We start from the raw sequence: 51,152 nt of genomic DNA on the forward strand, positions 1-51,152 counted from the left end.
TCGCGATCGTCGCGCTGCTGCCGAGACTGACTGTCGCGCAGGTGGTTCCGCTGCGCGCCGTGCTGCGCTTGACGCGCGAGCCGCAGTTGCGCACCGCGCTGCTGGCGATCGCGTTCCTGGTGACCGGCCACTTCGCCGCCTACACCTATGTCCGCCCGCTGCTGGAGAAGGTGACCGGCATCGGCGCGAGCACCATCGGCACCGTGCTGCTGGTGTACGGAATCGCCGGAGTCGTCGGCAATTTCGGCTCGGGCGGTCCGGCTGTGCGCCGCCCGCGCAGAACACTGATGACGATCGGCGTCCCGCTGGGCGTCACCGTGCTGCTGATTCCCGCGCTCGGCGGCTCCCTCTGGCTCGCCGTCGCGCTCATGGTGGCTTGGGGTCTGTCCTACGGCGGCGTGTCGGTCACCGCGCAGAACTGGGTCTTCGCCGCGGCGCCGGACGCGCGCGAGGCCGCGTCCTCCCTGAACGCGGGCGTCTTCAACGCCGCCATCGCCCTCGGCGCGCTGGTGGGCGGGCGCACCGCGGACGCGTTCGGCGTCACCTCGGCGATGTGGCTCGGCGGCGCGCTGGCGTTCGTCGCGCTCGCGATCGCCGCCCTCGGGCGCTCCCCCGAAGCTCCCGGAAAATGACCTGCGTTCCCCAGTAACCGGCACATAGCATCGACCGCATGTCACTACGCGCTATCCCCGCTTCGATGGACCCGACCGTAGTCGGGTCCATCGACGTCGAGCTGGCGCGGGTCGAGCGCAAGCACCGCGTCTCGGTGCGGCTGGCCATCGAAAGCGGCAGCCGGGCTTGGGGTTTCCCGTCGCCGGACTCGGACTACGACTGTCGCTTCGTCTACGTCGGGAACCTCGATACCTACCTGTCGCCGTGGCGCACCCGCGATGTGATCGAGACGCCGCCGACCGGCCTGCTCGACGTGAACGGCTGGGACCTGGCCAAGGCGTTGCGCCTGCTCGTCGCGGGGAACGCCGTGCTCATCGAGTGGCTGATGTCGCCGATCGTGTACCGCGGCGACGCGCGCTTCCGCGACGAGCTGCGCGCCCTGGCCGAGGAGGTCGCCGACCGCAACCGGGTCGCCAGGCACTACCTGCACCTCGGCCGCAAGCAGTGGGAGTTGTTCGACCGCAACCGATCACTGAAGAAGGTGTTCTACTCGCTGCGCCCCGCAATGGCTTTGCGCTGGCTGCGGGCGCACCCCGGCGCGACGGTGGCGCCGATGCACCTGCCGACGCTGATGGCCGGGTGCGACCTCGACACCGATCTCGTTGCGGCGGTGGCGGAGTTGACCGCGCTCAAGTCGCGGACCCGCGAAATGGGCAGTGGCGCAGTACCGGTGCCCATCGCCGCGTTCATCGAGTCCGAATTCGCCCTGGCCGCAGCGGCTTTCCCGAAGACGGCCGCGCCCGACCTCGATCGAGCCAGGAGCCGCACCGCGGAGTTCTTCCGCGCCGAAGCCACGGCGGCGGCGTAACCACGCGGGCCGCCGAGGCAAGACGCGCCCTACGCCTCGGCGACGGCCGCCGCGTACGCCTGCGCCAGCCGGTGCGTCGCGGTCGGCCGGTCCCGGTCCGGGCGCGGAATCCCGAGATGCGACTCGCGCAGCTCGTCCATGAACTCCGCCCACAGCTCCGGGCCGCCCTCCTCGAGCAGTTCGGCCCGCACCCGCAGTTGCCGGGTGGTCGGCCGGTGCCGCAGGCCCCACGCCCCGAGCTGGGCCATGACCGGCACCAACTGGATGGCGGGCTCGGTCAGCCGGTACTCGGCCTTCTGCCCCGGCCTGCTGTCCTCGCGGCTCAGCAGACCCGCCGCGACCAGGCGCTTCAGTCGGTCGGCGAGGATGTTCGACGCGATGCCCTCCTCCGACGCGTTGAGCAACTCCCGGAAGTATCGCCGGTTGCCGAACATGACGTCGCGCAGCACCAGCAGGGTCCACCGGTCGCCGATCACCTCGATCGTCGCGTTGATCGGGCAGCCCGACCGTCCTTGGTCACGCATCCACCCCTCCTAGAAATCGGTCCGAAGTTCTGCTTGCAATATACAACCAGTTGCCCTTAGGCTGTGCACAACCGATTGCAAACTGCAAGCACTACAGAGAAAGACAGCACCATGGCGAAGCTCTTCGTACGCAACCTCGCGATCTCACTGGACGGCTACGTCGCCGGCCCGAACCAGAACGAGGACAACCCGATCGGCGAGGGCGGCATGGGCCTGCACCAGTGGGTGTTCGCGACGCGGACCGGCCACGAGTGGTCCGGCACCGAGGGCGGCGAGACGGGCATCGACGACGACTTCATCAAGGCGGGCGACGTCGGCATCGGCGCAACCATCATGGGCCGCAACATGTTCGGGCCGATTCGCGGCGAGTGGCAGGACGAGGAGTGGAAGGGCTGGTGGGGCGACAACCCGCCGTACCACCACGACACGTTCGTGCTGACGCACCACCCGCGGCCGTCGCTGCCGATGGAGGGCGGCACCACGTTCCACTTCGTGGACGACTCGCCGGAAGAGGTGCTGCGCAAGGCATTCAAGGCCGCCGACGGCAAGGACGTGCGCCTGGGCGGCGGCTCGTCGGTGGTGCGGCAGTTCCTGCGCGCGGGCCTGGTCGACGAGATGCACCTGGCCGTGGTGCCGATCCTGCTCGGCGGCGGCGAGCGCCTCTACGACGAGCTCGGCACCCTGCCGGGTTACGAGGTCAGCTCGGTGGTCCGCTCCCCCGCGGTCACGCACGTGGTGTTCAGCAAGGCGTAGGTCTTCGGAAAAGGGGAAAGGCCCCGCACCTTGCCGGTGCGGGGCCTTTCGAAAAGCTTAGGAGCGGTCAGAGAACGCGAACGTCCTGCGCCTGCGGGCCCTTCTGGCCCTGGCCGATCTCGAACTCCACGCGCTGACCCTCATCGAGGGACCGGAAACCCGAGCCGCTGACGGCCGAGTAATGCACGAAGACGTCGGGGCCTCCGCCGTCTTGCGCGATGAAGCCGAAGCCCTTCTCGCTGTTGAACCACTTCACAATGCCCTGAGCCATTTCATACTTTCTGTAGACGAGCCAGATTCTGGCAAATGGAATGCCCTGGTCTCGTAGATCAACGATGCCATGATCCGACGAATTTCTCCACATCTTCCCCGGTCAACTGTGAGCAATACAACGCTGACGAGGACTTGTTGCCTTCACCTCCCATGCTCTGACAGGCCCCGATCCGCCGACGACGGCCCGAAACAGTGCTCGGGTACCTGCGCTTGTTGCCAGGCGCGTGCGTCGTCCCCCTCCGACGTATCCGCCGCTGCCGCGTAGTCCGCGGCGTGACCCGGCGACATGAGCGGTCGCCGCCGAGCGCCCTGCCGACCGCGCGGCGAACGGGGCCGCACCGTCGGTACGCACAGGCTTCTCCTTCTCGACGCGGATGGTCGTCGATGCCCGGCCACGTCCCAGTTACCTTGTGCCGCAAGGCCATCGATACCAACGCGGCACTGCGCCGCTAAGTCATCCTACGACTTTCCGCCGCGTCGTGCAGCCCCCACGCCGTCACCCGGCGTTCACCGGCGCAGGTAACGCACCTGACGCGGCTTCGCCTCGGCGTGTGCGGCGCGCCCGGACAGATGCTCGGGCACGCCCACCTCCCACCAGGCTCCGGCCTCGGTCCAGGACGACGGCTGGGTGCGGATCACCAGCACGGCCGGGCGGGACTCGCGGACCGCGGCTTCCCGCGCGCCGGCGTAGGCCACGCGGAATTCGTGCAGGTCATCGGCGGTGAAGACCGCGCAGCCCAGGGAGCGGGCGTGCGCGGCGAAATCCACCCGCGGCGGCTCGTCGTGCGCGGTGCGGCAGTCGGCGTAGAAGTTGTTGAACGGCGCGCCGCCCTGTCCCTCCTGCAGGCGGGCGATGACCGCGTAGCCGTCGTTGTCGCAGACGACCGCGACGAACGGGTGGCCCGCGAAGGCCGCGGAGAACAGTTCGGAGTTCAGCATCAGGTAGGAGCCGTCGCCGAGCACGGTGGTGACCAGGCCGTCCGTGTGCGCCATGGCCGCGCCCCAGGCGCCGGCGAGTTCGTAGCCCATGCAGGAGAAGCCGTACTCGACGTCCATGGTCGGTGCGCCGCCCGTCGCGCGCCAGCCGCCGACGAGTTCGCCGGGCATGCCGCCCGAGGCGGTCATGACGTAGTCGCTCGGGCCGCTGAGCTCGTTGACGACGCCGACCACCTGGGCATAGCTGGGAGTGCCCGGCGCGGGAGCGCGCAGCTTGTCGATGTGGGCGTCCCAGGCGCCGCGCTGAGCGGCGGCACGGGCCGTCCATTCCGTGTCGGCGCGCCACTCGCCGACGCGTTCGGCCAGGTCACGCACCGTTGCGTCGGCGTCGCCGACCACCGCGAGTGCGCCGTGCTTGACCGCGTCGAAGCGCGCGGTGTTGACGGTGACGAGACGGACGGTCGGCGCGAACACGGTCCACGAGGCGGTGGTGAAGTCCTGCAGCCGGGTACCCACGGCCAGGACCAGATCCGCCTCCGCGGCAAGCACATTGGCCGAGGTCGAGCCGGTGACCCCGAGCGGGCCCGCGTAGAGCGGGTGCTCGTGCGGCACCAGGGTGCGGCCCGCGGTCGTCTCCACGATCGGAACGCCATGGCGCTCAGCGAATTCCAGCGCTGTGCGGCCCGCCCCCGAGTAGCGGGCGCCGCCGCCGAGCACCAGCAGCGGCCTGGCCGAGTCGCGCAGGGCCGCGGCGGCGTCGGCCAGCGAGCGCTCGTCCGCGCGCGGGCGCGGGACGCGGTGCAGGACCGGTTCGAACAGGGCGTCGGGGAAGTCGTAGGTCTCGGCCTGCACGTCCTGCGGGAGGGCGAGCGTCACCGGGCCCGCGTCGGCCGGGTCGGTGAGCACCCGGACCGCCTGCGGCAGTGTGGAAATCAGCTGCTCCGGCCGGGTGATGCGGTCGAAGTAGCGGCTGACTGCGCGGAAGGCGTCGTTCACTGTCGCGGTGGCGTCGCCGAAATGCTCGACCTGCTGGAGTACCGGATCCGGCGCGCGGGTGGTGAACGTGTCACCCGGAAGTAGCAGCAGCGGAAGGCGATTCGCGTGGGCGACGCCCGCGGCCGTCACCATGTTCAGCGCGCCGGGCCCGATCGAGGAGGTGGCCACGCCGACCTGGCGTCGCTGGGTCGCCTTGGCGTAGCCGACCGCCGCCAAAGCCATGCCCTGCTCGGTATGCCCGCGCCAGACCGGGATCTCGTCGCGGCGCTCGTGCAGGGCGGTGCCGAGGCCGAGCACGTTGCCGTGCCCGAAGATGCCGAAAACGGCGGGGAACAAGGGCACTTCGCGGCCGTCGAGGGTCTCCGAGCGCTGCGCGACGAGCCAGGCCACCAGGGCTTGTGCCGCAGTGAGTTTCATCCGAACCGTCCTTCGTGGTTGGTGACCGGGCAGCGGGAGTCGCGCGGCTGGTCGTCCCAGCTGCCGCGCACCCAGCTGTGCGCGGGGTCGTCGCAGAAGGCCATCGAGCGCTGCGGGGCGGGGCCGGCGAGCACGTTGAGGTAGTACATGGGGTAGCCCGGCGCAGCGATACACGGACCGTGGTAGCCGCGCGGGACCAGGAAGACGTCGCCGTCCCGCACCGCCACATTCTCGTCGATGGCGCCGTCCGCGGTGTATGTTCGGTGCATTCCGAATCCGTCACGTGACGGGGTGACCCCGTCCCGGCCCGCGATGCGGAAGTAGTAGATCTCCTCGTTGACGACCTCGCACTCGCTCGCCTCGTCGTGCTTGTGCGGCGGGTAGGAGGACCAGTTGCCGTCCGGGGTGATCAGTTCGCAGGCGTTGAGCTTGTCCGCGTGGTCCCAGACGCCGGGGACGCCGAAGTTGGTGACCTGGCGGGTGGATCGGCCCGCGCCGCGGATGTCGACCGGGACGTCCTCGGCCGGACCGTATTTCGGTTCGAGGCGGTTCGCGCAGCGGGCCATGGGGAGAGCGAGTTCGGCGTCGTGCTCGGCCGTCAGCTCGACTCGTGCGTCGCGCGGGATGTAGGCGAAGTCCGTCACGCGGGTGAAAACCGAGTCGCGGCCGGTCAATTCGAAGATCAGGCCGTCGACGCGGACCGTGCAGGACCCCGCCAGTGGGAGGACGAACGCCTCGAACTCACCTGTTTCGAGCTGTCGGGTCTCGCCGGCGCGCAGGTTCAGGACGCGTAGGCCTGTGTAGGTCCAGCCTGCTTCTTCGGGGGTCAGGTGGATTGAATCTCCGCCCTCGGCCAGCGTTCCGGCGGCTCGATGCAGTTTCCGGGTCATCCTGCCTTCCTGAGCATCTCGGCGGCCGCGTCGACCGCCGCGCCGACGTCACCGTCGGGCGGGTAGAGCAGCGTCCGGCCCACCACCAGTCCGCGGACCACGTCGTGGCCGAGGGCGCCATCCCACAACGCCAGGTCGGCGCTGGGATCGCCGGAGGGCGCGCCGCCCAGCACGACGACCGGCAGGGTCGTCGCGTCGAGCACCGAAATGTCCTGTGGGGCGGGAATCTTCAACCAGGTGTACGCGGAGGTGACGCCGAGGCCGGAGGCCACCGTGATCGCCCTGGACAGCGCGGGCGCGTCCTTGCTCATGACCAGCGCGCCGGAGTCGTCGCGGTGATACGGCAGCGGCTCGACCATCGCCATCAGCCCGTTCGCCGCCAGCTCGGACACCGCCTGCGCGCACGCCTGCAGCGTCGGCACCGTGCCCGCGTCGGAATCGACCAGGCGCAGCAGCATTTTGCCGCCGTCGAGCCGGAATCGCGCGAGCGAGTCCGCGTCGTAGCCGGTGAAGCGGTCGTCGATCTCCCACTCCGCGCCCGCCAGGCCGCCGCGGTTCATCGAGCCGATGACGACCTTGTCGTCCAGGGCGTCCAGCAGCAGCAGCTCCTCGACCACGTCCGGGGAGCCGAGCACGCCGTCGACGTCCGGGTGCGCCAGCGCGATCAGCAGCCGCTCCAGCAGCGTGCGCCGGTCGGCCATGGCCGTCAGGTCCGACCCGACGCCGAGCGCGCCGCGGGCCGGGTGGTCCGCGGCGACCAGGAACAGGGTCTCCTTGTCGCCCAACAGGTTCGGACGGCGGACCCGCTTCGCATATGCCCGTTCGACCGCCGCCGGGTCCGTCGCGCGGACGCGCAGCAGCTCACGCCAGCGTTCGTCGGTCAAATGCACAGTCGTTCCTCCAGTTTCGTTCCCGCCGCCTCAGCGGCACAGCAGTTCCTCGATCTCCGAGCCGGTCGGCATGGCGTCCGCGCACGCCAGCCGGGATGCCACCAGGGCGCCCGCGGCGTTGGCGTAGGTGGCGATGCGGTGCGGATCCCAGTCCGAGAGCAGCCCGTGGATCAGCGCGCCGCCGAATCCGTCGCCCGCCCCGAGCCCGCACACCACCTCCACGCGGCACGGCGGCACCGTCCAGCGTTCGTGCTCGGTGGCGACGAGCACGCCCTCGGCGCCCCGCTTGATCACCGCGAGCCGGACCCCGCGCGCCAGCAGCCGATCGGCCGCCTCGTCGGGATCCCCAGTGCCGGTGGCCACTTCGACCTCGGTGCGGTTACCGACGACGACGTTCACCTGGTCGACCATCCAGCCGATCTCGGTCCGCGCGGTCTCGACATCCGGCCAGAACATCGGCCGGTAGTCCAGGTCGAGCACGGTGTGCCCGCGGCGGGCGCGGCGCTCGAGGATGCGGCGCTGCGTGGTGCGCCCCGGCTCCGCGCTCACCCCGGTGCCGGTAACCCACAGCAGCGGAACCGAATCCACCACCTCCCAGGGCACCTCGTCCTCGGTGAGGGCGAGGTCCGGCGCGATGGGTGCGCGGTAGAACAGCAGCGGCGGGTCGGCGGGCGGGTTCAACTCGCAGAACACCACCGGGGTCAGCAGATCCGGGGCGGTGCCCACATAGTCGGGCGATACGCCGAAGTCCCGCAGGGCCTTTCGCACGTAGTCGCCGAAACCGTCCGGGCCGACCTTGGTCAGCACGGCGCTGCGGCGACCGAGCCGGGCCGCGGCGACCGCGACGTTGGTCGCGGTGCCGCCCAAGGACTTCGCGAACGACTCGACCTCGGCGAGGCCGACACCGCTCTGCTGCGGGTAGAGATCGACGCCGACGCGACCGATCGTCAGTGCCTCCAGACCGGTCACGGCGATACCCTCCCGGTGCTCACGACACGACCCGCTGTAGTTCGTGTTGCAGTGCGTCGAGTTCGGCGCCGCCCGCCATCTGCCGGGTCAGCTCCGACAGGTCGATCTCGTCCTTCTCGTAGGATCCGAGCACGGTGCCGCGCTTGAGCAGCAGGAAACGATCGCCGACCGGAAACGCGTGGTGCGGGTTGTGGGTGATCAGGATGACGCCGAGGCCCCGATCACGGGCCTGGACAACGTATTTCAGGACCACGCCGGCTTGCTTCACGCCGAGTGCGGCGGTCGGCTCGTCCAGGATCAGCACCTTCGCGCCGTAGTGCACGGCGCGCGCGATCGCGACGCATTGGCGCTGACCGCCGGACAGCGTGCCGACCGGCTGCTCCATATCACGGATCTCGATACCCATGTCCGCCAGGCCTTTTCGGGCGATCGCGCGGCCTTTCTTGCGGTCGAGCAGCTGGAACGGCCCGTAGCCGGTGGTCGGCTCCGAGCCGAGGACGAAGTTGCGCCACACGCTCATCAGCGGGACCACCGCGAGATCCTGATAGACGGTCGCGATGCCGTGGTCCAAAGCCGCACGCGGAGAAGCCAAATGAGTCGGCTCACCCTCGATCTTCAACTCGCCGCGGTCGTGCTGGTGCACACCCGCCAGGATCTTGATGAGCGTGGACTTGCCCGCGCCGTTGTCGCCGAGGATGCAGGTGACCTCTCCGGCGTTCACGACGGTGGACACGTCCTCGAGCGCGACGACGCCGCCGTAGCTCTTGCCGATTCCGATGGCTTCGATGAGTGGGGTGGTCATCGGCGTACCCTTTCGGCTCGCTTCTGGAATCTATTGTTGACCAGCACCGCGGCGAGCAGCAGCACGCCGAGGAACAGCATGAACCAGTCACTGTCCCAGCGCGCGAACACGATTCCCTGCCTGGCCATGCCGAAGATCAGCGCACCGATCGCGGCGCCGATCGCCGAGCCGAAGCCGCCGGTCAGCAGGCAGCCGCCGACGACCGCGGCGATGATGTAATGCAGCTCCAGTCCGACACCCTGATTCGCCTGCACGCTGGTGAACCGCAGGATGCTGCACGAACCGACCACCCAGCCGGCGAACGCGGTGGTCATGAAGAGCACGATCTTCGTCCGATCCGCGGGCACGCCGACGGCCCGCGCGTTCGACAGCGCGCCGCCGACCGCGAAGATCCAGTTGCCGAACTTGGTGCGCACCAGCACGATCGCGGCGATGGCGGTCAGCACGATCCACCAGACGACCGAGGCCTGAATGTGCGCGTCGCCGATGTCGAGCGTCGAGGCGAACACCCAGCCCGCCGAGTTGTAGCCGTCCGCGCTCCGAATGCCCGATACCTGAACGGTTCCGGTGACCAACCGGGTCACGCCGAGGTTCAACCCCTGCAACGCAAGGAAAGTGCCGAGCGTGACGATGAAACTCGGCAGCCCCGTGCGCATCACGAGCCATCCGTTGAACGCGCCGACGAGCAGCGCGAGCACCAGCGAGGCGAGCAGCGCGAACCACACATTCCAGCCCGCGTGCACCGCCAGCAGCGCGGTGACCAGCGCCGTCGACGCGGTCATCACCCCTGCCGACAGGTCGAACTCGCCGCCGATCATCAACAGCGCCACCGCGACCGCCATGATGCCGAGCGTGGAGGCGTCGTCGAGCCACGTCGCTACGCCCAGCGGACTCAGGAACCGGTCGGTGATGATCGAGAAGAAGACGAAGACGAGCAGCGCGCCCAGCGCCGCGCCGATCTCCGGCCGGACGACCATCCGCTGCCAGATCGTCGGCCCGGCCGGCTCATGGACGGCCGGCTTCTCGGAAGCTTCTGTGCTGGTAGTCATTTCACTCCTCACCGGGTGCCCTGGGCCACGAGCGTGGCGACGGCATCGACGTTGTTCTTGTCGACGAAGGCCGGCCCCGTCTGCACCGGTGTGCCGCCACCGACGGTGTTCAGGTTCGTCCGGTAGGCCTGCAACAGCACGACCGGCAGGTAGCCCTGCTGGTACTGCTGCTGGTCGACGGCGAACAGCAGCTTGCCCGCCCGGATGGCCTCGACCACATCGGTATTGAGGTCGAACGTCGCGACCGTCGCGCCGGAGCGGGACTCCTGCACCGCGTCCACGGCGCGCGCGGCGACCTGCGAGTTGAGGGTGAGCACCGCGTCGATCGACCGGTCCGACTCCAGCGCGCCCTTGATGCGCGACTGGGCGTCCGTCGGGTTGTTGATGTCCACCTGCAGGGTGGTCGCGTTGCCGAAAGCCTTACTGGCGCCGTCGCATCGCTGGTTCGCGCCGATGTTTCCGGCCTCGTGAATGACGCAGAGCATCTTGGTCTTCTTCGCGTCGACCAGCCGCTTGCCCGCCGCCTGACCGGCGAGTCCCTCGCTCTGTCCGACGTGACCGATCGCGCCGTACTTCGCGCTCTCCGCCTCGCCGGAGTTGATGGTCACCACCGGAATTCCCGCCCGGACGGCCTTTTCGACGGAGGCGCGCAGCGCGTCGGGGTTCGCCATCGAGACGACGAGCCCGTCGACACCCTGCGCGACCGCGTTGTCGATCAGCTTCGCCTGCTGGCCGGGGTCGCCCGCCGAGTTGTAATCCACCCGGACGCCGAGGTCTTTGCCCGCCGCCTCCGCGCCGTTCTTGACCACGTTCCAGAAGGCGTCGCCCGGACTGCCGTGCGTGACCACCGCGACCGAGCGCAAGGAGCCCGCGGCGACGGGAGAGTTGCTCGGCGCGGCCACATCCGCGCCCGGCCCGCTACAGGCGGCGAGCACCGCCGCGGCGGCCAGCCACGGCGCCAGGCGGCGCGATCGCCGCCACCCTCGGCCCGGTCGTAGAGACATCGTTGTCATCACTTCTCCACTAGATTCGTGCGGCGCCGGTCGCGAGGCCGACGAGGTGCCGCAGGCTGCGTTCGGTGTCGCGGCTCGGCAACTCCGCCGAGTCGCTCGGCCGCAGAGCGGTGTCCTGCTCCATCACGTACCAGCCGTCGTAACCGGCGGCCCGCACGCTGTGTACCAGGGCGGCGATGTCGACATCGCCCTCCCCCAGCGGAACATACAGCCCTCGGCGCACCGCCTCGCTGTATTCCAGCCCGCCGGCCCGCACGTCGTCGGCCAGCGCGCTGCGGACGTCCTTGAGGTGAATGTGCCCGATCCGGTCGGCGTGTCGCCGCGCGAGCAGCACCGGGTCGGTGCCGCCGATCATCAGGTGGCCGGTGTCCAGGCAGATGTCGAGATCCGAATCTTGAAGGAAGCGTTCGACTTCAGCCTCGGTCTCCACGTGCGTGCCGACGTGCGGATGCAGCACCGTGCGCAGGCCGTGCCCCGCGGCGATGTCGCGGATGGCGGCGGAAGTCTCGATGAGCGTGCGCCATTCGTCGTCGTCGAGTCGCGGGCGGGCGTCGTAGCCGCCGAGTCCCGTTGCGGCGGCGAGCACGAGCACGTCGGCGCCGGTCGCGGCGAACAGCGCGGCGCTGTCACGCGCCTGCGCCAGCGCCAGCTCCGGCGCCTCGTGCAACACCAGCGCCAGGAAGCCGCCGACCGAGGCGATGCCGAATGTGTCCAGCAGCGAACGCAATTCGTGCGGATCCTGCGGAAGGTAGCCCGGCGGGCCGAGTTCGGTCGCGGTCAGGCCGAGGGCGGCCATCTCCGAGAGCACCGTGTGCGCGTCGAGCACGTGACCCCAGCCGGGAACTTCGCAGACTCCCCAGGAGATCGGTGCGGCCGCGATGCGCAGTGGGTGAAGCGGTTCGGTCATCAGGACTTCTCCGACCTTCGATGTCGAGTTGAAGCGCTCCGAGCGATTGGAGCGCTCCAACTATGTAACGTGGGTCATAGCGTGTCAAGAGGTTGCGCGTTGCTGACAATACCGCTGCTACCAGGCGTTATCTGGACGTACTGCGGAAACGTCGCAGAATTCGTCGCGAAGAAAGTCCGATTAGAGCGCTCTATTGATTCGTGCGCGCCGACCTTGTAACCTCCGACACGGCACGCATCACCGAACACCGAACGGAGGCGACATGGCGCGACCGACCATGGAAGACGTCGCCGAGCGCGCCGGCGTCTCCCGTGCCCTCGTCTCGCTCGTCATGCGCGACTCCCCGAAGGTGAGCGAGCATCGCAGGCGCGCCGTGCTCGAGGCCGCCAAGGACCTCGGCTACCAGCCGCACATCATGGCCCGCTCGCTGGCCAGCCGAACCTCCAACATCGTCGGCGTCATGGTCTCCGACCTGCGCAACGCGTTCTTCGCCGACGTCGTCGAGGGAATGGACACCGCCGCACAGGAATCCGGCCTCGAGCTGATCCTCAACACCGGCCGCCGCAGCGCCGCCCGCGAGCGCGCCGCGCTGGAGAGCCTGCTCGCGTTCCGCCCCGGCGGCATCATCCTGCTCTCCCCCATCCTGCCCGCCGCCGCCATTCGCGAAGCGGCACAGCAGGCCCCGCTGGTGTTGGTGTCGCGCGGGTCGTCCATCGCCGAGGTCGACACCGTCAACGACGACGGCGAGGTAGGCGCCGGCTTGGCCGTGGACCACCTTGCCGCCCTTGGTCATCGGCGCATCGTGCACCTCGACGGCGGCAATGCGTTCACCGCGGCCCCCCGCCGCAAGGGCTACCAGGCCGCCATGGCGCGCCACGGCCTCGAGCCGATGGTCATCCCCAGCGAACACACCGACTCTGCCGGTATGGCCGCGGCGCAGAAGTTGCTCAACCTCTTCTCCCGCGACAACTTCCCCACAGCGTTGTTCTGCGGCAACGACTTCAACGCCGTCGGCGCCATGTCCGCGCTGGAGGAGGCGGGCCTGCGCGTACCCGACGACGTCTCCATCGTCGGCTACGACAACACCTCCCTCGCCGCGCTCCGCCACGTCTCGCTCACCACCATCGATCAGCCGCGCGTCCAAATGGGCCGTCTCGCAATCGAAGCCCTCGTCGAACGTCTCCGCGCCGAGCGCACCGACCCCGTGCGCAAGCGCCTGCAGCCCTCCCTCGTCGTCCGTTCGACCACGAGTCCCCCGAGCAACTGAACACCGGCTCGCCCCTGCCTCCGTAGGCAGTTCCTTTCCGCACGTTGCCATTTCACCAGGAGGAAAGTCGATGACATCCCACAAAGCCGTCACCCTCGGCCTCGCAGGCACCGGCCGCATCGGCACCTCCCACGCCGAGACCCTCAAGAACTTCCCCAACGTAGCCAACGTCGTCGTCGCCGACGCCGACCCCGGCCGGGCCCGCGCCGCCGCCGACAAACTCGGCCTCGAATTCGCCCCCGACCTCGACGCCCTCTTCGCCGCCGACATCGACGGCCTAGTCATCACCACCGCCACCGACTCCCACCCCGAATTGATCACCAGGGCCGTCGACGCCGGCCTCCCCGTCTTCTGCGAAAAGCCCGTCGCCGCCGACATCGAAGGCACCCTGGCCGTCCTCGACCACGTCCAAAACTCCACCGTCCCAGTACAAATCGGCTTCCAACGCCGCTTCGACGCCGGCTACCGAGCCGCCCGAGCCGCCATCGCCTCCGGCTCCCTAGGCTGGCTCCACACCCTCCGCGCCACCACGCTCGACCCCACACCCCCACCCGCCGACTACATCCCCCGCTCCGGCGGCATCTTCCGCGACTGCGGCGTCCACGACTTCGACATCATCCGCTGGCTAACCGGCCGCGAAATAGTCTCCGTCTACGCCACCGGCACCAACCAGGGCGACCCCGTCTTCACCGAATCCGGCGACGTCGACACCGCCGCCGCCCTACTCCGCTTGGACAACGACACTCTCGCCACAGTGTCCTTGACCCGCTACAACGGTGCCGGCTACGACGTCCGCCTAGAAGCCCTAGGCTCCCTCTCCAACGCCATAGTCGGCCTAGACGACCGCTCCCCCCTCACCTCCGTAGAACCCGACTACATCCCCTCCACCTTCCCTCCGTACCCGGGTTTCATGGAGCGCTTCCGCCGCGCCTACACGGAAGAGTTGGCCGCCTTCGTCTCGGTAGTCACCGGCACCCTCAAAAATCCCTGCAGCCCAACCGATGCCCTCGAAGCCTTCTACGTCGCCGAAGCCTGCGAACTTTCCCGGCGCGAAGATCGCCCCGTCGATGTCGCAGAGGTCCGCCGCTAGTCGACTATCGTCGGCGAACGCTACGAGTCACAGTGCCCCTGCGCCGCCGTGCGCGGCCAGCAACTCTCGCAACTCATCTGGGTGAAGCCACTGAGAGCCTGAATGAATCATCCTGTGACAGTTAGCGCACAAGAGGATCAGGTCGGCCAACTTGGTCTTGGTCTCGCCAGAGACGTGTAGCGGGATCATATGGTGAACCTCGATGTACCCGTTGCCGCGCTCACCGTAGGTCGCCTCGAAATCGAACGCGCACACCTCGCAATGGACCTGGTCTTCCGACTCCAAAAAGGACTCGATCTTCTTCTTACGTAGGCGCGGATCCCGTTCCCTGCGGAAGTATCGAGCTGCCAAGAGCCGTCCCTCCCGGACCTCGATATCTTCCGGGAAAGCAACGTCCCATCCAGTCTTGCTCGACTTCTCCCCTAACTCACCAGCCGCCGCGGCCTGGCGGATAGCCTTCGCGGTCGCGCGCATCTCGTCCGGCGATTCGAGGAAGTTGTTCAAGACCTCACGATCAAGTCTTGATCCTCTGGTCTTTGCGCCCACATACCCCGGATGGACTGCTGCAATGTCAGCCGTCTTACGCGAGACACTCCCCGGCCCTCTGAACTTGTCACTCCGATTCCCGACCGGATGGATCGGCAACGAGCGAAGCAGCTCAGACAACCCCGCTGCGCGAGGGTCTGTCTCTCTGATCTGCCGCCAGTCGTTACCGGCCATGAGGTCACAAGCGAGGATCAGCTCATCGCGCGTCCAGTCCGGGTCGGCCACCATGTGCATGAGGATAGCTTGCAGCAATGCCGCCCACTCCTACAACCGAGAAAGCAGCCTATCCCTCGCGCTCACAGACAGCGATTTGTCCGCGCGGATATGGTTGGCCACAATTGACCCTAGCTTCGAGGGATTTATCTCCAGCGACTGCAAGGTATAAGTATTCACAGCGCCAGACTTGGAAGCAACGATGTCAAGTCCGAGCTCCCTCAGCTCCCGAGTTCTCCGCTCGGTGTGCACAGAATCAGCGGTGATGATTCGCAGCAGGTCTGCCTCCACCGGCTCCCCCCGACGCCGATAGAGTACTGCGTAGAGCTCAGCATGAATGGCGGACCTATATGGCACCTTCAGATACTTCTCCGGCATCTTACCAACATATGCATCGGCCAGCAGGGTTTCAACCGTAGCGAGGATATTATTATACCGACTGATATCGCTCGCCGATATTTGGGAACGAATGAGAGCTTGCATGAAGTCGGCGAGAATGCGCTTCGTAAAGATATACCCCCCGAAGAGCTCTTGCGAGTCTTCGAATCCCCTGTCCAGCTGATCATACAGGTCCCGTACTGCAAATTTTGCATCGGATCCCATCTGATTCAAAATTTTGTGTTCATCAGACGAACTACTCAACTCCGGCATGATTCCTCACAGGTTCTGTTTTCACGGATACTGTTATGCTCCGTCGCGAAACTTCATCTGCTGCACGGCAAGCATCCTGAGCGTGCGAGCGTCGGATACTGTGGATGCCTCCATGAGACTGACGAACCACGGCGCGACCCACAGCGATGACGGGTTGGGCCACGCACCGAGCTCGAAAGATGTACCAGGCACCCATTCCCCAGTAGGTGGATCGACCGACCTGACCGCTGCCGACAGAACGATGAGCGGTTCGCCATCCACTGGTTCACGCCTACCCAGTTCGACCGTCACTCCTATGATCCACCACTGGAACAGTCTTTCAGTGTGAAGTTCGGTCCTGGCGGCAAAACGCAAGGACCTGGCCGCCAGTCCGACCGAACGGAATGAGTCAATTACCAGGCCTGACGGCGGGTATCGGTCTACAGCATTCTCTTCAGTCACTACGCCACGAATCCGACCATCAGTTGTCAACACATCGGATGCGCGATCGATTTCTTCAAACGTCTGTTCAGCTAGCTCTACGTCCAAGAACTTCTTGACACCCTGAAAGAACGCTGTCGGCTTCTCTAGACAGAGCGAGCTATCTGCCCGCTGTCGCATTTCGTCATGCAGGGAAGGCCATGGTCGTTCCCCTCGACCTTTTTCCGGAGGTTCATACCAATCTTCTTTTACGTCACCGGAGATCAGCAACACACGCCGAGGGCCGGGCAAACTTTTCGCTTTTTCAATTACCTCTTCCCACAGCAAGAAGTCGCCAGCGGAATTAATTTCGCCATCTTTTCCAAAGTCTGCAAATCCTGGCGGAATCCTATTGGGGAATCGATAATCGATTGCCTCAGAAACCCGGCGGCGAGTCACCTCTGGCAATGGCGGCGAGCCGATGCGATCACCGTAGAGTTCGGCTACACGACGGAGGACCGGATCGTCATCGGCGTCTAACCGATTCAGGACGATATCCTGCTCTTTTTTCATCTTATCAACATGTACCAACAACATCTTGCGCCATAAAGGAATTTGCTCCGCCAAAGAATCGGCGGTTTCCCTCTTCAAATCCGTCGCAGCCTGCTCGTCATAGGCATATTTTTCTAGTAGATGCTCTATGTCTCGACTAGCCGCCTCCAGCGTCTTTTTGATCTCCGAAAGCCTTCGATCTGCTTCGACCGTTGCATTCTTTAACCGGCTAGTACGTTTTTCGATAACTCGGTGCCGACCGCGAACAAATTCGAGACCAACCTGATAGGGCAACCACATCCGCTCGCTGATCTGTTCTAGTGCAGCAAGGATCTGGTTACGGGCCGGCGTGGTGTATTCGTATAGACTCAACAACACGTTTGTGTCAAGGACGACCATGCCGTCGGTGTAGAAGGAGCGCCGGTCGGCGTCGGTCAGACCGCCTGAAGCGGTCAACCAAGCAGCATACTGCTGAAACATCGCCAGACCGTCGTCGCTCATGCCACCCCTGTCGTAGATTGTTCCTCCGACAGCTGATCTTGCGCTCATTTGCATTGTAGGTCAAGGACATCCGGCGTGAGCCGCCGAGCAAGCGGAAGGCGGCCCACCGTGCTGCAACCAGTCTATCGACGGAAAACGTTCGCTAAACGATAACTCGCAGAGTGATCCGACGCAGACTCGCATGCCAGCCCTCATGTGCGCTCCACGTTGATCACAATCAGTCAACTCACTTTTGATACGTTTGCGCGAAAATATTCATGCCTGACGTGGTCTTCCTGACCCGTAAACGCCCGGAACTGACCGAGCTTGTAGGCCAGGCCGTTGCTTCGTTCGGATTTAATGATCTGGAAGTCGTGACTGAGTAGGCTGATCCGGCGGTCGATCTCCGGATCATCTAGCTTCAGCCCAGCCTTCCTTGCAATCTGATCCGATGTCAGAAAGTCTTCCTCCGCCTTGAGAACAAGGTAGATGGGATCAGTTGCCGAGGCGACATCGAGCTCACGTCGGGAAGTTTGCTGATGAAGCGCTGCCGCAATGGCAACACCGAGCGCTTTCGCCACCGGCGGAGGGAAGGCATTTCCGATTTGACGATACCGAGTGGTCTTGGCCCCTGTGAACTCCCACTTGAACTCGTCGTCGTCCCAGCCCTGGATCCTGGCAACCATCTCGGTCGTAAGTTTGGGACCAAATTCCGTCATCGGCCGAGTATCCGGATAGGGCGGGGCAACATCATGCACTCCGTAAGCGTCTACCCCCAGCGCCGCCCACATCCGTTTCGCACGAGTCGGACCGAGGTCTGCACCACCATGTTTCTTGGACCCGCCAACGATCGTCGGCGCAATACCTTTCGCCTGGTCAGCCCACTCATCCGCCCCTTCCCATCCACGAGCTTTCATCAGATCCCGTAGCGTCTCCCCCACGGACAAGGTGGATTCGACCTTCTCTGGCCAATGGAAGTAGGCGAAGTCATCGACACTCATTGCCACCAGGACGAAACGCGGTCGGAGCTGCGGCACTCCGTAGTCCGATGCCTGCAGTAGACGCCACTCCGCGGAGTATCCGAACTCGCGCAACCGATCCAGCACATGTTGCCGGTAGCCCGCGAACCTGGGCATGCTGAGACCGCGGACATTCTCCAGCAGGAGCGCACGAGGGCGGATGACACCCACCTGCTCAACCGCCCAGGCAAAGAGGTCACGTTCGTCGTCCGCGCCCAACTGCTTGCCCGCGATCGAAAACGGCGGACATGGCACCCCACCAGCGAAAAGGTCGATCTGAGGCCGGTCCGGGCCGGGGGCGTAGTCAGCCGGGTTCCAAACGCTGGGGTCGGCGACGTCGCCCTGAACAACCTTCCACTGAGGCCGATTGTGTTTCAGCGTGTTCACAGCGTTTGCGTCGAGCTCCACCGCTAGCTCGTGCTCGAACCCTGCACACTCGAGACCGAGCGCCTGTCCGCCCGCGCCAGCGCAGATCTCTATGGCACGAAGTTCTGTCACAGAAGTCCCTTTCGATGTGGTTGCCGGTACGCGGGCTCGTCTCGGCCAGTATCTTGCCCTACTGCCCGATCAGGTGTGCTACCGATGTTGACGTGACTGACAGCAAAGCAGCAAAGGCCCGCGAGCTGGCTCACGAGCGCGGACTGTACCCCGCCCCGCTCAATGAAGGGCGGTCCCGGAACATGAGAGCGAACCGCAGGTCGGAAACGAAGCCGGAAGTCACGCTGCGGAAAGCGCTGCACCGCATGGGATATCGCTACCGCAAGGACTTCCGCCTCGACGTCGGAGCGATCAAGGTACGTCCGGATATCGTCTTCACCGCACGCAAGGTCGCGGTGTTCGTCGACGGATGCTTCTGGCACGCATGCCCCGACCACGGGCGCCAGCCGACGACCAACGAATGGTACTGGGACCCGAAGCTCCGCAAGAATGTCGAGCGCGACCACAGGGTCAACGAGGCTCTCCACACAGCCGGCTGGCAGGTCGTTCGCCTGTGGGAACACGTAGAACTGGCGACCGCCGTTGCCATTGTGGTCGAGGCCCTCGACACCGGATCCGAACATATGAGCGATGCTAGGTGAAGGGGGCGACAAGATCGCTCGACACTCCGTTCACCCAGCTCGCGGATTCAGGTTATGGGCGCTCCACCGCCTCCATCAGTTCCAACACGGACGCAGGGTTCCGGTCCAACGCGAAGCTGTCGACTACAACGATCGGCATGCCACCAGTGCGCTGACCGAGCTCTGACAGGGCATGTGCGATCCTCGGGGACATCACGCCGGTGCTGCCTTCTTCCGCACCCTCCAGCGGATGGCGAACGAGCGCACCGAGTCGACGGCCCGCGACATCACGGTAGATCGCCGCGGCCACGGGTGCGCGCAAGTCATGGACCACGTCGCCACCTTGCCCTTCAGCCCATTTCTGCAGAACACGTCGCTCGTAGTCGATATTCGAGTTGAGCTGCTGGCCGTCTAAGAGAGCAAAGAGATCACGGGCGAGCCTCCAGTCCAACAACGCGTGATAGGACATATTTCCGTAATCCCGGAGGCAGCGGTAGCACGACGACGTGCATTGCATGCCGTGCTCACCGTTCGCGAGCTCATCCAAATAGCCTCGCACGTGCGCCAAGAACCTTGGATTCTCATTTACCGATCCAAGATGGCTACTGAACCCCGCACCATTCTCCAGTGAATCTGCGATGAATGCGAAGACTGACGGTTCACCTTGCTCAACGCCGGAATAAATACCAGCGGTCAATTCGGACGGTTGTATGTCTAGGTAAGAAGCTGCTGCCGTCCGGAGCAGAAACGCGAGCGAATACCAGGCAGCTCGCCTGCCTTCTGCCCGGTCCGGCGCACCAGATGGTTGCCGCGCCGTTTCGTTGATATTGAGCCGAACGCCCTTCGTCGTGTCAACGACATATGCACCTCCTACGAACAGCAGGTCCGTAGGCTGCACAGACCCCAGGGCAATGTGCACTTCTTCGCCAATTCCTGAATCCGGTGCTTGACCGCGCTCGATGGCTTCGACAGAAACGTAACCACCGTCCCAATATCTCCCTTGCCGCACCTTCCGGAAATGGAACAGCCGCCCTCCGCCGTCATTGATGATATAGCGATAGCCGGAACCCGAGTATGAAACTGTCTTATTTTGCGGGACCCGCACCAATTCATCGAGGTTAGTCATCACACGAGCCGAGGTTGTCTTGGAACTCCATGCGAAATTCCCGTCGAAATCGTGGGGCTGCCCTGCGGTGTACCCGAGTGGCTCACGCAGCGGGATAGTCTCGAACTTGCCGGGCTCAGCATTACAGCGAGGGCATCGGCCCGACTGCGGCTCACTGCCAACCGGCCGCTCTTGGAGATAAGAACAGCTACGGCATACGTCGATACTGCGGCAAGTCCCCAGCGGATCCGGCTCCGCCACAACCACCTGCCCCGCTTTACGATAGGCGGCAATTCCCGTTACCGGATATACAGCATCGTCGCGCACCAACTCGCTGGTCGGTGAAAACTGAGAAACAGCCATCGCAGAGTCACGATCAATAATATTCAGCGGCGGCCACGGATAAGGACCGGGCTTCGCAAGGTAGAGGTTCCGCACCTTTGTCGGAAACCCGAACATTGGCAACAACCCATGTTCCGCCAGACGCTGACTGAGATCTCGTCCTCCCGGCTTCTTCGCTGCCTCTTCGATTCCAAGAAGAAGCTCGCCCTGACAGTAGTGAACATATCTATCTATGTCACTGATGCCAGTCCGATCCGAAAGGGCCGTGATTACAGCCCGGAGTTCCCCTGTCTTGCCCCCCAGCCATGTCCGGACATAATCACTCACGATCGGCCATTCATCTGCCAAACCGAACTGCCCGTGGACGCTCGTGCCGACTCCAGTATAGGAATCTAGCGCGTTGAACCCATCCGCTAGCGCATCGAATGCCATGCGCAATACTTCCGCCGCCAGCGCGCGGCGGAAAATCGTATCCTGATCGAGTGAAAGATATGGTGGCGGAGTCGGATCGTTGGTAATTCGCGCCGGCCGTTCGAAATAGTACTCGTCGTGACTGCGCCCACGACATACGGTCATCGCCACAGCAACTGGAGATTCCCGCCGCCCGGCACGCCCCACCCGCTGCTGATAGTTGAATCGACTAGGCGGCATATTCCCCAAGACGACGGCCTCCAGCGATCCGATATCAACGCCGGCCTCCATTGTCGTCGTAACGGACAGAAGGTCGACACAGTCCGGCAACGGATGCTCATCGCTGTCGAGAAACACCCCTTGAAAGCGCGCTTGCCGCGACTGAGCATCGAGCCGATCAGTCTGGCCCGTCAGCTCGACAGCGTTCATACGGAACCGGCCGATCGACTGCGCCGCGCGCCATCCGTAATAGTCGGCAGCAACCTGCACGGGTTCCGGATCAGCAGGCAGATCTCGAAGGCACCGGGTGCAGATCCCGGCACCTCGATGCAAGTGTGGGCGTCTGCACATCCCGCACACCCACCAAGTTGCACCAGCTGGATGCAGAACTGTCCTTTTGTCATCGATCACATAATCAATCACACCGCTTTCACGCCAATATCCACGGACTCGGTCTGCTACATCATCGAGCTCCAGCGAATGCGTTCTAGCCACCTGCGCCCAGAACTTTTTCAATCGGCCGGGAGGGTTCACCGCCCCGTCCCGCATCTCTCTGAAACGGCGCATGTCCCCGAGGACACGCAAGCTCGACCGAGCCATCGCCAGATCGGATGAGGGTGCCACCTCAAGGGAACCGGTATCGGTATCCAGCGCCATCCAACCCAACCCGAGAGACTCGAAGTCGCGACCTGCCCCGGAAAACAACCCCTCAAGTACCTCGTTACGAAGCTGGAGATCGATTCCGTTCAGCAAACTCTCCTCAGAGGACTCGAGCGCACCTCTGATATGCGGCACACCTTGCGATGACCAGTCATACAACTTCGACCATCGCGTGGGCCTGCGATGGCGATCACGCTTGTCCGGGCTGGGCGCAAGCTTCGTCTCGGCCAACGATCGTTTCGGACTACCCGGGTTCATACCGAGCGTCAAGAGTTTGTCCCGGACCTCTTGCCGCAATGAGTTCAGCGACGCCGGTCCGGTGAAACGCCCGATAAGCGTGCCGATCTCGCCATCCGTCGCCTCATCGAGTCCCGACCAGATAGCACCCAATCGCGACAGCGTGCCTTCATCCAGTTCTCGCAGTTTCCGAACGGCGTCCTTGGCCTCCTCATCACGATCGCCGTCGGCAAACCAGCGCTTCGCCGCGTCAACTTGGTCAGCCGCTCCTCCCGCCGCGTTCAGCGACTCGTGGATAAGAGTGCGAACGAGATCTTGATAGTGCCGCAACGCGATACCCGATGAAAGTTTCGCAGCGTCCTGCCGGGAATCCGTAAAGACAATCAGCTTTCTTTCATCTTCCGGCAACCTTTCAGCCAGTTCGGTGATCAAAACCTGGTTTATCTTCTCGAAGCCGGTTCGCATTGTCCGAATGGGCGACCGAAGACGAAGGGGATCAGTCAGGGAAAGCGTTCGCCCTCGCATCTGCTTGATTTGCCAATCATCACCACAGTTCGGACATTTTGTAGGCATCCCAGGAATTTGGGAAGCATCCCGCACCACATTTGCAGACGCTCTCCGCGGCTTCTTAACCAGAGCCCGGAAGAACCATCCCGTGTGCCCTTGCCTTACCGCTCTTATCTCGCCGTTTTCTGGCGATAGAATGCTCCTGAAGAAGCTGAACTGGACGTTCTCGGCAGTCCATTCCAGCCCAGTGTCATCCAGTTCTGGAGTCTTGGTGCGGGGCCAAAATACAAGATAGTTGTCTGCAGAGCGATCATTGGAAACCCGGTCAGGCATCTTTTCGAGGTCGGGAATGTCCGCGAGAAGTGACGTGCAGACCACTCTTTCCTGCGTCGCGGACTTAGTGGTGAAACCTCCGAGAAACACATCACCGCAGTTCTGACAGTACAGGAGCTCAAGGACTCGAGACCCGCAGTCGCAACGAATTCGCGGCTCAGCGAATAATTTGCCTACAGTCCGTTCTGAGCTAGCGGCACACTTTATGGGGATCGCCCCACAGTTGCTGTCTGTACACGCCCATATGCCTGGAACGTTGCGAAAGAACATATGGCTCCGCAGACGTGGCCAGCGCGAACCTGCCTCCGCATTAGCCTGCGCGAGCAATTTATGCACTGCTGCAATCTGGTCGATCTCAGAAAGATGGGAAAATAATATCTTGCCGAGGGAGAGCTCATCCTTGGCTGAGGCGCGCTCGCCGAGCGTGCCATCCTCCCCTACCCAAAAGGAATTTTCCAGCGCCGCTCCAGGGTTTGCATTCACATCCAAAGTTGCGGTATCGGGACGACGTAAATCTCCATCGAGGAACTCGAAGCTGCCGGCATCAACTCCGAAGAATTGCTCCAGGTAGGCGCGGTCACGTTCACTGTCCAGCGATGCCGACGCCGCCAGGACGCGCAGCTTCTCCGGGCGCCCGGCGATCCCCAGTCGATGTTTGAGATTCCTGATCAGCAGCGCCACCTCGGTGCCTGCGGTACCACGGTACATGTGCAGTTCATCGACGACAAGAGTGAACCGATGGGAGGGGTCAGAGAACAACCATTCCCGCGTTGATTCGAAGAACCGTGCGTCTCGTTCACGGAGTAGCATAATGTTGAGCATCGAATAGTTCGTGATGAGGATGTCAGGTGGCGCTTCTGCCATGTCCCACCTCGACACCATCTCGGCGCCGTCGAGCCGCGGCACAAAGTACCGTTGCGCTTTGTCATCGGACTTCGCTGCTTGCTCTGCGAGTTTCTCGGTTTCTCGCAGATAGCGCACCAACTCCTGCACTGCCAGGTTGCTGGCGGGGGAACCGGTAACGGGGGTGGCACTCGTGTACCGGCCGAAGTAGAAGCGATGCCCGTGCCGGTTCCGAGCCATCCAGTCACGAACCGCATCACTGTCGAGCGCTTCCCTCAAGCGGATCAGTTGATCGTCAACGAGCGCATTCATCGGATACAGGATCATCGTCCGCACCGCGGCTCGACGGCCAGATTCACCCTTTCGAAGAGGAACGAACGAAGGTGCGGCCGAATCCCACCACCGCACCGGCATAGCTGTTCCGCTCCCCTGCCACCTTCGAGACTCCTCGACCAGTGCGGCCAGTACCGGCAGCAAGAACGATTCCGTCTTGCCAGATCCGGTACCGGCCGTAATTACCACGTTGCGCTGTGCTGTTGTGCCCGCAATCAGGGATTTTTCTTGGTGGGTGTACAGCTGTCGCCCGGGCGGTATCAAGCCAGCGGCGAACAGCTCAGCGCATTCGCGTGGCAAACCTGCCAACTGCACGGACTCTGCGAGACTTCGGTCGGCTGTGCGGTATTGCGGTCGGACTTCGATGAGCGGGCGCTGGTAGACACCACCTGGGCGGTCAAGCAACGCTCTGCGTTCATTTTGTAGTTGCTCGTCAGCGAGACCGAAGGGCGAATCGTAGTAGCGGAAGAATGCGTCGCGCAACGATTCAAAAGTACCGATAGCATCCATTTTCACCGTCTTAGCGTCACTCAATTCACTACCCCTATTTCACTCTGCATTACTGTATCCTTCTGACAATGCCCCAACGAGGACGCGATAGTCTGTGCTATCTCGAGCGGAATATTGTGATATCTGATGCTGCCGCCCCGTATCCTCGATACATACGGCGGTAATCCTGAGCACAATCCCGCAACTCGCCGCTGTGCATCCGGGAGATCGACTGCCTTGTCGACCAGAAGGCTACCCATTTGCCCCGAAGGAAGACTCAGCTCTGGCACCCAGCGAATGAGTTGGTAGGCCGGTGCTGTCACAAGATAGATTCCGGCTGAACGTTCGGTACGAAACCATTGATCGTTGCGGAATATCATGTAACGGGGAAACTTATTGACTTCCTGCTTATACAGACCGGCAATCCATGGGTCATTGTCCGGATAGCTGCAGAACTTCCCGTCTCCAGGTTTCCACCTTTCGATCAGTCCGCCACTTCGCGATGGAGGAACGGTCTCCTCGCCAGGAGAAACACGCACGAGTTGCTGTGCAAGCTGACGGTACACACCCGAAGCGAGGCGTACACCCAGCCGGTCTGAGGCCGAAGAAAGTTCACGAAAAGTCCGATAGGCCACGAATATCGAGGAAGGGCTTGGCAAGTCCTTCTCTGACCCAGTCCCCGGCACCTCTACGAGAACGGGGTCGTCCAGGTCACGGGCACGTGCTAGCTCAGATGTCAGCCGCTGATGCCGCGCGCCTACCAGGAGTGCGTACCCGTATCCTCCCGGAATAGTAGTGAGTGACGGATCAGCGATCACCCATTCATCGCGCCCCCAATCGACGTCAACGAACCCCATAGTGACCAGGTTTTGAATCCAGCGATCGACGGCCTTTCGCCCCTGCGTCGACTCGTCCTCGGCGAACCAGCGGATATCCTTTCGGAGTCTGCTCAGACGTCCTCCGCGAACCTCACTCATCCACCGAATCGCGATGTCAGCGTCCATGAGTTGTCCAGGCAGCGAGGTAGTCGGCTATCGGTGAAGTGCACCGGACCGAAGGTCCGGTCAGGCCAATCAGTTTCCACAACGCCGCTGAATCCTCATCCAGATGTTGGAATTCAGGAGCATGAGTGGAAACCGGCACGATACTAAGAACTTGTTGCCGTAGTACTTTGACTAGGAACACAACGTCGCTGCTGAGAACAGGCTGATAGCTCAGCGGCGGACCAAGTCCGCATTCCTCCAACCACCGGGGAGCAACGGGCTCTTCCACTCTCTCGGCATGACCGCGGAAGTCGACTGCCCAGACCTCCGTGTGACGACCACGGGCGATCAGGCCGGGCTCTACCGTCGAGTCACTGCCTACCTTCGCCGACCATGAGGTCATAGCAGGCTCCCGGGAAGCGGGCGCCATTCCGAAATTGGGTACGCTTTCACAGATGTGGAAGACCAGAACATGACCATCGACGGTTAGCCGGTGTTCACCTGGCTCAAGTAGTTGGTTGGCACGCAGTTTGATTGGAAAATCGCTGGTCAGCAACCGAGTGCATTCACCATCAAGGCAGGCTACGACAGACCGGGCCTCGGCGCCGACTGGTAGTAGTAAATCCGGCTCGCCACCAGTGATATATGTATTGCTGCGACCAAACGGAACCGGTAGCTTGAGTCCGTTCACCAGTCGCGGGACAGGCGGATGATCCGGCCTGAGTTCGCTGATCAACGATCGGCCCATCGCAGCGATCGCCTTCTCCAAGGCGATCTTCGAGAAGACACAGTCACGATAGATCAACCATCCGGGAACCAGATTGTTGTCGACCCCGAGCCAGCTCATAGGTAACCGCTCGTGTGGATTGATAGCTGCCGCAGCCCGCAGGAAGGACTCGACTTCGGCCTTGCGGGATGGAGTAACTACCAGCAGGTGTTCCTCGGCAGGTTCGAGGCCCTGCGCTTCGATCCACATTGCCGCCCGTGGATCCTCCACCAGCACGTAGACTTCCTTCGGCTTATGCATTGCGACGGACGTTTCGCCTGTCGCCTTAAAGCGGGTTCCGACGGAATCCATAACCGGCGGCAACGACCCTGTCAGGTCGAACAGGTCGCTGTAGTCCGGCTCGGAGATCAGGACCACCCTGCCATCGGTGAACTCGAGCAAGTCTTCAGGTAGCCCCTGGCGCCACCGGATCTGCCATGAAGCCCTCCACTCAACCAAGTCGAGCCCTAACAGAATCGGCAACCATCGCCGTCCGCTAGCGCTGACCACATTTCCATCCCACGTCCGTGCCGTCTGCATGAGAACCGGAAGGAGCTGACCATCTGGTTCCGGGTCGTGTAAGGCCTTGACGAAGGGGCGGCTGAATCCTCGATCCCGTGCGCACCAGAAGCGCAATGCACTCAACATTTGCTCTTCGCTAGGTACTGCATCCGCCCTCAGGTCTATGGCGGCAAAGAACGAAGTCAATCGCGCACGGTCGGACCGCCTGATGAGCGCCTGCGACGTCGAGTGGCCGATCTTTGTGAAGTGCTTATGATTCCGAGCGGTCAGGACGCCCAGCGCCGGCTGCGACGACACCCAAATCGCTAGTTCTTCCCACATCCTCTGTATCACGTCGAAACTGGCTTGTACATATTTCGTGTCGACTGTGGTGTTCGCAGCCACAAGAAGGTCATCGAGCCTGGCGTAGTAGGCGTTCGGGGAGATCTCGTTGTCACGTCCCATCTCCGATGCGGCAAGCACTGTGAGCGCCAGCAGCGGCAGATACGGCGGCGGCTCAAGCTGAAATGCTGGCCCCCCGCTCGCCTCCGCCAGCAGCTGCCCGAAAAGTTGGGACGGGCGTCCGAAATCGAGCTTCGAAACAACTGCGCGTGTCAGCGAGAGCGCCGGGTCTTCCTGATCGGCACCGAAGCTTCGGTCCAATTCTTCACGGTCGATGAACAGTGTTATCGGCGCGGGCGCAGGGCCTGGCGTCAAGTATCTTTTCACGAGTCGCGCCTGCCACTCGAGGTATGTCCACCATGTACTCATCGATGCCCCCTGCACCATCAGACGTTGTTGGTCTGACTATCGCCGCACCACACCAACTGTTTCAACCAAATTCAGCGACGTTGCCCAGCTACACGATTCTCAGATTCTGCCTCATGTTCATCAGGCCCCTGGCGCCCCACAGGACATGGTTCCACAATTCAGCTGCCTAGACTCAGCACTCAATCGAAACAGTGATGCCTCACTCTTCCCGTGTGCCTCGCTCGGGAAGAACCGGAGCGGCAGAACTCGGCTCGCCATCCTGCGCCCGCCGCCACCGACCGCCGCCGATCAGTACATCCTTCTCGCCACCGGGTACAACACGCACCGAAATATAGTGTTTGCTGTCCGGAACCGGGACACCGAGCAACTCAGCCAGGTGCGCGTGGTAGCTACTGAGAATGACGTAACCCTCGGGCTTGAGCGCAGTCCGTGCTCCCCCGCTGGCCCGCACTCGCTTCTGGTCATCGAGCTGCTGGGCGACTGTACGAACAGCGTTGCGGTGCACCAACTTTCCCTCGGTTGACCGGAATAGCCGGTTAACTCGCTGTGTTCCGAAAGGACTGTCGAAGATATCGGCAACGACATGGTCGGGCAGCTGCAGCAGAATGCTGGCCGGCATAGGCTGGGCGCGCCACAACCACCGCACCGCGTCACGCCCGCGGGAGTTCAGTGCGCTCTTCTTGTCTCGATTCGTGCCTTCCCTGCGATACTCAGACCGTACGCGCACCAGTCCGAGTGAGAACTGGGCTTCCGGATCGCTGGCTGTGGCGACGAGCGCGAGCTCGTCGAACACCTCCGGAGGCAACATCCACTTGCCGTCGTCCTGGCTCCACTTCGCATCAACCTGATGGCCGGCAATGCGATAGTCGGTGGTGTCACCATCGTTGAAGCCGAACTCCCGTTGCGCATTGATCTCGAACACGGTGCCGAAGTGTGTCTTCTCTGTCTTCATCAGCTCTGACCAGCGAAAACGGCCGGTTTCCGGGCCGTTGTAGATCATGTCGTAAGTATGACGAAAGACCTCCCCCCACCTCGTTCCGTCAGGATCCAACTGCAGGATTTCGTCGGCCACTGCTTCGAGCGCCGGATCGGAGTCATCTGACAAGAAGCTTGGGTCGGATTCGTCAGGTTGACCGAAGAGAGGCAGCATATTTGAAACGTACCTGCACCGAACACAGCAATCTTCAGTTCGGAAGCAATCGGCCGACGACCTCGGCGAGTTGCTTGACGTTGCGGCACTCGTGCATCGTCACGTACTCGGCGTAGAGGTGGGCGGCGGAGTCGCCGGTGGGCCAGGAGCGGGAGGGTTCGGGGTTCAGCCAGTAGGCGTGTTTGGCTCTGTCGCAGAGGGTTTGGAGGGCGGGGAGGTTGGGGTCGGTGCGGTTGGTGCGGGCGTCGCCGAGGATCAGGAGGGAGGTTCGGGGGCCTAGGGCGTCTAGGTGATGGTCGAGGAAGCCCTGTAGGGCTTCGCCGTAGTTGCTGCTGCCGTAGCGGGCGACGTTGGCCTCGCGGGCGATCCGGGCCGCCAGACCTGGGGACGGGGGTTCGCCGGGGGTGAAGAAGTCGGTGATTTCGTCGCAGGTGTCTATGAAGCCGAAGCTGCGGACCTTGGTGAACTGGTCTTGGAGGGCCTGGATCAGTTGGAGGGTGAATTCGGCGAAGCCGGTTACGGAGCCGGAGAGGTCGGCCAGGACTACCAGGTCGGGGCGGCCGTGTTTGCGGGCGCGGAGGACGGGGGCGATGGGGACGCCGCCGGTGGCCATGGAGCGGCGGAGGGTGCGGCGCATGTCGATGTGGCCGCGGACGGATTTGCGGCGGCGGGCTGCTAGGCGGGTGGCCAGTTTGCGGGCCAAAGGGTGGACGAGGCGGCGCATTTCGGCTAGGTCCTGTTCGCGGGCGCCGAGGAAGTCGATCTGGTCGGGGCTGGATTGGACGCCGCGGCGGGCGATGTACTCGGTGCCGCGGAGTTGGGCGGAGCGCAGGCGGGCCTCGGTTTGGACGGCGGTGCGGAATTCGGTGAGGCGGCGGTTGGCTTCGATGGTGCGGACGGCGGTGTCGAGTTCGGTGGGGCCGACCGCGATCCGCTCGATGAGTTCTTCTGGGCGTAGGGCTTTCATGGTTTGGTAGGCGGACCAGCCTGCGCCGGAAGCGGTGGTCACGGGCGTCTCGGATCGGCCGGTGCCCGCTCCCCCGTAGGCGCCGAGTTGGGTCAGGGCTTGGCGGGCGAGGTCGGCGGTGGTGGGGTCATCCTCGGTGAGGGCGGCGGTCAGGCGATCACGCAGCGACTCAACGGATTCCGTAGCTGCGGGCGGCTGCTCGACGGTCAGGAAGTAGAGATCGAAGAGTTGGTTGAAGACGGCGCGTTGGCCATTGCGGCGCAGCAGGCAGGCGGCCATTCCGGAGCGCAGGCGGGCACGGTCGGACAGGCCGAGGGCGAGCATGGCCGATGCGGCGTCGAGGGTTTCGCTGGGGCCGGCGGCGATGCCGTGGTCGCGCAGGAGGCCGACGAACTCGACGAGACGGTCGGTCATCGAGTCGGCAGGTTGCCGGGGAAGGGTTGAGTCGCGGCGCGTGGACGTCATCGCGCCGCCTCGGTAGAGGCCAACCGCTCGACAGTGGGGCAATAGGCGACAGTCACCGACGGCCGACTCACTTCGCCGTTCCCTCATCGGCGTCCAACGACAAACGTTCGGCCGCAATGCGGTGGTCCGCTTGGTATTTCAGCAGTACGCCGAGCGTCGAGCGGACCACACCGCCGCTCAAGGTGCGAGTACCGAGAGCGACGAGAGTCTTTGCCCAGTCGATGGTTTCGGCGATGGAGGGCGCTTTGCGGAGCGGGAGTTGGCGCAGCGCGCCGACGATCCGCACCATGGGCTCGCCCAGCGCTTCGTCCAACTCGGGGACCTTCATGCGCACGATGGCTCGCTCCAATTCGACTGTCGGATAGTCGATGTGGAGATAGAGGCAGCGACGCTTCAATGCTTCGGAGAGTTCGCGGTTGGCGTTGGAGGTGACGATGACGAAGGGCTTGCGGACGGCGGTGACGGTGCCGAGTTCGGGGATGCTCACCTGGTAGTCGCCGAGTACCTCGAGCAGCAGACCCTCCAGCTCGACGTCGGCCTTGTCGAGTTCATCGATGAGCAGGACGGTGGGGATCGGGTTGCGGATGGCGGCGAGCAGCGGGCGGGCGAGGAGGAACTCCTCGGTGAAGACGTGGTCGCGGGTGTCGTCCCAGCGCTCGCGCTCGGTGGTGATGCGGAGCAGTTGCTTGGCGTGGTTCCACTCGTAGAGGGCGCGGGCCTCGTCGATGCCTTCGTAGCACTGCAGGCGGACGAGGTCGGCGGATGTCGCGGCGGCGACGGCCTTGGCCAGCTCCGTCTTGCCGACGCCCGCGGGACCCTCGATGAGGAGGGGTTTGCCGAGGTGGTCGGCGAGGAAGACGGCGGTGGCGATGTCGAGGGACGGGAGATACCCGGCCTCGGTGAGCCGCGGGGTCACCTCGTCTACGGAGCCGAAGAACTTACTCATCAGTAACAGTCTAGAACGCGCGCTTGAACTGAACCGCACTCGAGGTTCTACGGTCGACCCATGATCTTCACCGACGCCGAACGCGGCTACCTGTCCGGACAGCGACTCGCCAGGCTGGCCACCGTGTCCGCCGCGGGCGCGCCGCAGATCGTCGCCCTCGGCTTCCGGCTCAACGACGACGACACGATCGATATCGGCGGGCCCAATCATGCCGCCTCCCAGCGCTATCGCAACATTCTCGGCAATCCCAAGGTCAGCCTGCTGATCGATGACATGACGCCCGACGATCCCGCACAGCTGAAGCCGGGGTGGGGGCGCGGAGTGGAGATCCGCGGTGTGGTGGAGACGCTGACGGTCGAGGTTCCACCGGTGTCGCCGGAGTGGTTCTCGCACGACATCATTCGCGTCCACCCCCGGTGGGTGCGAAGCTGGCATATCGATCCCGACAACGTCGAGGGCGGGTCGCGCAAGGTCGGCTGACAAGCGTCTGAGGGTTCATCGGGGTCAACCCCTAATACCTCAGACTGAAATTCTCTCCAGCCGTGCCAGCACCCGTGACCTTTCACCCGAAATGCGCGAGAGTGAGACCGTGCAGTCGGTGCCGCACCGGGTTCGCCGAGCGCGAAGCAGCGGCGGCACAACCGATCCCGACCTGTCCGCAGCGTGCGCCGCACCGCGGGCAGACCGCAGCGGGGGATGGTGAACGAGCAGTTCACCGCAGAGTGAAAGGATCCATGTTGTTCTCCACAACCAAGTCCACGACGTCGCGCCGCGCGCTGGCCCGCGTGGCTGTCGCCGGTGCGATCGTCGCGGTTCCGTTGACCGCGTTGGCGATTCCCGCCTCGGCCGACGCGAGTGTCGCCGTGCCGGGCGTCACCGAGGTCCGGCATCACCCGCACCACAATCGCGACTGCGACTTCGGCCCCTTCGAGAACTGGCGCTGCAACAACGGCCCGTTCGGCCACGACCAGGACCTGTTCTGGCAGTTCCGCCACAACCGGCCGCACGGACTCTTCGGCAGCAGCTAGCCCGAACGGCCCGGCTCCGCACCGGGGCCGGGCCGTCACACTCAGCCGACGAACTCGGTCAGTGACAACACATTTCCGTCCGGATCACTGAACCACGCCACCTTGTCCCCACCGGGCGTGGTCCATACCCCGTTGTCATCCTGTTCCATTCCGGCATACCGAAGGAATTCCACTCCGCGCGAGACGAGTTCGACCACCGACGCCGCGATATCGGCGACCGCCCACCCGAGCACCGTGAACGGTTGCGGGACAAGCGTGTCCACCGCGGTGACCCGAATCATGGCCCCTCCGTTGCGCACCACGCACGCGAACGGCGTCACCTCGACGATCTCCAGTCCGAGCACCTCGCCGAAGAACCGGCGCGATCGCGCCAGATCCGTCGACGGCGCGAACGCGATGACCTCGGCGGCGGCGAGTGACGTCATAGGCGAAGACTACTCAGAACAGGAAGATTTCATGATGCTCTCGACGACGAGTTCCCGCCGCCTGCTGGCCCGACTGGCACTCGCGGGCGCGTTGGTCGCGGCGCCGGCCGTCGCGATCGCTCCGGCCGCGATGGCCACCGAGCTCAGCGAGCTCCCGCTCGATCAGTGCGACAACCCGGACCAGCGGGACAACGCCGAACTACAGCGGGCGTGTAACGCGATCCGCTGGGCACACAGCCCGAACAACCCGATGAATCCCAATAGCCCGCTCAACCCGAACAATTCGAGCAGCCTCAACGATCCGCGCAACCTCAACAACCCGGGCAATCCCGCCAGCCCGCTGAACCCGAACAACCCCTTGAACCCGAACAACCAGCCCCGCCCGATCCCCCCGGCCGGCCACATCAGCTGACGACGACGGCCCGGCACCGAAGGGTGCCGGGCCGTCAAAGCCTATAGAACTCAGGCGGTTTCGGTGATCGGCCGGTCGACCCAGCTCATCAGCCCGCGCAGCTTGGCGCCGGTGACCTCGATCGGGTGCTCGGCGTTCTGCTTGCGCAGACCCTCGAGCTCCTTGTTGCCGCCCTCGACGTTGGCGACGAGGCGCTTGACGAAGGTGCCGTCCTGGATGTCCTTGAGGATGTCCTGCATGCGCTTCTTGGTGTCGGCGTCGATGACCCGCGGGCCCGACAGGTAGCCGCCGAACTCGGCGGTGTCGGAGACCGAGTAGTTCATCCGGGCGATGCCGCCCTCGTACATCAGGTCCACGATGAGCTTGAGCTCGTGCAGCACCTCGAAGTACGCCATCTCCGGCGCGTAACCGGCCTCGACCATGACCTCGAAACCGGTCTTGACCAGCTCTTCGGTGCCGCCGCAGAGCACGGCCTGCTCACCGAACAGGTCGGTCTCGGTCTCCTCCTTGAAGGTGGTCTTGATGACGCCGGCGCGGGCGCCGCCGATCGCCTTCGCGTAGGACAGCGCGAGCGCCTGGCCCTCGCCCTTCGGATCCTGGTCGACCGCGATCAGCGCGGGCACGCCCTTGCCGTCGACGAACTGACGACGGACCAGGTGGCCGGGGCCCTTCGGCGCGACCATCGCGACGGTGATGAACTCCGGCGCCTTGATCAGGCCGAAGTGGATGTTGAGGCCGTGGCCGAAGAACAGCGCGTCGCCGTCCTTCAGGTTGGGCTCGATGTCGTTGGTGAAGATCGACGCCTGCGCGGTGTCGGGGGCGAGCACCATGATGACGTCGGCCCACGCCGAGACCTCGGCCGGCGTGCCGACGGTCAGGCCGGCCTCCTCGGCCTTCGGCCGCGACTTCGAACCCTCCGCGAGGCCGACCCGGACCTCGACGCCGGAGTCGCGCAGGCTCAGCGAGTGCGCGTGGCCCTGGCTGCCGTAGCCGATGACAGCGACCTTGCGGCCCTGGATGATCGACAGGTCGGCGTCGTCGTCGTAGAACATCTCGACTGCCACTGGTTGGTTCCCTTCTGGAGGATCATCCCCGCCTGGGGCGGGGAAACACCCGCTGGCGCGAGTGTTGAATTGTGTTGTTTTTCCGCTTCTTTCAGCGGCCGTTCAGCGCGTCGCCGTGATCGACTTCGGCCCGCGACCGACGGCCACCACACCGGACTGCACGATCTCCCGGATTCCGTACGGCTCGAGCATGCGCAGCAGCGCGTCGAGCTTGGACCGCGTTCCGGTCGCCTCGACGGTGAGCGCGTCCGGGGAGACGTCGATCACCTTCGCCCGGAAGAGCGTAACCGCCTCGATCACCTGGGTCCGCACGCTGGCGTCGGCGCGGACCTTCACCAGGATCAGCTCGCGGGCCACCGAGGAGTCGGAGTCCTGCTCGACGATCTTGATGACGTTCACCAGCTTGTTGAGCTGCTTGGTGACCTGCTCGAGCGGCAGGTCCTCCACGGTGACGACGATGGTCATCCGGGAGATCTCCGGAATCTCAGTGCCGCCGACGGCGAGCGACTCGATATTGAAGCCGCGCCGCGAGAACAACGCCGCCACCCGCGCGAGCACGCCAGGCTTGTCCTCGACAAGCACGCTGAGCGTGTGCGTAGTACTCATTCGCTCACCTTGTTCTTCTCATGCGACATCGCCTCGTGGATAACCGCAGGCTCGGCGGCCTGCTCGTCGTCGTCGAACAGCGGGCGGATGCCGCGGGCGGCCATGATCTCGTCGTTGCTGGTGCCCGCGGCGACCATGGGCCACACCTGGGCGTCCTTGCCGACGATGAAGTCGATCACCACGGGGCGGTCGTTGATGGACTGCGCCTGCCGGATCGCGTCCTCGACGTCCTCCTCGCGCTCCACCCGGATGCCGACGCAGCCCAGCGCCTCGGCGAGTTTCACGAAATCGGGGATGCGCAGGGTGTGCGTGCCGAGATCGGTGTTGGAGTAGCGCTCCTCGTAGAACAGCGTCTGCCACTGGCGGACCATGCCAAGGTTGCCGTTGTTGATCAGCGCGACCTTGATCGGCACGCCCTCGACGGCGCAGGTGGCCAGCTCCTGGTTGGTCATCTGGAAGCAGCCGTCGCCGTCGACCGCCCACACCTCTTTGTCGGGCTTGCCCATCTTGGCGCCCATGGCGGCCGGAACGGCGTAGCCCATGGTGCCGAGGCCGCCGGAGTTCAGCCAGGTGCGCGGCTTCTCGTACTTGACGAACTGCGCGGCCCACATCTGGTGCTGTCCGACGCCGGCGCAGTAGATGGCGTCAGGTCCGGCCAGGCGGCCGAGCGCCTCGATGACGTACTCGGGCGAGAGCGAACCGTCGCTCGGCGTGGTCCAGCCGAGCGGGTAGCTCTCGCGGACGCCGTCGAGGTATTTCCACCACTCGGTGAGCTTGAGCAGCGGGGCGGGAGCCGCCTGCGCGGTCGGCTCGGCCTTGAGCGTCTCGATCAGCTCGATGATCACCTCGCGGCAGTCGCCCACGATCGGCACGTCGGCGTGCCGGTTCTTGCCGATCTCGGCGGGGTCGATGTCGGCGTGGATGACCCTGGCGTCGGGCGCGAAGGAGTCGAGCTGGCCGGTCACCCGGTCGTCGAAGCGCGCGCCGAGGGTGATCAGCAGGTCCGAACGTTGCAGCGCGGCAACGGCTCCCACGGTGCCGTGCATGCCGGGCATGCCCATGTTCAGGGCGTGGCTGTCCGGGAACGCGCCGCGCGCCATCAGCGTGGTGACCACGGGGATGCCGGTCAGCTCGGCCAGCTCGAGCAGCTCGGGCGAGGCGTCGGCCTTGATCACGCCGCCGCCGACGTAGAGGACGGGCGACTTGGCTTCCAAGATCATCCGCGCGGCCTCGCGCACCTGCTTGCCGTGCGGCTTGGTCACCGGACGGTAGCCGGGCAGGCGCATCTCCGGCGGCCAGCTGAAGGTCGTCTGCGTCTGCAGCACATCCTTCGGGATGTCGACGAGCACCGCGCCCGGCCGACCACTGGAGGCCAGGTAGAACGCCTCGGCGATGATCCGCGGGATGTCGATGCCCTCGGTGATGAGGAAGTTGTGCTTGGTGATCGGCATGGTGATGCCGGAGATGTCCGCCTCCTGGAAGGCGTCCGTGCCGATCAGTCCGCGGCCGACCTGGCCGGTGATCGCGACGATCGGCACCGAGTCCATCTGCGCGTCGGCGATCGGGGTGACCAGGTTGGTCGCGCCGGGGCCCGAGGTCGCCATGCAGACGCCGACCTTGCCGGTGGCCTGGGCGTAGCCGGTCGCGGCGTGACCCGCGCCCTGCTCGTGCCGGACCAGCACGTGGCGCACCTTGGTCGAGTCGAACAACGGGTCGTACACCGGAAGAATCGCGCCGCCGGGAATGCCGAATACGGTGTCGACGCCGAGCTCCTCGAGCGTGCGGACGACCGACTGCGCGCCGGTGACCCGCTCGGGCGGGAGTTGGCGGCGGTTGGCCGACGTGGTCGAGCTGCCAGCGGGCGCCGTCGGCTGATTGGCCGAGGGCGCGGGCCTGCGGGCCGAGGGCCCGGGCCGTGCGGTTGGTGCACTCACCGTCTTGGTTCCTAACTGCTTGTCGTTCTGACCCCGGATTTGTATCTGGCATGCGGTGTCTTGCGACTCGCCACGTACGGATATTCACCCGAACACAAAAAAGCCCCCGACAGCGCATGGCTGTTCGAGGGTGGCGCGTCGCAACGCGAGCTGACGTATTCGACTCAGATAGTCAGGCTCAACGCTGGACGCGCCGGCCGATTACGAGAAGCTCGTTTCGATTCACGCGCATGACGGTATGTGTGCGTGAGCCGAAGAGTCAAACAGGTCCCATTATGTGGGATAGTGCGGCTGCTTGGGTCCTTCACCAGGATGCGAGGATGGTGGTGTGTCATCACCGCATCAGTCCGTGCCACCGGCTAAATCGTCCCACACCGCGCCCGCGGGATCGGACACGGGTGGCGGCTCGGCCGCCACTGTGATCCGCATCCCACGCCTGGCCTTTCTCGGCGTGTTCATCCTGTTCATGTGCGTGTTCTTCATGTTCGTGGGCTGGCCGATCGGGCTGTGGTGGCTGCTGCTGATCCCCGTGGCGGTGATCGTATGGATCCTGCGGACGCAGACCACGGTCTCCGAGGCGGGGCTGGATCTGCGGACGGTGTTCAAGTCGCGACACCTCGACTGGTCTCAGCTGAAGGGCGTGCGGATCCCGAAGCGTGGATACGTGCGGGCCGATCTGATCGACGGCACCGAGGTGAAACTGCCTGCGGTGAGCTATGACCGGGTGCGTGATCTCGCGGTGGCGTCGCAGGGGCGGATTCCGAATCCGTACGCGGTGCCGCCCGCCGAGGCCGGCTCGACGTCGGCTGATGCAGGTTCGACACGGACCGACCCGAGTTCGACGTCGGCCGACGCGGGCTCGTCCGGCGAGACGGGCTCGACATCAGCCGATGCGGGTGCAGTGTCAGCCGATACGGTCGCGGCGTCGGACGATGCGACCGCGGCAGCCGTCGAAACCGACGGCGGCGCGGACACATCCGACTCCGGCAAAGACGCAGACAAGCGCGAGAGCGACGCCCGCAAGAACGGCGCGGAGTAACTCGCCCCCCGCAGGTTCCCGCGACGATCAGGAACATTTCCCGACGGTACGATGTTGTCGGCGATGCGGCGAGCAGGCCGGGAGGACCGATCCCCGGCTCGCACACCGCAGCCCGACGCACCCGGCAACTCCGGCGACACCGTCAGCGCCGACGAACACCCTTCGCGGCGACACCGGCACGGACTGACACCGAGCACCGACCAGGCCGACGGCCACGAGCCGCCCTGACCGGCAGATGGCCGACACCCCCGCGGGAGTACCGTGGAGCGGCCGCCGAGCCACACTCTGCGCAGTCGCACCCCAGCCCCCGCGACCCAGATCGAGGATCCTCAATGCCACCGCTTCGTTCACGCACCACCACCATCGGCCGCAATGCCGCGGGCGCCCGCGCGCTCTGGCGCGCCACCGGCATGACCGACTCCGACTTCGGCAAGCCGATCGTCGCCATCGCGAACTCGTACACCCAGTTCGTGCCCGGCCACGTGCACTTGAAGAACGTCGGCGAGATCGTCGCCGAGGCGGTGCGCGCGGCGGGCGGCGTGCCCAGGGAGTTCCACACCATCGCCGTCGACGACGGCATCGCGATGGGCCACGGCGGCATGCTCTACTCGCTGCCCTCGCGCGAGATCATCGCGGACTCGGTGGAGTACATGGTGAACGCGCACACCGCCGACGCGCTGGTGTGCATCTCCAACTGCGACAAGATCACCCCCGGCATGCTCAATGCCGCGCTGCGACTGAACATTCCGGCGGTGTTCGTCTCCGGCGGCCCGATGGAGGCAGGCAAGGCCGTGGTCGTCGGCGGCGTCGCGCAGGCGCCGACCGACCTGATCACCGCGATCTCCGCGAGCGCGAATCAGGCTGTGTCCGAAGAGGGTTTGCAGGAGGTCGAGCGGTCCGCCTGTCCGACGTGCGGCTCGTGCTCGGGCATGTTCACCGCCAACTCGATGAACTGCCTCACCGAGGCGCTCGGACTCGCGTTGCCGGGCAACGGTTCCACGCTGGCCACCCACGCCGCGCGGCGGGCGCTGTTCGAGCGCGCGGGCACCGTGGTCGTCGACATCGCCAACCGCTGGTACCGCGAGGACGACGCGTCCGTGCTGCCGCGTAATGTCGCCAACGCCAAGGCTTTCCGCAACGCGATGGCGCTCGACGTGGCGATGGGCGGCTCGACCAACACCGTGCTGCACACCCTCGCCGCCGCGCAGGAGGGCGAGATCGACTTCGATCTGCACACCATCGAGGAGACCAGCCGCCGGGTGCCGACGCTGTCGAAGGTCTCGCCCAACTCCGATTACCACATGGAGGACGTGCACCGGGCCGGCGGCATCCCGGCCATCCTCGGCGAGCTGCGCCGCGCTGGTCTGCTGGAGACCGACGTGACCACCGTGCACACGCGCGGCTTCGACGAGTGGCTCGACACCTGGGATATCCGCTCCGGCAAGGCTTCCGACGAGGCGCTCGAGCTGTTCCACGCCGCGCCGGGCGGCGTGCGCACGGTCGAGCCGTTCTCCACCGAGAACCGCTGGTCCTCGCTCGACACCGACGCCGAGGGCGGGTGCATCCGCGACTTCGAGCACGCCTACACCAGCGAGGGCGGGCTGGTCGTGTTGCGCGGCAACATCGCTCCCGACGGCGCGGTGCTCAAGACCGCGGGCATCGACGAGGAGCTGTTCACATTCGAGGGCCCCGCGCTCGTCGTGGAGTCCCAGGAGGAGGCCGTGTCGGCCATCCTCGGCAAGAAGATCAAGCCGGGCGACGTGCTCGTCGTGCGCTACGAGGGCCCCGCGGGCGGCCCCGGCATGCAGGAGATGTTGCACCCCACCGCATTCCTGAAGGGCGCGGGCCTCGGCAAGGAGTGCGCGCTGATCACCGACGGCCGCTTCTCCGGCGGCACCTCGGGCCTGTCCATCGGCCACATCTCACCCGAGGCGGCCAGCGGCGGCGCGATCGGCCTGATCGAGAATGGCGACCGCATCCGCATCGACGTGGGCACCCGCGCGCTCGAGGTGCTCGTCGACGACGCCGTCCTCGCCGAGCGCCGCGCGAAAATGGAGGCCTCCGAACGTCCTTGGCAGCCGGTCAACCGCGAGCGGCCGGTCACCACGGCGTTGCGCGCCTACGCCGCGCTGGCCACCTCGGCCGACAAGGGCGCTGTTCGCCGCGTTCCGTAACGGCGAAAGACGTTCTCACCCAAGGCAAAACTCAGGCCCCCTCGAATCATCGAGGGGGCCTTTGCTTTTCGGGGATTCGCGGCTAGCCGATACCGACGAAGGGATTGCCGCCGTGGAGGTACCAGTAGGCCCCCACCGCGGCGGCCACGGCCAGGATCAGCACCACGAACGAGCCGATGTACGGGCGAGTGGCCCAGCCGCGATTGCGGTCGAAGGACAGGCGGCCGGGCCCGGTCAGCAGGATGACGACGGAGATGCCCGCGAGGATGCTCTCGAGTTCGACGCCGGTGGGAACTCGCGCGTTGTACTGGAAGTCGGGGATCATGCCCTGTTTCCAGGCCCACGCATCGAGGATGACCGCGAGCACCGCGCCCGCCGCGAACGGGGTGGCGAGCCCGAGCACGAGCAGTGCGCCGCCGCCGACCTCGCCGATGGTGACCAGGATGGCCGACAGCGTCGGATGGTCCCAGCCGCCGCTGTCCATCATGTCGCGGGTGCCGTCGAGACCGGGGCCGTGGAACCAGCCCGTCAACTTCTGCAGGCCGTGGTACAGGAAGGTGCCGCCGACGATCAGCCGCAGCAGGAACAGGCCGAGATCCAGTGTGCCCCGGCGGCTCTCGCCGTTGCGGCGGCGCAGCCGGCCGGTGTCGTTCGGCGCGTTCGCGGCGGGCGGGATGCTGGCGTAGGCGTAGGTCGGCGGCGCCTCCGGGCCGTCCTCGCCGACCGACGGGACCTGCGGATCGAGGCCGAGCTCGTCGTCGGTGTGCGGTAAATCCTTGGTCAACTTGGGAAACTGCTCGGTCGGCGAATCGAAGGGACTGGTCACGCCTCGACCGGTGGACGACACCGCCGACTGCTCGGCCGTGGACGGCGCGGAACGCTGCGCCGCCGAGGAGTCGGATGTGTCTTTCGGCTTGTCGGTCACGGCCAATACCCTATGCTGCGCGGCCGCTCAGCGGGCCGCGGACACCACGGCGCGGCCGACCGGTTTCGCGGCCGGGCGGGCACGCGAACCGGCTCACCAGCACATGTCGGCGGCGATCGGTGGGGCGGGGCGGCGCGGGCGCAGGGTTTTCCGTAACGTCTGACCTATGAGGTTGGTTGTCGTTGGCCGCGTTGCGGTGAGCCTGGCGCTCGGGTCCGTGCTGATGACCGGGTGTGCGCGGTTCGACGATTCGGCGTCGAGCCCGTTCACGCCGGAACCGACGCTGCACGGGGCGAACATCGACCCGAAGAAGCCGTCGCAGTCGCCGACGTCGACGACCAGACCCAGCGGGCCGTGCATCGACCCGGACCCCGCGGTGGTGGCCACTTGCCTGGACACCACGGGCGGACTCGTCTCGATCGGCGACAGCGCGCTGGTCGCCGAGCGCCGCACCGGGCGCATCCTCGAGGTCGCGCCGGAGACGGAGCCGACGGAGTTCGCACGGGTGGACGTCGACGGCTCCGGCGACGGCGGCCTCAGCGACCTCGTGCTGTCGCCGACCTACCAGGACGACGGGCTGATCTACGCCTACATCACCACCCCCAGCGACAATCGCGTGATCCGCATCGCGCCCGGCGGCGGTCCGCCCAAGGACATTCTGACCGGAATCCCCAAGGGCCCCACCGGAAATCACGGCGCCATCGAGTTCGCCACGCCGAACCAGATGCTGGTGCTGACGGGCGACGCGGGCAACCCGGGCAACGCCGCCTCCCCGTCCTCGCTGGCGGGCAAGCTGCTGCGGGTGAACTCCCCCGCGCCCGGCGCCACCGCGGAGGTCGCGCTGTCCGGGATCGGCGTCGCGGGCGACGTCTGCCGCGACAGCAAGGACAGCGTCTGGATCACCGACCGCACCGCCGTCGAGGACCGGCTGCAGCGGATGGGCGCGGACGGCGCGGTGACCACGGCGTGGACCTGGCCGGACCGTCCCGGCGTCGCGGGCTGCGCCGCCGCGTCCGACGGCGTCGCGATCTCGCTGACCAAGGCCAAGGCCCTCGCCATCGCGGCCGCCGACCCGACGACGCATGCGGTCACCTCCGCCCCGACCATGATCGCGCAGGACAAGTACGGGCAACTCGGCGGCGCCACGGTGGGCGCGGACGGCACGATCTGGGTGGGCACCGTCAACAAGACCGACGGCCAGCCGGGGCCGAATGACGATCGGGTGGTGCGCATCCCGCCGCCGCAGGCCGGTGGGAACGGGCCGGACTAACCTCCGGGTGAACGTGAACGGCCGACTCCCAGGAGTCGGCCGTTCACGTTTTCGGTTGTGCCCGAAGGAAACTCAGCTACACGCCGCGAGCACGAGCTCGCGAACACGCGCCGCGTCGGCCTGACCGCGGGTGGCCTTCATGACGTCGCCGACGATCTTGCCCGCGGCCTGGACCTTGCCGGAACGGATCTTCTCGGCGATGTCCGGGTTGGCGGCGAGCGCCTTCTCGACCTCGGCCTGCAGCGCGCTGTCGTCGCTGACCATGCCGAGGCCCTTGGACTCGACGATCTGGGCCGGCTCGCCCTCGCCGGCCAGCACGAAGTCCACGACCTGCTTGGCGACCTTGTTGTTCACCGTCTTCGCCTCGACCAGGTTGATCACCTCGGCGACCTGGGCGGGCGTGATCGGCAGGTCCTCCAGGGAAACCTCGCGCTCCTTGGCCTTCTCGGTGAGGTAGGCGACCCACCAGGAACGGGCCTCGTTGGCGGGGGCGCCCGCGTCGACGGTGGCGATGATGAGATCGAGCGCGCCCGCGTTGACCAGGTCGCGCATCACCTCGTCGGACAGGCCCCAGTCGGACTGGATGCGGGCCCGGCGCAGCCACGGGTACTCGGGGATGGTCTCGCGCAACCGCTCCACCCAGTCCGCCTCCGGCGCAACGGGTTCCAGGTCGGGCTCGGGGAAGTAGCGGTAGTCCTCGGAGGTCTCCTTGACCCGGCCCGGCGAGGTGGTGCCGTCGGTCTCGTGGAAGTGCCTGGTCTCCTGCACGATGGTGCCGCCGCTCGCGAGGACGGCGGCCTGGCGGCGCATCTCGAAGCGGACGGCGACCTCGACGCTGCGCAGCGAGTTCACGTTCTTGGTCTCGGTGCGGGTGCCGAACTCCTTCGCGCCGATCGGCATCAGCGACACGTTGGCGTCGCAGCGCAGCGAGCCCTGCTCCATCTTCACGTCGGACACGTTGAGCGACTTGAGCACTTCGCGCAGCGCGGTCACGTACGCACGGGCCACCTCGGGCGCGCGCTCACCCGCGCCGGTGATCGGCTTGGTGACGATCTCGACCAGCGGCACGCCCGCCCGGTTGTAGTCGAGCAGCGAGTGGCTGGCGCCGTGGATCCGGCCGGTCGCGCCGCCGACGTGGGTCGACTTGCCGGTGTCCTCCTCCATGTGCGCGCGCTCGATCTCCACCCGGAAGGTGCTGCCGTCATCGAGCAGCACGTCGAGGTGGCCGTTCGTGGCGATCGGCTCGTCGTACTGGCTGATCTGGTAGTTCTTCGGCTGATCCGGGTAGAAATAGTTCTTCCGGGCGAACCGGCCCCACGGGGTGATCGAGCAGTTCAGCGCGAGCCCGATCCGGATCGCCGACTCCACACCCTTCTCGTTGACCACCGGCAGCGCGCCGGGCAGGCCGAGGCACACCGGGCACACCTGAGTGTTCGGCTCGGCGCCGAACTCGGTCGGGCAGCCGCAGAACATCTTGGTCGCGGTGGACAGCTCGACGTGGACCTCCAGGCCGAGCACCGGCTCGAACCGCGCGATGACATCGGAGTAGTCCATCAGATCGAGTGTGGGTGTGCTCATGCCTCCGCCTCGCTAGCGCTCGGCTCCGCCATGACCACACAGGTGGCTGTGCCCAATTTTCGCTCGCTGCGCTCGCTCATGCCGAACATTCTATGTAAGCCGTTCGACAGCACCACACGGGCTTAACCTACTTACTTCGGTTGGATGCGCTGGGTCAACCAGCCGGTGACGTAGGTCAAGACGTCGGGCGAGATGGTCGTCTCGATCTTGGCGTACTCGGTAGGCAATCCAGTCTTGGCGGGCTGCATCAAATGGTTCAGGCCAGGGAAGACGTGGACCGTGGCATCGGGGTCGGCCGCGAGATGGTCGCGCATCGGCTGCTCACTCTGCGCGGCAGGCACCTGCAGATCGCTGCCGCCGTAGAACGCCAGCACGGGAATGCGCAGGGCCGACAGCGCGGGCGCCGGATCGTAGGCGACGAGCGCGGCCAGGTACGGCGTGATCGTCGCGTCGACCTCGGCGTCGGAGGTGCGCTGGTCGGCGGGCTTCGCCTCGTTCTGCTTGCGCACCAGCTCCTTCGCGCCCGCCACGTCGCCGACCCGCAAAAGGGCTGCCACCGCGGCGGTTTCGCGCACCTTGGTGTCCACCACCTCGGCGGGCGCGCCGCCCGCGGCGGCGATCAGCCGGGTCTGCTCGACGAGCACGTCCGCGCCGGGCACGCCGGGTCCGGCCATCAGGATGGCGAACGCGACGCCGCTGTCGGGGCGGGAGGCGACCAGCGGCGCGAGGTAGCCGCCCTCGCTGTGGCCGAACAGCCCGACGCGCGCCGGGTCGATGTCGGGGCGCCCGCGCAGGAAACCGACGCCCGCCGCGGCGTCGTTGGCCAGATCGGTGTAGTTCGCGTCGTTCAGCTTGCCGCCGGTCCCGCCGACGCCGCGGTCATCGGTGCGCAGGACGGCGTAGCCCGCCCTGGTCAACGTGTCCGCGACAAGCAGAAAAGGCTTGTGGCCGAACAGTTCCTCGTTGCGATCCTGCGGGCCGCTACCCGTGATGAGCAGGACCGCGGGGAACGGGCCGCTGCCCTCCGGCTTGGTGAGCGTGCCCGCGACGGTGATGTCGCCGCTGCGATAGGTGACGTCCTCGGATTTGTACGGGAACGGCGCCTGCGGCGTCTGCGGGCGGTTGAGCGGGGCGACCTTGCCGCGCTGGAGCGACAGCTTGAAAGTGTGTCCGCTCTGGACGAAGTCGCCCGCGATCCGGTCGGCGCCCTGGTCGTAGATTCCGTGGAACTTCGGGTCGCCGGGAACATCGGGAATCGCGAACGAGACGCCCGCGCGGTCGGACTGCACGTCTTTCAGCTTGGCGCCCGACAATCCTTGGATCGGGATATCGATGGTGGCCGTGCCGTCGCCGGTGAACGTCACCCCGACCTCGATCGGCTGACCGGGCACCTCGATCGCCCCGTGCCAGTCGCCGGTCGTCGGCTCGGGCGGGTTCGTGTCCGACGAGCACCCCGCGACCAACACCCCGACAACGAAGAGAATCGACGCGATCACCCGGCCAGTACGCATGATTCAACAGTACCGAGCGCCGGTGACAGCTCCCCTCCGCCGCGGGAACCCCTTACTCGCCGCGCGCGTAGCGGACCGACGCGGCGACGGCCTCCACATCGAGGTTCAGGCTCGGGTCACGGTCCTGAACCTCCTGGAACTCCAGCATCGCGTCGTCGAAGGTGCTGCGGCGGGCGGAGCTGATGAGGCTGCGGCGCACGTAGTCGCCGAGGGGCTGACCGGTGGCGTAGGCGCGGCGGCCGAAGGCGGCGAGGGCGTCGGCGGGCAGGTCGTAGACGTCGAGCAGGGCGACGGCGGCGGCGTCGATCTCGGGGATGAACTCGCGACCCTCGGCCTCCAGGAACTCCACGATCGTATCGTCGGCGCAGCGGGCGCGGGCCAGCGCGATCAGTTCCGCGCGGAGGTAGCCCAGCAGCGGCAGCCCGGCGGCGCGGGCTCGCCGCCGCAGCACGGTGAGGTCGGCGTCCGGCAGATCGTTCACGGTCAGGTCGGCCATGCCCGCCAGCCTAACCCGGCGGGCCCGGACACACCGCCGGGCCCGCGCTGATCGACTGTCCCCCTTGGCAACTCAGCCGAAGAACGCCTCGGCCTCGCGGTAACGCTCGGCAGGCACCCGCTTGAGCTGCTTGGTCGCCTCCGCCAGCGGGACGAGGTCGATGTCGGCGCCGTGCAGGGCGACCATCTGCCCGAACTGGCCCGCGTGCACCGCCTCGGCGGCGTGCAGGCCGAACCTGGTGGCGAGCACCCGGTCGTACGGCGTGGGGCTGCCGCCGCGCTGCACGTGGCCGAGCACCGTGGTGCGCACCTCCTTGCCGATGCGGCGTTCGATCTCCGCGCCGAGCTGCTGGGCGACCCCGGTGAACCGTTCGTGCCCGAACTCGTCGATGCCGCCCGCGCGCAGCGTGAACCCGGAGCCCTCCGCGGGGTGCGAGCCCTCGGCGACCACGCAGATGAAGTGCTTGTCGCCGCGCTGGAAGCGGCGCTTGATCATGGTGCACACCTCGTCCACGTCGAAGGGCACCTCGGGCACCAGGGTCAGGTGCGCGCCGGCCGCCATGCCCGCGTTCACCGCGATCCAGCCCGCGTGCCTGCCCATCACCTCGACCAGCATCACGCGCTGATGCGACTCCGCGGTGGTGTGCAGCCGGTCGATCGCCTCGCTGGCGATGCTCAGCGCGGTGTCGTGGCCGAAAGTGACGTCGGTGCAGTCGATGTCGTTGTCGATGGTCTTCGGCACGCCGACGACCGGCACGCCCTCGTCGGACAGCCAGCTCGCCGCGGTGAGCGTGCCCTCGCCGCCGATCGGGATGAGCGCGTCGATGCCGTTGTCGTCGAGGGTCTGCTTGATCCGGCCGAGCCCGGCGCGCAGCACGTCGGGGTTGGTGCGGGCGGTGCCGAGGATGGTGCCGCCCTTGGCGAGCAGGCGGTCGGTGCGGTCGTCGTTGTGGATGTGGATCTTGCGATCCTCCAGTAAGCCGCGCCAACCGTCCTCGAACCCGACGATCGCGTCGTTGTAGCGGCCGTTCGCGGTGCGAACGACGGCACGAATGACGGCGTTCAGTCCAGGGCAGTCTCCGCCTCCGGTCAAGACTCCGATGCGCATGGCCGCTATCTTGCCCCGCCGAGCCGCGGATGGCAGGACGACCCCCGTGAAGCCCAGGTGGCGGCGGCCGTGACGGCGTGGGCCAAGCGTTTTCGCGGCGTTCAGTAGATGTAGACGATCGCGCTCTCCCCGCCGGTGCAGGTGACCAAGCCGTCGCGGGTGACGCAGTCCATGGTGTAGTCCTGCTGCCTTGCGGGGCTGAACGCGGTGACCTGACGGGTGCCGTCGGCGTCGGAGCCCTCGCCGTAGGCCTTGCGGAGCTCCTCGGCGAACTCGCACGAGGTGAACGAGTTTCCGATCGCGGAGTAGGTGAAGCGACCCGCGGGCGGGTATTTCGTCGCGCAGCCCTTGGCGGTGGTGGGTACGGGTGCGAGTGTCGGGCCGGCCGAGCGGGAGACGAACGCGTCCCGGTTCAGCCAGCCGGCGACACCCGCGAGCGCGAACACGACGACGAGCGCGGCGGCCACCCGGGGCCATTTCGCGCGCTTCGACGGGCTCGGCGGCTTCGCGGGTTCCTCGGCGCGGGCCGGTGGGACCGTGTCCGGGCGCGGGCCGGTGTCCTGTCTCGAGCCGGTGCCCGACCTCGGGTCGGTATCCGACCATGGGCCGGTATCAGGACGCGGGCCGGTATCCGGACGCGGGCCTGTATCCGGACGCGGGCCGGTATCCGGACGCGGGCCGGTATCCGGACGTTCAACGCGCCCGTGGTTCGGAAGAGGTTCGCGCCGAATAGGTTCGGAGCGACGGCCGGCCTCGCGACCCGTTTCCTGCGGCCGCACAACGCGGTTCGATCCGGGCGAACGCGGCGCCGGCTGCCGCGCGATGGCGTCCGTCGGGCGCGCGTTCGCGTTCAACTGATCGGGCCCGAAGTTCGGAAAGACCACGGTCGGCGGCGCTTTCGGCCGGACCAGCCCCATGCGGTCGGTCGGCAGCTCCGTCACCGCGACGACGGCCCGGCCGGTCAGCGCCGACTTCGCCGCCGACGCCAGCCCGCCCGCGGTCGAGTAGCGGTCCGTCGGCCGCTTGGCCATCCCGCGCGCGATCACCTCGTCCAAGGCCGCGGGCACGCCGCGGCGGGCGGCGCTCGGCCGCGGCGGTGGCAGCGAAAGGTGCGAGTGGATGAGCACACTCATCTCCCCCGCAGGGAAAGGCGTTGTGCCGGTGAGGCATTCGTACAGGACGCAGGCGAGCGAGTAGACGTCGGCCGTGCCGGTGACGGGGCCGTTCTCGAAGCGTTCCGGCGCGATGTAGCTGTAGGAGCCGACCGCGGCGGCCCCGGTCCCGGTCATGTCCGGGTCCTTGGCCGACCTGGCGATGCCGAAGTCGGCGAGGTAGGCGAAGTCCGAGGCGGTGACGAGGATGTTGGCCGGTTTGACGTCGCGGTGCACCAGCCCCTCGGCGTGCGCGGCGTCGAGCGCGGCGGCGATCTGCTCGATGATGCCGATGGCGCGGGCCGGGGTCAGTGGGCCGCCCCCGCGCAGCACCGAACGCAGGTCGTGCCCGCGCACCAGCCGCATGTCGATGTAGAGCACGCCGTCGATCTCGCCCCAGTCGTGGATCGGGATGACGTGCGGTTCGGCCACCCGCGCGGCCGCCTGCGATTCGCGCCGGAACCGCTCCTGGAACATCGGATCTTTGGCGAGCGTGGTCGGCAGCAGTTTCACCGCGACGACGCGATCCTTCACCGTGTCGTAGGCCTCGTAGACCTCGCCCATCCCGCCGCGGCCAAGCAGCGAGCGCAGCTCGTAGGGACCGAATCGAGTCCCGATCCTCGTCCGCGGTCCGTCCACCCCGTCACCTCCACCTCACGTGCGCGACCCGGCACACCGTAGGCCCGGCGACCTACATCCGATACGTCGGGATTTTCTGGGGTACCCGTTACCCGGTCAAGTCAGTCGGATCAGGCGGGGCAGCGACCGCCGGACAGCTCGCTCAAATGCTGGGAGACCACGGCCGACAGCTTGTCCAGCATGGTCATTCCGTCGGAGAACGCGCCGGAATCCGGCTGCGCGGCGAACGCGATCGCGATCTGCCCGGACGGGGCCGAGATCAGCCCGAACTGCCGCACCAGGTACGCGCCGGAGGCGTCCGGACCCCAGCCGCCCTTGAACTCCGCGCCGCTGAACGCGCCGAGACCCCAGCGCTGCGCCGACTGGATCTGCTCCATCAGATCGATCACCGGCGCGGACTGCGGCAGGCACGGCAGCCGCGAGGCGAAGCGAACCTGGTCGGCGAGCGACCAGTCCGCCTGGCCGAACGCCGAGTTCTCGGGTCTGCTCCTGGTGGCGGGCACGGTGGTCTTGGTGTCGCCGCCCTCCCGCAGCACCGATTGAACCGCCTGCGCCGCTTCCTGATTGGAGCCCAGCGACTGCCACAGGGTGTCGGCCGCGGTGTTGTCGGACGCGGTGATCGCGGCCGTGGCGGCGTAGCTGGGCGTGCCGCCGTTGTGGCGCATCGCGGCGATCGTCAACGGCACCTTCATGGTCGACCAGGCGGGGCCGGTGGTCCAGTCGCCGAAGCTGACCACCTGATCGCCGCCGACCGGCATGATCGCCATGCCCATGTGGCCGCGCACGCCGGCCTGGAGCTCGGCGACGCCGGCGGCGAGGGTGCCGGGAACCGTGATGGACAGACCCTTCTGGTCCGCGTGCGACGCGGCCGCGGTGATGCTGGTCTCGTCCGAGGCCGAACTGTCGGAGCCGGAACCGCATCCGGCCGTGAGGAATACGGCTAATGCCGCGCAGCCCAATGCCTTTCGCACTCGAGCCGCGCGGGATCGCTCAATATACATACACCACCGCGTTTTCGCCGCCACTGCACGTGACGAGCTGGCCTTCGCTGAGGCAATCCATCGTGTAGGTCCGGCCGGTCACCGGGCTGGTCGCCACCACCGTGCGCGGGCCCTGCCGCGAGGCCGTGCTCGCGGGGCTCGTCTCGGCGTACACCCGCCGGACCTCCTCGGCGAACGCGCAGGTGGTCGCGGCGGATCCGGTGGCGGACTTGGTGAATGAGCCCGAGGCCGAGCTGCCCTGGTTGCAGGGCTTCGCGCCCGCGGGCAGGTTCACCGTCGTCGTCGAGGGCTTGGCCGGGGTGGACGCGACCGGCGGCGCCGACGAGCTGCCCGGCGCGGGGGCCTGGGGGGCCGCGGTCGGCACCGGGGCGCCGGCCTGCTGCTCCGTCGGCTGCGCGACGTTACGGGAGCTGAACACCTGCCAGCCGATCGCGCCGACGACGGCGATCACCACGATCACCACCACGCCGACGAGAATCGGCAGCACGACGGAGCGGCGCTTGCCGGACGAGGCGTACGGGTCTTCCTCCGGGCCGTAGTCGTCGTAGTCGTCCGCGTAACCCTGCTCCGCGTACTCGGTCTGGCTCGCGTAGTTGCTCTGCTGCGGATAGTCGGCGCGGGCGTGACCGCCTTCGGCCGGATACCCGGCGTGGCCGTAGTACTCGTCGGGCGCGGAGTAGGCCTCCGGCGCGGAGTAAGCGGCCGGGGCCGAATAGACCTGGGTGGCCGAGTGATCGGGCGGGAAGTCGTCGGCCGGCGGTGACCGCCGGTAGTCCGGCGCGTCCGGGAACCGCGTCGTCTCGTACTGCTCGGCGGCCGAATAGGCTTGCCCGCCCACGTAATCCTGCGAGTACGCCTGCGCGCCAGGATGTTCGGCGTACGGCTGTTCCGTATACGCCTGTGCGCCAGGGTGATACGGCGGCTCGGGTTGGTCCCCATACTGCTGCTCGGAGTAGGCCTGGGCGCCGTACGGCCGCCCCTCGGGCTGCTCCGCGAACGGATGTCCCCCGGACCGATCCGCGTACAGGCCGCCCTCGGAGTTACCCGTGAAGGGCTTGTCCGGGCTGCCTTCGGGCTGTCCCGAGAAAGACTGATCCTCGAAGGGATCTCTTCCAGGCTGATCCGAATATGGCCGTCCCCCGGTTCGATTCGAGTACGACCCGGGCTCGCCAGGGTAGGGCCGACCAGCGGACTGATCCGAGTACTCACCGGGCGGTTCCGCGTAGGGCCTGCCCCCAGGCTGATCCGGAAACGCACCGCCTTCGGCAGATGGCCGCCCCTCGGACTGACCGGCGTAAGGCTGGCTTCGGTCCGAATACGGCTGTCCCCCAGCCTGATCTGGATACGGCCGATCACCCGAGTACGCCTGCCCGCCCGCTTGTTCGGAGTACAGATGCGCGTCGGGGAACGGACGCACCGGCGGCAGGCCCTGATCCGGCGTCCAGCGCGGGGGCGGCCCGAACGACGGCGCGGGCTCCGGCTCCGACGACAGCGTGGTGAACTGAATCTCGGTCGGCCGCACCACGGTCGGCGCGCCGGGCAGGATCACGGCGGAGATCTCGCCCGTCGACTCCGGCGGCACCGCGCCCG

The 51,152-nt window shown here is 66.0% G+C and carries 43 protein-coding genes and 1 pseudogene; 12 read left to right on the forward strand and 32 right to left on the reverse strand.

Annotated features, from left to right (window positions below; translation table 11 throughout):
* Together ON39_RS23170 and ON39_RS23175 are read left to right on the forward strand one after the other, a co-directional pair.
* On the forward strand, positions 1–632 hold a 632-nt coding region (locus ON39_RS23170; protein WP_040737574.1), incomplete at its 5' end, for an MFS transporter.
* 65 nt (positions 633–697) lie between these two features.
* On the forward strand, positions 698–1,480 hold the full coding sequence (locus ON39_RS23175) for a nucleotidyltransferase domain-containing protein (RefSeq protein WP_246002934.1): 783 nt from the start codon (positions 698–700) through the stop codon (positions 1,478–1,480).
* Positions 1,481–1,509: 29 nt separating this feature from the next.
* On the opposite strand, the gene ON39_RS23180 is transcribed toward ON39_RS23175, so the two are convergent.
* Positions 1,510–2,004, reverse strand: coding sequence for a winged helix-turn-helix transcriptional regulator (locus ON39_RS23180; protein WP_040737576.1), 495 nt, complete (start codon positions 2,002–2,004; stop codon positions 1,510–1,512).
* 111 nt (positions 2,005–2,115) lie between these two features.
* On the opposite strand from ON39_RS23180, the gene ON39_RS23185 reads away from it, so the two are divergent.
* Positions 2,116–2,757 (forward strand): dihydrofolate reductase family protein, encoded by a 642-nt coding sequence (locus tag ON39_RS23185; protein WP_040737577.1) that lies wholly within the window; start codon positions 2,116–2,118, stop codon positions 2,755–2,757.
* 67 nt (positions 2,758–2,824) lie between these two features.
* Here ON39_RS23185 and ON39_RS23190 read toward each other — a convergent pair whose 3' ends face one another.
* The 9 genes from ON39_RS23190 to ON39_RS23230 all read right to left on the reverse strand — a co-directional run bounded on the left by ON39_RS23190 (position 2,825) and on the right by ON39_RS23230 (position 11,899).
* Positions 2,825–3,028: a cold-shock protein gene (locus ON39_RS23190; protein WP_014987157.1), complete on the reverse strand. Its 204-nt coding sequence runs from the start codon at positions 3,026–3,028 to the stop codon at positions 2,825–2,827.
* A gap of 509 nt (positions 3,029–3,537) precedes the next feature.
* On the reverse strand, positions 3,538–5,379 hold the full coding sequence (iolD, locus tag ON39_RS23195) for a 3D-(3,5/4)-trihydroxycyclohexane-1,2-dione acylhydrolase (decyclizing) (protein ID WP_174412557.1): 1,842 nt from the start codon (positions 5,377–5,379) through the stop codon (positions 3,538–3,540).
* The gene (gene iolB, locus ON39_RS23200) at positions 5,376–6,269 is read right to left on the reverse strand and encodes a 5-deoxy-glucuronate isomerase (protein WP_040737578.1); all 894 of its coding nucleotides are present in this window, start codon (positions 6,267–6,269) and stop codon (positions 5,376–5,378) included. Before iolB ends, iolD begins: the two co-directional genes overlap by 4 nt.
* Positions 6,266–7,159: a Cgl0159 family (beta/alpha)8-fold protein gene (locus tag ON39_RS23205; RefSeq protein WP_040737579.1), complete on the reverse strand. Its 894-nt coding sequence runs from the start codon at positions 7,157–7,159 to the stop codon at positions 6,266–6,268. Before ON39_RS23205 ends, iolB begins: the two co-directional genes overlap by 4 nt.
* Positions 7,160–7,189: 30 nt before the next feature.
* Entirely contained in the window at positions 7,190–8,128 is a 939-nt protein-coding gene (gene iolC / locus ON39_RS23210) for a 5-dehydro-2-deoxygluconokinase (protein WP_040737580.1), read from the reverse strand.
* A gap of 19 nt (positions 8,129–8,147) precedes the next feature.
* The gene (locus tag ON39_RS23215) at positions 8,148–8,930 is read right to left on the reverse strand and encodes an ATP-binding cassette domain-containing protein (protein WP_040737581.1); all 783 of its coding nucleotides are present in this window, start codon (positions 8,928–8,930) and stop codon (positions 8,148–8,150) included.
* Positions 8,927–9,979, reverse strand: a complete 1,053-nt coding sequence (locus ON39_RS23220; RefSeq protein WP_040737611.1) for an ABC transporter permease — start codon at positions 9,977–9,979, stop codon at positions 8,927–8,929. The genes ON39_RS23215 and ON39_RS23220 overlap by 4 nt, the downstream gene beginning before the upstream one ends.
* A gap of 8 nt (positions 9,980–9,987) precedes the next feature.
* Positions 9,988–10,992 (reverse strand): sugar ABC transporter substrate-binding protein, encoded by a 1,005-nt coding sequence (locus ON39_RS23225; protein ID WP_246002935.1) that lies wholly within the window; start codon positions 10,990–10,992, stop codon positions 9,988–9,990.
* A gap of 10 nt (positions 10,993–11,002) precedes the next feature.
* The gene (locus ON39_RS23230) at positions 11,003–11,899 is read right to left on the reverse strand and encodes a TIM barrel protein (protein ID WP_040737583.1); all 897 of its coding nucleotides are present in this window, start codon (positions 11,897–11,899) and stop codon (positions 11,003–11,005) included.
* 262 nt (positions 11,900–12,161) lie between these two features.
* Between ON39_RS23230 and ON39_RS23235 the strand changes: the two genes are divergently transcribed.
* Complete coding sequence (locus ON39_RS23235; RefSeq protein WP_040737584.1) at positions 12,162–13,166, forward strand: LacI family DNA-binding transcriptional regulator; 1,005 nt, start codon at positions 12,162–12,164, stop codon at positions 13,164–13,166.
* A gap of 70 nt (positions 13,167–13,236) precedes the next feature.
* Positions 13,237–14,256: a Gfo/Idh/MocA family protein gene (locus tag ON39_RS23240; protein ID WP_040737585.1), complete on the forward strand. Its 1,020-nt coding sequence runs from the start codon at positions 13,237–13,239 to the stop codon at positions 14,254–14,256.
* 27 nt (positions 14,257–14,283) lie between these two features.
* On the opposite strand, the gene ON39_RS23245 is transcribed toward ON39_RS23240, so the two are convergent.
* The 4 genes from ON39_RS23245 to ON39_RS23260 all read right to left on the reverse strand — a co-directional run bounded on the left by ON39_RS23245 (position 14,284) and on the right by ON39_RS23260 (position 18,614).
* On the reverse strand, positions 14,284–15,030 hold the full coding sequence (locus ON39_RS23245) for an HNH endonuclease (RefSeq protein WP_157195505.1): 747 nt from the start codon (positions 15,028–15,030) through the stop codon (positions 14,284–14,286).
* A 36-nt stretch (positions 15,031–15,066) separates the two neighbouring features.
* Complete coding sequence (locus ON39_RS23250; protein ID WP_040737586.1) at positions 15,067–15,618, reverse strand: hypothetical protein; 552 nt, start codon at positions 15,616–15,618, stop codon at positions 15,067–15,069.
* Positions 15,619–15,699: 81 nt separating this feature from the next.
* Complete coding sequence (locus ON39_RS48945) at positions 15,700–17,118, reverse strand: PIN-like domain-containing protein (protein WP_146251148.1); 1,419 nt, start codon at positions 17,116–17,118, stop codon at positions 15,700–15,702.
* Positions 17,119–17,339: 221 nt separating this feature from the next.
* The gene (locus ON39_RS23260; RefSeq protein WP_040737588.1) at positions 17,340–18,614 is read right to left on the reverse strand and encodes a DNA cytosine methyltransferase; all 1,275 of its coding nucleotides are present in this window, start codon (positions 18,612–18,614) and stop codon (positions 17,340–17,342) included.
* A gap of 182 nt (positions 18,615–18,796) precedes the next feature.
* On the opposite strand from ON39_RS23260, the gene ON39_RS23265 reads away from it, so the two are divergent.
* On the forward strand, positions 18,797–19,195 hold the full coding sequence (locus tag ON39_RS23265; protein WP_246002954.1) for a very short patch repair endonuclease: 399 nt from the start codon (positions 18,797–18,799) through the stop codon (positions 19,193–19,195).
* 52 nt (positions 19,196–19,247) lie between these two features.
* On the opposite strand, the gene ON39_RS46770 is transcribed toward ON39_RS23265, so the two are convergent.
* The 6 genes from ON39_RS46770 to ON39_RS23290 form a co-directional block, all read right to left on the reverse strand.
* The gene (locus tag ON39_RS46770; RefSeq protein WP_063713387.1) at positions 19,248–24,674 is read right to left on the reverse strand and encodes a DEAD/DEAH box helicase; all 5,427 of its coding nucleotides are present in this window, start codon (positions 24,672–24,674) and stop codon (positions 19,248–19,250) included.
* Between the two features lie 20 nt (positions 24,675–24,694).
* Positions 24,695–25,657, reverse strand: coding sequence for a hypothetical protein (locus tag ON39_RS48950; protein ID WP_146251151.1), 963 nt, complete (start codon positions 25,655–25,657; stop codon positions 24,695–24,697).
* On the reverse strand, positions 25,647–27,674 hold the full coding sequence (locus ON39_RS23275; protein WP_146251152.1) for a hypothetical protein: 2,028 nt from the start codon (positions 27,672–27,674) through the stop codon (positions 25,647–25,649). Before ON39_RS23275 ends, ON39_RS48950 begins: the two co-directional genes overlap by 11 nt.
* A 199-nt stretch (positions 27,675–27,873) precedes the next feature.
* Positions 27,874–28,824 carry a NaeI family type II restriction endonuclease gene (locus tag ON39_RS23280; RefSeq protein WP_051186947.1) on the reverse strand — a complete coding sequence of 317 codons (951 nt, stop codon included), beginning with the start codon at positions 28,822–28,824 and terminating at the stop codon, positions 27,874–27,876.
* A gap of 34 nt (positions 28,825–28,858) precedes the next feature.
* On the reverse strand, positions 28,859–30,205 hold the full coding sequence (locus tag ON39_RS23285) for a vWA domain-containing protein (RefSeq protein ID WP_040737591.1): 1,347 nt from the start codon (positions 30,203–30,205) through the stop codon (positions 28,859–28,861).
* 118 nt (positions 30,206–30,323) lie between these two features.
* Entirely contained in the window at positions 30,324–31,202 is an 879-nt protein-coding gene (locus tag ON39_RS23290) for an AAA family ATPase (RefSeq protein ID WP_040737592.1), read from the reverse strand.
* Positions 31,203–31,262: 60 nt separating this feature from the next.
* Here ON39_RS23290 and ON39_RS23295 point away from each other — a divergent pair, with 60 nt between their 5' ends.
* Together ON39_RS23295 and ON39_RS23300 are read left to right on the forward strand one after the other, a co-directional pair.
* Entirely contained in the window at positions 31,263–31,682 is a 420-nt protein-coding gene (locus ON39_RS23295) for a PPOX class F420-dependent oxidoreductase (RefSeq protein WP_040737593.1), read from the forward strand.
* 254 nt (positions 31,683–31,936) lie between these two features.
* Positions 31,937–32,230 (forward strand): hypothetical protein, encoded by a 294-nt coding sequence (locus ON39_RS23300; RefSeq protein ID WP_040737594.1) that lies wholly within the window; start codon positions 31,937–31,939, stop codon positions 32,228–32,230.
* A 41-nt stretch (positions 32,231–32,271) separates the two neighbouring features.
* Here the strand turns inward: ON39_RS23300 and ON39_RS23305 are convergent, their stop codons facing one another.
* A complete protein-coding gene (locus tag ON39_RS23305) occupies positions 32,272–32,655 on the reverse strand; it encodes a VOC family protein (RefSeq protein WP_040737595.1) in 384 nt (127 codons plus the stop codon).
* A 31-nt stretch (positions 32,656–32,686) separates the two neighbouring features.
* Here ON39_RS23305 and ON39_RS23310 point away from each other — a divergent pair, with 31 nt between their 5' ends.
* Positions 32,687–33,067 carry a hypothetical protein gene (locus ON39_RS23310; RefSeq protein WP_040737596.1) on the forward strand — a complete coding sequence of 127 codons (381 nt, stop codon included), beginning with the start codon at positions 32,687–32,689 and terminating at the stop codon, positions 33,065–33,067.
* Between the two features lie 50 nt (positions 33,068–33,117).
* On the opposite strand, the gene ilvC is transcribed toward ON39_RS23310, so the two are convergent.
* The 3 genes from ilvC to ON39_RS23325 form a co-directional block, all read right to left on the reverse strand.
* Positions 33,118–34,119 (reverse strand): ketol-acid reductoisomerase, encoded by a 1,002-nt coding sequence (gene ilvC, locus ON39_RS23315; protein WP_171904443.1) that lies wholly within the window; start codon positions 34,117–34,119, stop codon positions 33,118–33,120.
* Between the two features lie 114 nt (positions 34,120–34,233).
* Positions 34,234–34,737: an acetolactate synthase small subunit gene (ilvN, locus tag ON39_RS23320; protein WP_040737597.1), complete on the reverse strand. Its 504-nt coding sequence runs from the start codon at positions 34,735–34,737 to the stop codon at positions 34,234–34,236.
* Positions 34,734–36,671 (reverse strand): acetolactate synthase large subunit, encoded by a 1,938-nt coding sequence (locus tag ON39_RS23325; protein WP_040737598.1) that lies wholly within the window; start codon positions 36,669–36,671, stop codon positions 34,734–34,736. Before ON39_RS23325 ends, ilvN begins: the two co-directional genes overlap by 4 nt.
* A gap of 328 nt (positions 36,672–36,999) precedes the next feature.
* Between ON39_RS23325 and ON39_RS47515 the strand changes: the two genes are divergently transcribed.
* Together ON39_RS47515 and ilvD are read left to right on the forward strand one after the other, a co-directional pair.
* The gene (locus ON39_RS47515; protein WP_246002936.1) at positions 37,000–37,710 is read left to right on the forward strand and encodes a PH domain-containing protein; all 711 of its coding nucleotides are present in this window, start codon (positions 37,000–37,002) and stop codon (positions 37,708–37,710) included.
* Positions 37,711–38,042: 332 nt separating this feature from the next.
* Positions 38,043–39,884 (forward strand): dihydroxy-acid dehydratase, encoded by a 1,842-nt coding sequence (ilvD, locus tag ON39_RS23335; RefSeq protein ID WP_040737599.1) that lies wholly within the window; start codon positions 38,043–38,045, stop codon positions 39,882–39,884.
* Positions 39,885–39,966: 82 nt separating this feature from the next.
* Here the strand turns inward: ilvD and ON39_RS23340 are convergent, their stop codons facing one another.
* Positions 39,967–40,809 (reverse strand): DoxX family protein, encoded by an 843-nt coding sequence (locus tag ON39_RS23340; RefSeq protein ID WP_051186948.1) that lies wholly within the window; start codon positions 40,807–40,809, stop codon positions 39,967–39,969.
* 166 nt (positions 40,810–40,975) lie between these two features.
* Here ON39_RS23340 and ON39_RS23350 point away from each other — a divergent pair, with 166 nt between their 5' ends.
* Positions 40,976–42,079: a PQQ-dependent sugar dehydrogenase gene (locus ON39_RS23350; protein ID WP_040737602.1), complete on the forward strand. Its 1,104-nt coding sequence runs from the start codon at positions 40,976–40,978 to the stop codon at positions 42,077–42,079.
* Positions 42,080–42,151: 72 nt separating this feature from the next.
* Here the strand turns inward: ON39_RS23350 and gatB are convergent, their stop codons facing one another.
* The 7 genes and pseudogenes from gatB to ON39_RS46080 all read right to left on the reverse strand — a co-directional run.
* Entirely contained in the window at positions 42,152–43,657 is a 1,506-nt protein-coding gene (gene gatB, locus ON39_RS23355) for an Asp-tRNA(Asn)/Glu-tRNA(Gln) amidotransferase subunit GatB (protein WP_040737603.1), read from the reverse strand.
* Between the two features lie 131 nt (positions 43,658–43,788).
* Complete coding sequence (locus ON39_RS23360) at positions 43,789–45,168, reverse strand: alpha/beta hydrolase family protein (RefSeq protein ID WP_040737604.1); 1,380 nt, start codon at positions 45,166–45,168, stop codon at positions 43,789–43,791.
* A 52-nt stretch (positions 45,169–45,220) separates the two neighbouring features.
* Positions 45,221–45,664: a hypothetical protein gene (locus ON39_RS23365; protein ID WP_040737605.1), complete on the reverse strand. Its 444-nt coding sequence runs from the start codon at positions 45,662–45,664 to the stop codon at positions 45,221–45,223.
* Between the two features lie 72 nt (positions 45,665–45,736).
* Positions 45,737–46,771 carry an ATP-dependent 6-phosphofructokinase gene (locus tag ON39_RS23370; RefSeq protein WP_040737606.1) on the reverse strand — a complete coding sequence of 345 codons (1,035 nt, stop codon included), beginning with the start codon at positions 46,769–46,771 and terminating at the stop codon, positions 45,737–45,739.
* 101 nt (positions 46,772–46,872) lie between these two features.
* On the reverse strand, positions 46,873–48,561 hold the full coding sequence (locus ON39_RS51190; RefSeq protein ID WP_040737607.1) for a serine/threonine-protein kinase: 1,689 nt from the start codon (positions 48,559–48,561) through the stop codon (positions 46,873–46,875).
* A gap of 110 nt (positions 48,562–48,671) precedes the next feature.
* Entirely contained in the window at positions 48,672–49,532 is an 861-nt protein-coding gene (locus tag ON39_RS23380) for a serine hydrolase (protein ID WP_246002937.1), read from the reverse strand.
* A gap of 19 nt (positions 49,533–49,551) precedes the next feature.
* Positions 49,552–51,152, reverse strand: a pseudogene (locus tag ON39_RS46080) (hypothetical protein); the annotation flags it as partial.

The sequence above is a fragment of the Nocardia tenerifensis NBRC 101015 genome (assembly GCF_000308715.1).
Lineage (GTDB): Bacteria > Actinomycetota > Actinomycetes > Mycobacteriales > Mycobacteriaceae > Nocardia > Nocardia tenerifensis.

What these genes read in the sequence shown, in the direction of transcription:
- ON39_RS23175 (WP_246002934.1), top strand. Translation starts at nt 698, where the DNA reads ATGGACCCGACCGTAGTCGGGTCCATCGACGTCGAGCTGGCGCGGGTC.
- ON39_RS23180 (WP_040737576.1), bottom strand. Translation starts at nt 2,004, where the DNA reads ATGCGTGACCAAGGACGGTCGGGCTGCCCGATCAACGCGACGATCGAG.
- ON39_RS23185 (WP_040737577.1), top strand. Translation starts at nt 2,116, where the DNA reads ATGGCGAAGCTCTTCGTACGCAACCTCGCGATCTCACTGGACGGCTAC.
- ON39_RS23190 (WP_014987157.1), bottom strand. Translation starts at nt 3,028, where the DNA reads ATGGCTCAGGGCATTGTGAAGTGGTTCAACAGCGAGAAGGGCTTCGGC.
- iolD (WP_174412557.1), bottom strand. Translation starts at nt 5,379, where the DNA reads ATGAAACTCACTGCGGCACAAGCCCTGGTGGCCTGGCTCGTCGCGCAG.
- iolB (WP_040737578.1), bottom strand. Translation starts at nt 6,269, where the DNA reads ATGACCCGGAAACTGCATCGAGCCGCCGGAACGCTGGCCGAGGGCGGA.
- ON39_RS23215 (WP_040737581.1), bottom strand. Translation starts at nt 8,930, where the DNA reads ATGACCACCCCACTCATCGAAGCCATCGGAATCGGCAAGAGCTACGGC.
- ON39_RS23220 (WP_040737611.1), bottom strand. Translation starts at nt 9,979, where the DNA reads ATGACTACCAGCACAGAAGCTTCCGAGAAGCCGGCCGTCCATGAGCCG.
- ON39_RS23225 (WP_246002935.1), bottom strand. Translation starts at nt 10,992, where the DNA reads ATGACAACGATGTCTCTACGACCGGGCCGAGGGTGGCGGCGATCGCGC.
- ON39_RS23230 (WP_040737583.1), bottom strand. Translation starts at nt 11,899, where the DNA reads ATGACCGAACCGCTTCACCCACTGCGCATCGCGGCCGCACCGATCTCC.
- ON39_RS23235 (WP_040737584.1), top strand. Translation starts at nt 12,162, where the DNA reads ATGGCGCGACCGACCATGGAAGACGTCGCCGAGCGCGCCGGCGTCTCC.
- ON39_RS23240 (WP_040737585.1), top strand. Translation starts at nt 13,237, where the DNA reads ATGACATCCCACAAAGCCGTCACCCTCGGCCTCGCAGGCACCGGCCGC.
- ON39_RS23245 (WP_157195505.1), bottom strand. Translation starts at nt 15,030, where the DNA reads ATGGTGGCCGACCCGGACTGGACGCGCGATGAGCTGATCCTCGCTTGT.
- ON39_RS23250 (WP_040737586.1), bottom strand. Translation starts at nt 15,618, where the DNA reads ATGGGATCCGATGCAAAATTTGCAGTACGGGACCTGTATGATCAGCTG.
- ON39_RS48945 (WP_146251148.1), bottom strand. Translation starts at nt 17,118, where the DNA reads ATGAGCGACGACGGTCTGGCGATGTTTCAGCAGTATGCTGCTTGGTTG.
- ON39_RS23265 (WP_246002954.1), top strand. Translation starts at nt 18,797, where the DNA reads ATGAGAGCGAACCGCAGGTCGGAAACGAAGCCGGAAGTCACGCTGCGG.
- ON39_RS46770 (WP_063713387.1), bottom strand. Translation starts at nt 24,674, where the DNA reads ATGGATGCTATCGGTACTTTTGAATCGTTGCGCGACGCATTCTTCCGC.
- ON39_RS48950 (WP_146251151.1), bottom strand. Translation starts at nt 25,657, where the DNA reads ATGGACGCTGACATCGCGATTCGGTGGATGAGTGAGGTTCGCGGAGGA.
- ON39_RS23275 (WP_146251152.1), bottom strand. Translation starts at nt 27,674, where the DNA reads ATGAGTACATGGTGGACATACCTCGAGTGGCAGGCGCGACTCGTGAAA.
- ON39_RS23280 (WP_051186947.1), bottom strand. Translation starts at nt 28,824, where the DNA reads ATGCTGCCTCTCTTCGGTCAACCTGACGAATCCGACCCAAGCTTCTTG.
- ON39_RS23285 (WP_040737591.1), bottom strand. Translation starts at nt 30,205, where the DNA reads ATGACCGACCGTCTCGTCGAGTTCGTCGGCCTCCTGCGCGACCACGGC.
- ON39_RS23290 (WP_040737592.1), bottom strand. Translation starts at nt 31,202, where the DNA reads ATGAGTAAGTTCTTCGGCTCCGTAGACGAGGTGACCCCGCGGCTCACC.
- ON39_RS23295 (WP_040737593.1), top strand. Translation starts at nt 31,263, where the DNA reads ATGATCTTCACCGACGCCGAACGCGGCTACCTGTCCGGACAGCGACTC.
- ON39_RS23300 (WP_040737594.1), top strand. Translation starts at nt 31,937, where the DNA reads ATGTTGTTCTCCACAACCAAGTCCACGACGTCGCGCCGCGCGCTGGCC.
- ON39_RS23305 (WP_040737595.1), bottom strand. Translation starts at nt 32,655, where the DNA reads ATGACGTCACTCGCCGCCGCCGAGGTCATCGCGTTCGCGCCGTCGACG.
- ON39_RS23310 (WP_040737596.1), top strand. Translation starts at nt 32,687, where the DNA reads ATGATGCTCTCGACGACGAGTTCCCGCCGCCTGCTGGCCCGACTGGCA.
- ilvC (WP_171904443.1), bottom strand. Translation starts at nt 34,119, where the DNA reads ATGTTCTACGACGACGACGCCGACCTGTCGATCATCCAGGGCCGCAAG.
- ilvN (WP_040737597.1), bottom strand. Translation starts at nt 34,737, where the DNA reads ATGAGTACTACGCACACGCTCAGCGTGCTTGTCGAGGACAAGCCTGGC.
- ilvD (WP_040737599.1), top strand. Translation starts at nt 38,043, where the DNA reads ATGCCACCGCTTCGTTCACGCACCACCACCATCGGCCGCAATGCCGCG.
- ON39_RS23350 (WP_040737602.1), top strand. Translation starts at nt 40,976, where the DNA reads ATGAGGTTGGTTGTCGTTGGCCGCGTTGCGGTGAGCCTGGCGCTCGGG.
- gatB (WP_040737603.1), bottom strand. Translation starts at nt 43,657, where the DNA reads ATGAGCACACCCACACTCGATCTGATGGACTACTCCGATGTCATCGCG.
- ON39_RS23360 (WP_040737604.1), bottom strand. Translation starts at nt 45,168, where the DNA reads ATGCGTACTGGCCGGGTGATCGCGTCGATTCTCTTCGTTGTCGGGGTG.
- ON39_RS23365 (WP_040737605.1), bottom strand. Translation starts at nt 45,664, where the DNA reads ATGGCCGACCTGACCGTGAACGATCTGCCGGACGCCGACCTCACCGTG.
- ON39_RS23370 (WP_040737606.1), bottom strand. Translation starts at nt 46,771, where the DNA reads ATGCGCATCGGAGTCTTGACCGGAGGCGGAGACTGCCCTGGACTGAAC.